Genomic DNA, 49022 nt, shown 5'->3' on the forward strand with positions numbered 1-49022 from the left:
GCTTTAACTGGCAGCAAGAAATGCGCGAACAAGCCCACGTTGAAATTTTCCCAATAGACGAATAATTATGACCTTAAGAATTGCGGTAACCCCCGGTGAGCCTGCAGGCATTGGCCCAGACTTGCTATTAAAACTGGCACAGCACAGCTGGGATGCGCAACTAGTAGCGATTGCAGATGCATCGCTACTAAAACAACGCGCTAAGCATTTGGGTTTAAACATTGAATTAATTGAATTTGATGAACAAGCCAAAGCAATGTCTACAGCGGCTGGCAGCTTATATATTAAGCAAATTAATTTAGCAGAGCCCGTTGAGCTTGGCGTGCTTAATGACGCCAATGGACAATACGTGTTAGATACATTACGTATTGCCAGCGAGAAGAATATGGATGGTACATTTGATGCCGTTGTTACGGGGCCTGTTCACAAGGGTATTATTAACCAAGCCGGCATTTCTTTTAGTGGCCATACTGAGTACTTTGCTCAGCAATCAGGTACAGCTGATGTGGTTATGTTATTAGCCACTGAAGGTTTGCGTGTTGCCCTAGTAACCACACATATTCCGCTTGCTTATGTTTCTCGTGCCATTACGCAAGAGCGACTAGTTAAAGTAGCTAATATTCTTAATCATGACTTAAAAACGAAATTTGGTATTGAGCAACCACGCATTTTAGTCTGTGGCTTAAACCCTCATGCTGGTGAAGATGGCCATTTAGGCCGCGAAGAAATCGACACGATTACGCCTACGCTCAACCTACTAAGAGCTGAAGGGATGAACTTAATCGGTCCTTTACCAGCCGATACCCTATTTCAAGATAAATACCTAAATGAAGCCGATGCAGTGCTGGCTATGTATCACGATCAGGGATTACCTGTGCTAAAATATAAAGGATTTGGTAAGTCAGTGAATATAACTCTCGGCCTTCCATTTATTCGCACCTCAGTCGACCACGGTACTGCGCTTGATTTAGCCGGTACAGGCGATGCTGATGTTGGCAGTTTTGAATTAGCGATCCGCGAAGCAATTAAGCTCGCCCATGAAAAAGCACAGAATCAATGACCGATAAAGTACACTTAGGACACCGCGCCCGTAAACGTTTTGGCCAAAACTTTTTATTCGATGAGTCAATCATCGACAAAATCGTCACCGCTATCGATCCTAAACCGCAAGATAATTTAGTAGAAATTGGCCCAGGTCTAGGCGCTATTACCGAACCTGTTGCCGATTTAAGTGGCCATTTAACGGTTGTTGAGCTAGATAAAGATTTAGCCCAGCGTTTAATTGAACACCCTTTTTTAGGGCCAAAATTAACCGTAAACCAAGGCGATGCAATGAAGTTTGATTTTGCAAGCCTGGTTAAAGATGACAAAAAGCTAAAAGTATTCGGCAACCTGCCGTACAACATTTCAACGCCTTTGTTGTTTCACTTGTTTGAATTTGCCGATCATATTGAGCACATGCACTTTATGCTGCAAAAAGAAGTGGTAAAGCGCATGGTAGCAGGCCCAGGTAGTAAAACCTTTGGTCGCTTGAGTGTGATGACTCAGTATTATTGTCATGCGATGCCTGTGGTAGAAGTACCGCCTGAGTGCTTTAAACCGGCACCTAAAGTCGATTCTGCGGTTATTCGCTTAATCCCTAAAAAGGCACAGCAGCGCACCGCTAAAAGCGTTAAAATATTAAACACCGTTTGTTTAGAAGCGTTTAATCAGCGCCGTAAAACGTTGCGTAACAGCCTTGGCAACCTTCTAACAGCTGACGAATTAACCAGCATTGGCATTGATATTACTTTGCGTGCTGAGAGCCTGTCGTTACAACAATTTATTGATATAGCTAACTGGATTTATGACAACAAGCAGTAATAGTAATATAGGATCACCTGTAAAGGTATCTGTTGAAACGTTTTATGTGGAAGAGCAATCGCAACCCGAACTAGATAAGTTTGTGTTCGCCTACTCCGTTACTATAAAAAACCACAGTTTATGCAGTGCAAAGCTACTTAGCCGTTATTGGCTGATTACTGATGCCAATGGCAAAGAAGTAGAAGTGCAAGGCAAAGGTGTGGTGGGTGAAACCCCAGATATAGCTCCAGGTGAAAGCTACAAATATACCAGTGGTGCAATAATAGATACACCGGTAGGCACCATGCAGGGACATTACACTTTACGTAACGAGTTTGGTGCTGAATTTAAAGCACCCATAAACGTATTCCGCTTAGCCTGTCCTAATATCTTACACTGACAAAAACAGGTAACAATGGCCGACTACGCAATAGGTGATTTACAAGGCTGCTTTGACGAATTTAGTTTATTGTTAAAGCAAGTCGACTTTAACCCTAGCAAAGATCACTTATATTTAGTGGGTGATATTGTCGCTCGCGGTCCAAACTCGAAAGCGTGCCTTGATTATATTTATCAACATCAAGACAGTGTTAGCGTCACATTAGGCAATCATGACTTACACATGATTGCCTGTTATTTAAATAATGTTACACCTAACCCCAAAGACAGACTCACTGCACTGTTTAACAGTAGTAAACTGCCCCACTACATTGCGTTTTTACAAACTCAGCCTTTAGCTCTTTATTTAGAGCAGTATGATTGTTTTATCTCTCATGCAGGACTTAACCCTGATTGGTCATGCGTACATGCTATTGAACACGCTCAATTTGCTCAACAGTGTTACAGTCAAAACAATGCCGAGTTCTATTTTAAAAACATGTATCAGCCTCACCCGCTAAAATGGACTGAGCAACTTGATGATGCTGCTAAATTTCGTTACATCGTTAATTATTTCACTCGCATGCGCTTTATTACGCCTGATAATTTACTCGATTTTAATGCAAAAGAAGCAACAACAAATTCATCATCACTAATTCCTTGGTTTTCTCATCCTGCCATTATGAACGCTCAACATGACCTAATCTTTGGACACTGGGCAGCACTTGAAGGCAAAACGCCCTACAACCACCTTTATGCTCTAGACACGGGTTGCGTATGGGGTGGCTCAATGACACTAATAGAACTACAAAGTAAGCAAAAATTTTCAGAAAAATCACAACTTTTGTCTAAATAAACTGAAAAAAGTTAATACATCTGTTAAGTTTAAAAGTGGATGTTAAATTGCATAATTACAAAACATTCACAATATTGTGTAAAAAAAATAGTAATACTCTTAATTGAGTTAAACATAGGCAATAAACAAGTGTTAACGCCTTACATTATTTTTTATCCCTAATCGAAGACTTGTATTATGCATGCTTGGTTTGTAATTAAGTTTCGCGGTAAATTTAGCAACTAACTATTAACAGTAAAAATTAATTATTTTTAATTACTTAACTTATTGTTGAAAGCGCCGATAAGTTTTAATAGACGTATTTTTGAATGGAAAACCATATGAATCTAACAGTGAGTCAACGTATTTGGGGTGGTTTTATATTTATCACTTTATTACTTTTAATTATTGGCGGTAACTCTTTAATAAAAATAGCAAATATAGATCGTTCAACTCAAAAAGTTAATCAGCTATCGCTCCCTGCATTGAACAAAAGTGCACAATTACAAGCTGAATTTATTTTGATGAGTAAAGCCGCCCAAGCTAGTTTCCATATTACATCGGCTCAAGAACTCGCCTCATTAAAAGCTCAAATAGAAGAACAAAAACAAATATTTGATAAATTACACCGCGAACTACAACAAGTTGTTAAAGACGATCCACAATTAAACAAAAGTAGCCTTGAAGTTGAAAAAACCTATCAGAGCTTTTCAAATATCATAAGCAGCCTGCTTAAAGATAAAAACACCCAGCTAGTGCTTAACAAAAAGCTCAAAGCGCAACTAGACACCATTGAGCTCGCGGCAGAAGATGCCAACTCTATAGTGCTTGATATTATTGATATTGATGGTTTAGAGGATAATCATCCACGCGCTTATCAAGCAGCTAATAATCTAGAAAATAACTTTATGTCCGTGGTTACCAGCAGCACCGACATGCTAACCGTTAAAACGCTTAACACGCTCGATATTATCAAAAACGAGCAAGTGTATTACTTTGAAGAAGTCGTTCGTACCGTTTCATTAATAAAGCCGGCGATAGAGCAAAGTCACAGCAGCTTGTTTAATGACTTAAAGGGTTATATAGATACCCTAGAGAGCAATATTTTAGGTAACGATAGCCTTTCAGCGAATAAAAAGCGCCTTATTGACGCAATAAGCACAACCGAGCGTGAATTAGCAGAGTCTGAAAAAGCGACTAAAACAGCGCTTAGCCAAATTGACGAATTAGTATTACAAGCCAGTGGCGTTGCATTTACATTACAAGAAGGCGTACGTAGTGACGTAAACTCAGCTAATTTATGGACATGGATAGGTATGATCATTGCGACTATTATCGCTGTGCTTGTAGCCATCATTACGGTTAACCGTATTATTAAGCCATTAGCGGAAGTAAATCGTATTCTAGATATTGTTGCCAGTGGTGATATGACTCAACGCTTAGATGACAGCGCAAAAGATGAATTTGGTGAATTATCGAAAAGTTGTAATACCTTAATTGATAGTTTACGTAGCTTAATCACCGGTATTATTTCACGTTCAACACAACTTGCAGCCGCTTCTGAGCAAACCTCAACAATTACCGGTGAATCAAGCAAAGCAATCAGTAATCAGCAAGCGCAAGTAGAGCAAGCAGCAACCGCAACCACTGAAATGAGCAGCACATCACAAACAGTGAGTAATAGTGCACAACAAGCACTGAGCGAAATTAAAAATGCCGATAAAGAAGCGGAGCGCGTTAAAGGTATTTCAAATCAAAATAAAGCAACCATTGAGCAACTCGCCTACGAGGTAGACGAAGCATCAAGTGTTATCAATAAACTACACAAAGATAGCGCATCAATTGGTAGTATTTTAGATGTTATTCGCGGTATTGCGGAGCAAACTAACTTACTTGCACTTAATGCGGCTATTGAGGCTGCGCGTGCCGGCGAGCAAGGCAGAGGCTTTGCTGTGGTAGCTGATGAAGTAAGATCACTTGCAAGTAAAACACAAGAGTCGACCCAAGAAATTCAATCTATGATTGAGTCACTACAGTCGGGCGCTGAAGAAGCGGTTAAAGCTATGGAAAAAGGTAAAGAACGCGCGGTTTCGTGTGTTGAGCAAAGTGACTTAGCCAATAGTGCACTGGATTCAATTACCCTTGCAGTATCACAAGCGCATAATGTCAGTGAAGAGATATCAACAGCAGCACAAGAGCAACAACAAGTATCACAAGAGATCAGTGAGCGCTTAGAGTCTATTGTTGCTATTGCCGAGCAAACAGCAGAAGGCGCTGTACAAACGAATATTTCAAGTTCAGAAGTGGCTAAATTAGCCGAAGAGCTAAGAATATTAGTAGAGAACTTTAAAGTATAAATATCGCGCTGTAAGTAGCCTTAGAGCTACTTACAGCTCATACCCTAGTCAGTTACCGTAAAACCTCTTTCTTCCTCTTCAGGCATACTTAAATAGCTCATAACCGCACTCTAAATACACAATACCCAACGACTTAGCCCGTAAAATTATTTAATGCTCATACTCTTTATGTTTTTTAGTTATAAACAACTGATGCCATTATCTACGGAATAATTCGTGGCGCTTAACAAAAGCCAATTAGCGATTTAATTCAATGGGTATCATTACGGTGATATGGTTTCGGTGGATGATAGAGCAGATTTTAAAAACAAAAAACCCAGCATAAGCTGGGTTTTTACATTTCTGAAAGAAAACTAAATTACTTGATTTTAGCTTCTTTGAAAATCACATGTTTACGAGCCTTAGGATCGAATTTTTTGATTTCCATTTTTTCAGGCATGTTACGCTTGTTCTTGTCGGTAGTGTAGAAAAAACCAGTACCAGCAGTTGAAACTAAACGGATCTTATCGCGCATAATTCAGTTCCTTAAACTTTTTCGCCACGAGCACGGATTTCTGTAAGAACCGTGTCAATGCCTTTTTTATCGATAATACGCATACCTTTAGTAGTAGTGCGTAATGTTACAAAACGTTTTTCACTTTCAACCCAAAAACGGTGTGTTTGTAGGTTAGGTAGGAAACGACGTTTAGTCGCGTTTCTCGCGTGTGAACGGTGGTTACCAACCGCTGGACGCTTACCTGTAACTTGACATACTTTAGACATGTCTATATATCTCCAATAACTTCGCTCGAGCTTAATTTTCCCTAAGGCCATGTATTTGTGCCCTAGAGATAAATCGAAGGGCGCTCTTTATACAGCTTTTACAGGCAAAGATCAAATACTGATCTTATCCAACCAGCTCATGTGTAAATTTGATAGCGGCTAATTATAAAGATCGAATGCCCTTAGGGAAAGTAAAAACTGCATTTAAATTAAACTAATTTGCCAAAACGCACTAAACCGCTCATTTTTAGCACATATCTGTAAACGATAAACTCAAATCAGTCCCCGTTCGGCAAACGAAACACTACTTTCACCACCAATAATAATATGATCCAACACATTTATGTCGACTAATTGCAGTGCTTGGCACAATTTATTAGTAATGAGCTTATCGGCCTGACTCGGTTCTGCAATACCACTGGGGTGATTATGTGAAAAAATCACCGCCGCCGCATTATTTTTCAGTGCCGCCTTTACCACTTCACGCGGATATACACTGGCTGCGTTAATTGTGCCGTAAAATAATATTTCATCTTTTAATAAACGATTTTGACTATCAAGGTACAACACCATAAATACCTCTTGCTGCAATCCACGCATTTGCAGTGTTAAATAGTCATAAACGGCTTGTGGAGAGTTAAAAACGGCGTCGCGCACAAAGCCCTCTTGCATGTAACGCTGGCTTAGCTCAAGTACTGCTTGTAGCTGAACATATTTAGCCATTCCCAAGCCTTTTTGCGCACAAAATTCATCCATACTGGCATTAAACAAATTATGCAGGGTTTTATTTTCGTTAATCAAATGCTGCGCCAACTCTATGGCATTCATGCCGGGTAGGCCCGTGCGCAAAAATATAGCTAATAGTTCAGCATCAGAGAGTGCCTTTGCGCCCTTTTCTAGCAGTTTTTCTCGCGGGCGGAGCGAATTAGGTAATGACGTTAATTGCATGATTCATCCTTGAAAGATTACTGTACTGTATAACTGTAATGCAAAATCAAAAATTAGCGCGATAAAACGCATTTTATTTTAGCTGTCACGCTCAAAATTTGTTATTTTGGCCACCATATTTTATAAAATTGATGAACAACCATGATTAATTTAACAAATAAAAAAATAGTGCTGGGTATTAGCGGTGGAATTGCAGCGTATAAATGTGCTGAACTCGTAAGACGCTTAAAAGACCATGGTTGTGACGTTAAAGTTGTAATGACTGAATCAGCAAAACATTTTATCACCCCGCTAACCATGCAAGCTGTGAGTGGTGAAATGGTGTCTGACTCGTTGCTAGACCCATCAGCCGAAGCCGCTATGGGGCACATTGAATTTGCAAAATGGGCTGATTTAATTTTAGTTGCCCCTGCCACCAGCAATATTATTGCGAAAATGGCCGCAGGGATTGCTGACGACTTGCTCACGACTTTATTACTGGCGACCCCCGCAAAAGTAGCCATAGCGCCGGCAATGAATCAGCAAATGTACGCTCACCCTGCAACGCAAGCTAATTTAGCCACTTTAAAAGCACGCAACGTTGCTATATGGGGGCCAGGCAAAGGCGAGCAAGCTTGTGGTGATGTCGGTGCTGGGCGAATGCTTGAACCGCATGAATTAGTGAGCTTATGCACTGAGCCTGCTAAACCTGCGCTATTGGCAGGTAAAACAATTACAATTACTGCAGGTCCAACTCGTGAACCTCTCGATCCTGTTCGTTTTATATCAAACCACAGCTCTGGAAAAATGGGCTATGCACTGGCGCAAGCTGCGTTATCATTCGGCGCACACGTAAACTTAATTTCAGGCCCGGTAACTATTACAGCACCGCAAGGCGTTAATTTAATTAATATAGAAAGTGCTGAACAGTTACTGCATGAGTCACTCAAATATGCGCCTCACTCAGATGCCTTTATTGGTTGTGCCGCTGTGGCCGATTATCGTGCAGCAAGTATCGCCACGCAAAAAATGAAAAAACAAGGCGATGAACTCACTCTTAGCTTAGTTAAAAACCCAGATGTAATAGCCGCGGTCGCAAACCTCACACAAAACCGCCCTTACACCGTCGGCTTCGCCGCAGAAACGCAGAACGTTGCTAATTACGCAAAGGGGAAACTAACCAATAAAAACCTCGATATGATTTGTGCTAACGATGTATCGCACAGTGATGTAGGCTTTAATTCAGAGCGCAACGCACTCACCCTTTATTGGCAAAATGAACAACTCGACTTACCTGAAACCAGTAAAATAGAAATAGCGGTTAAAGTGATCGAACAGCTTGCCAAGCGATTATAAAAAGGCTGGAAACAAACTGAATAAAACATTAACATGATGACGCCTTGTGGCCTTTTAGTGTAATTTTACTGCGCTAAAATAGCTTAACGCTTGCGCATTACTAATGTATCGCTGTAATACGTGCAAAAACACCCCATTGAGTATTGCGCGCTGTAACACTTGGCACAAAGCTGTGTTATCGCACATTTATGTTGAAAAAAATAACTATTAAAAAAGGAATGTTCATGCCTGCGACAAAAAAAAGTAATCGCAAAGAGCAAATACTGCAAGCACTCGCACAAATGTTAGAAACCAGCCTAGGCCAGCGTATTACAACAGCCAAACTTGCCGCAGAAGTTGGCGTTTCTGAAGCCGCTCTTTATCGTCATTTTCCTAGCAAGGCGCGCATGTTTGAAGGGTTAATTGAATTTATTGAAGACACGCTGCTATCACGTATTAATCTTATTTTAGATAACGAGAAAGAAAGCAAAGCGCGTGTTTACAACACCCTATTACTGCTGCTAACGTTTGCTGAAAAAAACCCAGGCATAACCCGTATATTAACAGGCGACGCTCTACAGGGTGAACAAGAGCGACTTCGTGAGCGTGTACAAGGCTTGTTTGAAAAGCTAGAAACCCAATTCAAACAGATTCTTAGAGAGCGTAAATTACGTGAAGGTAAAAACTTTCAAAGTGATGAACTGACGCTAGCTAACTTTTTGCTTGCCTACGTTGAGGGTAAAATGAACCAATTTGTGCGCAGTAATTTTAGTGCACGACCTAGCGAGCAATTTGAAAAACAATGGCTAGAGCTTCAAAAAATTTGGTTATAAGATTCGAAGTAATACCTTGTTAGTGATGCTAACAAGGTATTAAATTAACCACTTCCACTCTTATTTTTACCGATGCCAAACACCTCACATCCCGTGGCCCGAAATCTAACCTTTCACCTTTTATTTTTAACTTCTCATCTCTGCCCTGCTACCACTTATCGTATCTACTCGAATTGTTATTAAAACTCGTTACAATAAAATAATGTTAAAAAACGAGAATCTATAATGAAAACACAACTCACTCTTGTAGGCTGTGCACTTATTACCAGCTTAACGAGCGCCAGTGCTTTAGCTAATAAGCCATTAGAATTTAAAGATGTATTTGATTTTAAATCTGCAAAAGGCACGCAGCTTTCTGAAAATGGTCAAATCCTATCTTTAAGTGCAACCCCTTATCGCGGGGATGCTACAGGGAAAGTCTACTCACTCAATAGCAATAAGCTTATTGCTGAGGTGGAACGAGGAACCCGTCCTACCATTAGCAAAATGGCAAACTGGGTCGCATTTACGCAGGTGCCTACTCTGCTTGAAAAAGAAACCACTAAGAAAAAAAGTGACTTAAAAAATAACTTAGTATTAGTGAACACCCAAACCGGTGAGCAGCAAAGCTTTAATAATGTAAAAGATTACGTGCTAGCTAATAACGGCCAGTGGCTGGTCTATCGCAAAAATGAAAACGCTGAAGAAGACGATAAAAAACTCGACAACGATAGCGCTATCACTGCCGACAAAAAAGATAAAAGCTATCCGCTGGTTATCATCAACTTAAGTGATAAGCGCACTCATACTCTTGAAAGTGCCTTTACCTATGGCATTAGTGCCACCAGCGATCAGCTATTAGTGAGTCAAAGCTATGTTGATGGCGGCAATAATCAAATTACTTTATTCTCACTCGATGATTTTACCAGCACCGTGTTAATTGATGAGCCCGGTGTGGTTGCTAGCAAAATAGCCTGGCACCCAATCGAAAAAACCGTTGCGTTTACCTTAGGCAACTATGTAAACGATGATAAGCGTCGTCGTCAGTACGAATTAACGCTCTGGCAAAACGACACGCTAACCACTGTGCAATCACCTAACCCAGAATGGTTAATGGGCAAAACCGCGACATTAACTTGGGCCGAAGATGGTACACGTTTATACTTTGAAAACCGCCCAAAACTCGTTGCAAAAGTTAAACAAAAAGAATACACAAATGAGTCATCACTGTATGACTTTGAAGTAATTCGCGACCATAAAGGATTAAATGTATGGCACAACAATGACGCGCAAATAAAACCGCGCGAAGAGCAGCAATGGAATGAAAATAATAAAAACCGTCATTACACTGCGGTATACCATGTAAATTCACAGCAAGTCGTTCAGTTAAGCACGCCAAATATGCCTGAGCTGTCGCTTAATACTGAGCGTGCCACGTCATTGTTAGGCTACTCAAATTTAGCGCATCTTGAAAAAGTAATGTATGGCGGTTTTTTTGCTGACTACTTTGCTGTTGATATAAACACGGGTAAACAGACTTCTATCATTAACGACTATCCATTTAGGCCGAGCCTTGCGCCCAATGGGCAGTTTGCTGCTTACTTTAATAATAACCAAGTACAGCTTAAAAACTTAGGTAATAATAAAGTGAGCGTACTCAGCAAGGCGATTAACGCCACGTTTGCCGATGACAAACACGACTATCCATCCAAGCAGCCTGGTTATGGTTTTGCAGGCTGGCTGAACGATAGCAGCGAAATACTGGTTTATAGCAAATACGATATTTGGTCATTTAACGTCAATACCAAGCAAGCTAAACGCTTAACTAATGGTAAAAAAAGTAATACGCAATACAGAGTGATCAAACTTGATAAAAACCAAGTAGGCTTTAACAACAATGATACGCTCCTGCTTTCTGCAATTAATTTACAAAGCAAGCAAAGTGAAGTGGCAAAACTTAATTTAGCAACTCTTGAAGTCACTAAATTACTTACAGGTAATAAGCGCTTTGATGTAGTTAAAAAAGCCAAAAATGCCGATAAATACTTATTTACTGAGCAAACCTATCAGCAATTTCCAGACATTTATCAAACAGACTCTAACTTTAAACAACCACAACGCGTAACTAACCTTAACCCTCAGATAAGCAACTTTGCTTGGGGACAAGCACCTGAACTCATTAGCTATAAAGGCTTTGATGGTGAAGATTTACAAGGGGTATTAATCAAGCCTGCCGGTTATAAAAAAGGCGATAAAGTGCCTGTTGTGGTGTACTTTTACCGCTACATGAGCCAGCGCATGTATGACTTTCCAAAAATGGAATTAAATCATCGCCCTAATTTCCCGATGTTTACCTCAAATGGCTACGCCATCTTTTTACCTGATATTCGCTTTGAAATAGGTCACCCTGGTAAATCCTCAACTCAAACCATGATCAACGCCACACAAAAGCTGATTGATTTAGGTATTGCCGATGCTAATAAAATAGGCTTACAAGGCCACTCTTGGGCGGGTTATCAAAGTGCATTTATGATCACCCAAACTGATATGTTTAAAGCAGTGGTATCGGGCGCGCCAGTATCAAACATGACCAGTGCTTACAGTGGCATTCGCTTAAAATCTGGACTTGCACGCCAATTTCAATACGAAACAGGGCAAAGCCGTATTGGTAAAAATTTATTTGAAGCACCTGAGCTTTATATTGAAAACTCGCCAGTCTTTTTTGCCGATAAAGTAAACACGCCAATTTTGATTATGTTTGGCGACAAAGATGATGCGGTGCCATGGCATGAAGGCGTGCAATATTACTTAGCGCTTCGTCGCGCAGGTAAAGACGCAACCTTTTTACAATATGAAGGTGAACCGCATCACCTAAAACAATTTCCAAATCAGGTCGATTTTTCAGTGCGTATGATGCAGTACTTTGATCATTACCTTAAAGGCAAACCGGCCGCTAAGTGGATGAAAGAAGGTGAAGCGTTTATCGAAGAGTAACCACTAGAAGTTAAAAACCCCGACTGCACTGCGTGATATCGGGGTTTTTAACTATGTAACCTTAACTTTGGTTAAGAGATTTACTAACGTATTGAATCAAAATTGATATTTATATTTATTTTCTCTAGCCAGAGATTTCCAGTGAAAACAAGGCGAAATTACGCGTCAATAGCTCGCCTATTGCAAGTAAATTCAACGTAGTTAGCGCTGTAAATAGCTGCTTGAGATAGATTTATTATCCAGAGTTCAGGTTAAATATATTTATCCAAAGCGAAAAGCCACTAAACCGACAAGAGCTGCAAATTTACTTGGATTAAAAGACCGTAAACATTTTAGAGAGCGCTACTTAAAGCCAGCCATTGATGCTGGAATTATAGAAATGACTATTCCAGAAAAACCAAATAGCAAAATGCAAAATGCAGCAGTATAAACTTACCCAGACGAGTTAAAAGCTTAAGTTATAAACAGAGCAGGAATAAACGCCACCTCAAAGATGAAGTGGCGTGTTAATACGCTGTTTCCAGCGAAATTTTATAATTGATTAAAAACGACTACGCGTACTGCCCGGCGGCAAATCCACAGCTCCACGCGTATTGAAAATTATAGCCTCCTAGCCAACCCGTTACATCGGTCACTTCGCCAATAAAGTATAAGCCTTTAGCTTTTTTAGCCTCAAATGTCTTTGAGCTCAACTCGTCGGTATCTACGCCGCCTAAAGTAACCTCTGCGGTTCTGTAACCCTCGGTACCATTTGGTTTAATTTGCCACGCATGAATATAATCAGCAAGCGCATCTATTTGGCCATGCGTTAGTTGATTAATATTACAATCGGGAATGGCGTTACTGGCGTGGAGTATTTCTACAAAGCGCTTAGGTAGGATAGTCGCGAGGCTATTTTTCAACGATTTTTGCGCTTGTGTTTCTCGCCAATTAGCTAGCTGTTGCTTTAAATCTAGTTCAGGCAGTAAATTGATCGTTACCGCCTGACCTGCTCGCCAAAATGAGCTTATTTGCAATATAGCAGGCCCAGATAGCCCACGATGAGTAAATAAAATATTCTCTTTAAATACGGTGCCATCTTCGCTTGCAACTTCACAAGGAATACTAATACCCGAAAGCCCTTCAAAACGGTCTTTATCGTGCTGATGTAAGGTAAAGGGAACTAGAGCAGCCATAGTCGGCAATATCTTTAAGCCAAATTGCTCTGCAATTTTATAGCCGATTGGCGTAGCACCCAGTTTAGGCATGGTTAACCCACCCGATGCAACCACAAGCGACTCACAAGTAAGTGTTTCTTGTTCAGTTGTCACACTATAGCCGGTAGCTGTTTTAGCGACATTTAACACTTCGCTGCGCAGTTTAATGGTAACGCCCGCCCACTCACACTCGGTTAGTAAAATATCAACAATGTCTTGTGCGCTATTGTCACAAAATAATTGCCCGAGTGTCTTATGGTGATATGCCAAACCATGTCGGTCTACAAGCTCTACAAAGTCGTGCTGCGTGTAGCGACTTAAGCACGATTTTACAAAATGGGGGTTAGCGCATAAATAGTTGCTAGGGCTTGCATTTTCATTTGTAAAATTACAACGCCCACCGCCACTAATTAAAATTTTACGTCCTGGCTTTTTACCCATATCAAGTACTGTGACGCTTCGGCCGCGATATCCTGCTTGTGCCGCACACATTAAACCAGCGGCTCCGGCACCAATCACTATCACATCAACGTGAGTCATTTAGTTATCTCTTAAAAACTTTTGTGAATTATAACAAAGTTTCAATAATAACCAGATAGCCAGAGCGTGTTTATCTTGAGCGTAAACAGGGTGCGTAAGCTTTGCTCGATTTTTACTTAGTCCACAAGGTTACAAATCGCGCGCCGCGGTTAACCTCTTCCTAGATTGAACTTATTTTAATCCGCAAAGGTCAACACCCCTTTTGTATTATTTTTAATTTATCAATAAAAGTTAATTAATGATAAAAAACCCAAAAAAAATATAATACATTAGGATTATTAATAATATAAAAACAAATACAAAACAACTGAAAGCGCACTAAATACGCGGTTATAACTAAATGAAATAGGTACATACGTATTTAATATTTCAAAGTGGTTAACAGATCATTTACCTTTGTACCCGCTTTGTGGATTTTCACAAATAATAATAAAACTAAGGGTAATTATGACTTCTAATAATTCATTCAAAAAATGCGCTGTTGCGCTAACAATAAGTACACTCTTTGCTGCCAGCTCAAGCATGGCTAACCTAGCGCAAGCAATCGCACCTTCAATGGCAGAAACCTCAGCCAAGTTACAAAATCAAGGTGGCTTTGAGACTCAATTCATCATTAAATATAAAAATAACAACGATATGATGAACACCTCAACCGCTGATGTATCACCAGCAATGATGAATAAAAAAGCGCAAAGCTTTGTAAAAAACTTCACCTCAAAAAAAGGCAAAGTTAAAGCTAAGTATGTTCGCGCAATGGCACTCAATAACCATCACGTAATGCGTGCCGATAAAAAACTAAACGCTGAAGAAGCCCAGCAGTTCATGCAAGAAATGGTTAATTCGGGTAATGTTGAATATATTGAAGTCGATCAAATGCTAAAACCATTTGCGACACCAAATGACCCGCGTTTTGATGATCAATGGCATTACTATGAGCAAGCCGGTGGACTTAACTTACCAACAGCTTGGGATACGGCAACAGGCAGTGGTGTGGTTGTCGCTGTGCTTGATACGGGCTACCGCCCTCACGTTGATTTAAACGCTAATATTTTACCAGGCTACGATATGATCTCTAATCTATCAGTCGCCAATGATGGCAATGGCCGTGACAACGATGCTCGCGATCCAGGGGATGCAGTTGCAGCTGGTGAATGTGGTAATAACGGTGCACAAGGCTCTAGTTGGCATGGTACTCACGTTGCAGGCACTGTCGCTGCAGTAACAAATAACGGTGAAGGCGTTGCTGGTGTTGCTTATGACGCCAAAGTAGTACCAGTGCGTGTATTGGGTAAATGTGGCGGTTTAACCTCAGATATTGCTGACGGTATCATTTGGGCCTCAGGTGGTAATGTATCGGGAACATCAGCAAATGCTAATCCTGCTGATGTAATTAACATGAGTTTAGGTGGTGCGGGTGCATGTAGTTCAACCACGCAAAATGCCATAAATACTGCACGTAACAACGGCACAGTTGTTGTTATTGCTGCAGGTAACGATAACGATAATTCTGCAAACTACAACCCAGGTAACTGTAATGGTGTTGTTAATGTTGCATCAGTTGGCCGTAATGGTGGCCGCGCTTATTACTCAAATTACGGAAATAATATTGATGTGGCAGCACCGGGTGGCGCGCAAAGCTTTGCCAATGATTCTGAAGGTGTTTTATCAACTTACAATTCAGGTTCAACAACACCATCAAGCGACAGTTATGGCTTTTCGCAAGGCACCTCAATGGCGGCTCCTCATGTTGCGGGTGTTGCTGCACTGATCAAACAAGCAAAACCAAACGCGACTCCTGATGAAATAGAAAGTATTTTAAAAACAACCACTCGTCCATTTTCTTCTACGTGTACCAGCTGTGGTACAGGTATTGTTGATGCGGCCGCTGCGGTTGCTGCAGCATCAGATGGTACACCGCCAACAACGGGTGATAACGAACTTGTTGATGGAGAAGTCAAAACCGGTTTAAGCGGTGCGGCAAGTGCACAAGACTTTTACACTATGACAGTACCAAGTGGTGCAACCAATGTTACTTTCACTATGAGTGGTGGCACAGGGGATGCTGACTTGTATGTACGTGCAGGTAGTAAACCAACCACAACCACTTATGATTGTCGTCCATATAAAGGTGGAAACAGTGAAGAATGTTCTATTGATAATCCAACAGCCGGCACTTACCATGTAATGCTGCGTGGTTATTCAGCCTACAGTGACGTGAGTTTAGTCGGTAACATTACGGGTGGTTCAACAGGTGGTGGTTCAGGCACACCTCAAGCAGGTGGTGGCACAGTGTCTGATATCACAGCAAATGCAGGTCAGTGGAAACATTACACGCTAGATGTACCGGCGGGTATGGCAAGCTTTACTGTTACAACGTCAGGCGGCACCGGTGATGCAGATTTATTTGTAAAATTTGGTAGCCAGCCAACAAGCTCAAGCTATGATTGTCGTCCATATAAAAATGGTAACGCCGAAACTTGTACTTTTAGTAATCCTCAAGCGGGAACATGGCACTTAAGTGTTAATGCGTATCAAACATTCTCTGGTTTAACGCTAAGCGGTCAATACCAGCCATAAAACATCCTCTTTAGATAAAAAAAGCCAATACACTGTATTAACACCACTCGTTTAAGAGCGAGTGGTGTTTTTTCGTTTATATCTAACCGGATATTTTTGTGTCTTTGCCAGCACCGCTCGCGGATAAGCTTTTCGCTTTCTTTTCTCCGGTAATATTAGCCGTTTACCGTTTTCACGTAGTTCTTTTAGCTTTTTAGGGATTGTCCCTGGGCTTCGACCTGAACACCATAAAAACTCGTCTTGTATGAGGTATAATGCGTTAATAAAACTGATGCGTAATGGCTCAACTTTATGGGCTTTAGCCATCTCTGCCATTTCAAGTCTCACGATATTATATGATGTCAGAATACCCCAGAGCTCTTGATAAATACCTTCCTGTTTCAGGCTCCGTAATGCTGGTTTATTTGATAGTTGATATTGCTTGAGCTCACCATAGCCTCGCTCTATTTCCCATCGTTGCCAATACACATCGAGTAGCGCTTTCAGCGGGTACTTTTCTGGACAGACGCATGAGGTGATGAACCCTTTTATTTCCCCTTTAGGTGTCGGAATTTGAATAAGCCTTGCTTGCCATGTATCACCTAGGTAAGGGGCTGATTTCTTAGCTTGTGGTGAAATAGGCATTGTTATTAAGTGGTCGTAATCGCTAAATGACTCCGTTATTTCATAGCGCATTTTGCTTTTGATGGGCGTAAGCCAATGATGATTTTCGCTAACGCCTTGCCAGCTCGTAAATAGTTCAGCCGAAAAGAAACCTCTATCAAATAGCGTCAATGAATATTCAGGTGCTGAGCCAACAAGCTGTTGAGCATAATGAATTTCACTTTGAGTAATGGGGCCAAACGCTGCATCGGATATTAAATGCGTTCTTGTCGACATCAAGGTCACAGCAAGTACTGAGGGGAAGTTTGTTGTCGATTTAGCATAGCCAAAGTGACGGTTACTCGGTGTATCTTGAGTTTTAAATTGTGTACCGTCAATGCTGAGCAGCTTTAAACCACACACGTCATCAAAAGTTTGCGACTGCTCCCACTGCGTTGCTGTATGTTTAAAAAGGTGTTTCATAGGCGCTGCGCCTAGCTTTTCTTTCCCTTTTATAATACTGCTCGTCGCCAATGGTGGAAGCTCTCCTTTAGCGTCAGGAAAAGCGAGCTCTAGTTTGTCACAGACTTCAGATATTGAGCGGTTTCTTAATAAACCAATCCCTAATACAAGCCAAGCAGCTTGCTCGGCGGGGAAACGTCGTTTACGCACAGAGGCTCTCCCTGTTTGAGTAACGGCTGCTTCAATCCACTCAAGGGGAATATGCTTAGTAAACGAATCAATATCACGATCTTGGCTAAACTCAGTAGTAAGGTGTAATTCTTTAATAAATTCAGACATAAAAATAGGCCACAACTTTTGTTGTAGCCTATTATGAAGCCTCTGAAAGATCGTTCAATTAACTTAAACGATCCGCATTAATACACTGTATCGGCTTTTTATTCTCTGATTAAAGTCGTCAGTGTTAAAGCTTGGCTAAAACAGCTTCAGCACTGCTTATTACAAACTCTTTGCCTTGTTCTACAAATAGACCAGTAACAACACCATTATCAACAACCATCGCGTATCGTTTTGAGCGTATTCCACCAAAGCCTGCGGTATCTTTTTCAAGCCCTAAAGCACAAGTAAAACTAGCATCACCGTCTGCAAGCATATCTATATGTTCTGCATTTTGTGACTCACCCCACGCTTTCATCACAAATGCATCGTTTACCGATACACAATAAATAGCGTCAATTCCCTTGGCCTTAATTTTATCAGCCAAGCTAATATATCCAGGTAAATGAGCATTCGAACACGTTGGTGTAAAAGCGCCTGGCACTGCAAATAACACGACTTTTTTATCTGCAAATAATTCATTGCTTGTCAGTGTTTGCATACCGTCATCGGTTAGCTTAGATAGACTAACTGCGGGTATTGTTTGACCTTGTTCAATCATGTTAAATCCTTTGGGTAACTACGTAGACTTTTAGCATACAGGTTAATATTTACGGTTTCGAGTTTATACCGAGATTAAACTGCATCACTGTCTAAACCCAATCCCTTTTTAATTGTTGCCATTTGCAGCGCTAGCTGCGAGCGAATATCAGACACCAACTCACTCAACTCATTTACTTGGCTTTTCTTATTATGCATTGATTGAGTAAAGTCACTAAGGAAATTGCTTTGCTGTTTTGCAAGCTCCATTGCTTCAACTGCAACTGTGTTTGTCTGCTGAGCATTATTTGCGACCCCTTCCGAGTTTGCTTGAAGCTCTTGGGCATTTTCGGTTTGTAATTGGGCATCTTCAGTTAACGCATTAATTTGTGAGTAGACCATTTGAGAGTTCTCACTTAATAACGCCAGCTGATCGTTAATCTCTTTTAACGAACCTTGGGTTTGCATGGCTAATTGCCTTACTTCATCAGCAACCACCGCAAAACCTCGACCTTGCACGCCGCTCAGTAACTCTTGCACACTGTGCATACCTTGTTCAATACGTTGCTGTGTATCAGAACTCGCATTAAGCATATTTTTAGCAAAACCAACACTTTGCTGCATTGCCTCATAAGTATTTTGTGCATTTTCAGCAGCCTGCGCGTTAATATGATTAACCTGCTCACCTATGTGTTGAATATTTCCTAGTAAACTTTCATTTTTAACAACTGTTTTAGGATTATTCACTGTAATATTTTTTAACTCATTACTTTCGATTAAAAATGCAAACCCATCTCGTAGTTGCCTCAAAGGCTGTAAAACCTGTTTACGTTGCACCCAATAAATACCAAAAGCTAATATTACTAAACCACCTATTGCGATTCCGAACACCCAAAAAACTTGTTGTTTAACGGTATCTTGCTGCGCTTTTAATGTTTGCTCTGCTTCAATCACTGTTTTTGATAACACGCTAATTTGTTCACGTAACTCATTCGTTCCAGAATTACGCTGCTTTGCTTGCGATAAAGTACTGCTTAAATCGCGCAAATAACGTTTAGGCCAACTCACCAACTCCGCTTTTATATCAGCATCCAGATCTTCTGGCTCTTCATCTACAAATAAAGCAAATTCATCAACCTCATTCATCACTCCTAAATTATGCAACTGTGCAATTTTTGCAGCGAGTAAGTTTTAAATTTTTTACGCTCTGTTGCAGGCTTTTTTCAATTTCAGGCTGGTAATCATTTAGCAGTTGATAGGTCGATAAAGATAAATTAACCACTTCACTATAATAGTCACTCGCCAACTTATTGTAGCTTAGAGCATGGGTACTTAGAGTTGAGGCTTTTTGTACATAATTTATAAGCGATGACGCTGAGCCCGCCATTTGTCTCAGTGCATTGTCTAAAAGCGCAGTATCGTTACCTGAGAGCTTTCCTAGAGCTCTGTATTTACCGTTAATGTCTTTATTTAGTGAAAATAGCTGTGTTGAAAGGCGCACTTCTAACTCAGAGGGAAGGATAGATAAAAGCTCAATGGAAGGATGTTTTAGGTAACTAATAAAAAACCGCGTATTGAAGTGACCCCCAATAGTTGGACATTCCAATTACTGGGGGTCTTTTTATGTCCAAACATCATCGAGCTTTTAAGCTCAAAATAGCAGAGCTCGCTTTGTCTGAAAGCTCTTCGACAGTAAGCAACAGATTTAATGTTACAGATAGGCAGGTCCGATATTGGACCGCTATTTATCGAATTCATGGCGCTGAAAGCTTCAGGTCTGTTCACAAACCTTATTCTCAAGCATTTAAGGTAGAAGTGTTAAAAACGATGACAGCAAACAGTTGGTCACTCGGTTATACCAGTGCTTTTTTCGATTTATCGTCCCCTGGCATTCTTTTTCAATGGCAAAAGCTTTATGCTCGTGATGGTATATCACGTCTCAAACCACAAATAAAAGGTAGGCCAGTCATGACTAATAATTCTTCTTCATCAAAACCAGTAGAGCAAATGACTGAGGAGGAGTTACGAGAAGAATTAGCATACTTACGAGCAGAGAATGATGTGCTAAAAAAGTTAGAAGCCTTGGCTCAAGCCAGAAAGAAAAAAGCAAAGACAAGACGATAGTCGTCGAAGAGTTCAAGGCAAAACATAGCTTACGACACCTTTTAAAGGCTACAGGGCTGCCAAAGAGTGTTTACTATTATCATCGCACTACTTGTAAGCAACCCTGTGCAAGCAATGATTTACTGGTAAAAATACGTGATATCTATCACGCGCATAAAGGACGATATGGCTATCGCAGAATTACGAGTGCTCTGAGAACAATGGGGGTACTTGTTAATCATAAGCGCGTTCAACGGCTGATGAATGAGTTAGGCCTCAAGTCAAAAGTAAGGCCTAAGCGTTATAAATCCTATAAAGGTGAAGTGGGTAAAATCGCAGAAAATACGCTTAACCGTGAGTTTAGTGCGCAGAAGCCAAATCAAAAATGGGTGACGGATGTGACAGAGTTTAAAGTGAATAATGAGAAGGTATATCTATCGCCTATGATTGACCTATTCAACCAAGAGGTAATCAGTTACGAAGTCAGAAAATCCGTTGCACTCCCTTTGGTAACTGACATGCTTAAAACAGCAACTGCTAGGTTGAAGCCAAATGAAAAGCCAGTTGTACACTCAGATCAAGGGTGGCAATATCAAAACAAACAATATCAAAATCATCTCAAGGAAAAAGGGTTGCAACAAAGTATGTCTAGAAAAGGAAATTGTTTAGATAATGCGGTTGCTGAGAACTTCTTCGGCATATTGAAGAGTGAGATGTACCACAACGAAACGTTTAAAGACGTGAATGAGCTTATTGAAAACATCAAAGAATATATCGACTATTACAACAACGAGCGTATTAAGCTGAAACTAAAAGGCCTGAGTCCGATACAGTATCGAAATCAGGCCTTGGCAGCCGCTTAAAAATGAGTCCAACTTTATGGGGTCACTTCATATAAACGCGGTTTTTTTAAATTAAGCTTTTAATTAAAGGCCTGCGCGGTCTTTAATAATAGGGATTAAAGGTGATCCTGCATGATTTGCCTCAGCCCAGGCTATATCGGCACCATCTTCAAGTGAGCTCTTTGATAAGTTTTTAACAATGTACTCACCCGTATCAACCGCATTACTTGCAACAGCGTGACGCAATAAGTTATTACCATTACAGAAAACTGCATCATAGATATTACGAACTTTCACACGTGAACTTTTTAATTTGCTACGCAGACGGTTTTTATCATCACCAGCAATGTATTCACAGATTGAAACAGCTAACTGATCATTAGCGCTTACAGGCGCAGTATAAGCGAACGAACCCGCTGCAATAGCAGCAATTACAACTAGCTTCGGTAATTTAATCATTGACTGGATACCTTATATTAATGCTTTTTTCGTACTCTATTGTTTAATATTGTACCAACACGCTCAGATTTTGGCAATAATGTTAAGAAATTTTATTCAAAGTTACGAACTTATAACTATATTTATTTTTATCATCGGGCGTCATCAACATTTCATCTTCAATTTGCCAGTTTGCAACACTTTTATAATCAGGAAATTGTGTATCCCCTTCAACATCTAAGTCTATAAAGGTTAAATACAAGCGCTGCGCCTGCGCTAAAAACTGCTGGTAGATGTTTCCGCCACCAATTATCATCACCTCTGCAACATCATTAACAAGCTCAAGTGCAGCTTCTGGTGTGGTTACTGTTTCAATTCCTGATGCGTGATAGTCTTTATTACGAGTAATAATAATATTACGTCGCCCAGGTAACGGTCGGCCTATTGATTCAAATGTTTTGCGCCCCATAATAACGGGTTTACCAGAGGTTACTTTTTTAAAGTGCTGAAGGTCACCAGGTAAATGCCATGGCATTTTATTATCTAAGCCAATGACACGGTTGTTTGCCATTGCTGCAATCATTGAAATTATCACACTAAACACCTAATTCTTTATTATTAAAAAAATAAAAAAGGAGCGTTAGCTCCTTTTAAATATATACAATTATAATTAACGCTCGTAGACAACTTCTACGTCGTAATCATCTTCATCCCAATCATCCCAGTCATCATCATCGCCTTTAGTGGCTTTTTGATGGTAGGTATCCCACTTAAATTCAACCTCTTCGTCTGCCACTTCTACAAACTTCTCTCTAGGCATGTTATCAAGTAGCGTCATGATGTCGTGAATTAATGGCTGCGTATTTAATTTATTAATTGCAGCAATACTGTAAATATTTTCAGACTCACCCAACTCTTCTGCAATTTGCTCACATAAGGCTTTGGCTTCATCTTCAGGCAATAAATCAATTTTATTAAATACTAACCAGCGTGGCTTTTCAGCGAGCTTAGGGCTGTACTGGTGTAGCTCGTTGATGATTGCAAATGCATTATCAACAGGGTTAGAGCCATCAACTGGCATTACATCTATAATGTGTAAAAGCACACGACAACGCTCTAAATGCTTTAAGAAGCGAATACCTAATCCCGCTCCCTCTGACGCGCCTTCAATCAAACCTGGAATATCAGCAATTACAAATGATTTGTTTGCTTCAGGACGAACAACCCCTAAGTTAGGAATCAGCGTAGTAAATGGATAATCAGCTACTTTAGGTTTTGCAGCTGACACACTGCGGATAAAGGTTGATTTACCTGCATTTGGTAACCCAAGTAAGCCGACATCAGCCAGTAGCATTAGCTCTAACTTAAGGTTACGTACTTCACCCGGTGTGCCAAGTGTTTTTTGACGTGGAGCACGATTAGTACTTGATTTAAAACGCGCATTCCCCAAGCCATGGAAACCGCCTTTTGCAACCACAATTCGTTGACCATCTTGGGTTAAATCCCCTAATGATTCCTGTGTATCAACATCAATAATACGTGTACCAACAGGCACTTTAACGATCAGGTCTTCACCTTTCTTACCCGTACAATTACGGCTTTGACCGTTTGTACCGCGTTCTGCTCTGTGAAAACGCTCAAATTGATAGTCAATAAGGGTATTTAAGTTTTCATCAGCTTGTAGATAAACACTACCACCGTCTCCACCGTCACCGCCATCAGGTCCACCATCTGGAACATATTTCTCACGACGAAAAGACACGATGCCGCTGCCACCGTCACCAGCTTCTGCGCGAATTTCTACTTCATCTACAAACTTCATGATTACTCACTTTAGGGATTGGCTTGTTAATAACTCTATTATATACCTAAGTGGCCTATAGAGCACACTGAGCATAAAAACACTTGGGTATATATTTAAACATGCTTAAAACAAAAAACCCCGCAAAGGCGGGGTTTTTTAACTACCTTACTGATTACTCAGCTACGATAGTTACGTATTTACGGTTTAAAGGACCTTTTTGTTCAAACTGAACTTTACCATCTGCTTTTGCGAAGATAGTGTGGTCTTTACCGATACCTACGTTTGCGCCTGGGTGGAAACGAGTTCCACGCTGACGAACAATGATGCTACCCGCTAGAACTGATTCGCCACCAAAACGCTTAACACCTAAGCGTTTGCTTTCTGAATCGCGACCGTTACGAGTACTACCAGCTGCTTTTTTATGTGCCATTTCTAAGTACCTCTAATTAAGCGCTAATGCCAGTGATTTTAACTTCTGTGAACCATTGACGATGGCCCATTTGCTTACGAGAATGCTTACGGCGTCTAAATTTAACAACCTTAATCTTCTCACCGCGACCGTGTGAAACAACCTCAGCTGTTACTTTACCACCGTTTACGAACGGTACACCAATCTCGATCTTCTCACCATCAGCAACTAAAAGTACTGAATCAAATTCAACTGCTGCACCAGTTTCAACGTCTAATTTCTCAAGACGAATTGTTTGACCTTCAGTCACACGGTGCTGTTTACCACCACTTTGGAAAACCGCGTACATAATTAACTCCGTCTGTGCGCCCTCAAATCGACGCAACTAAAATATTCTTCAATAGGGCGCGAAGTTTACGCTAATGCGTAAAAACTAGCAAGCCTCTTTTTGTAATTAAATGAATAAAAAGTAGCTGCATTGAGAGCAATTCAATATTTCCTCCATTTTATATTAAAATCCCCCTTTGCCAAGCGCTTTTTAACGGTTACAGAAAATAAATTAGCAATAGCAAAGCGAGCCTATGTAGTTCAATTAACCACCAAGGGTGATTCAAAATTAAACCAGGGTGTTTAATCAATTATTCACAAGGTTAATAGGTCATTTAACCTAATTAAGGGTGTTTTTTTAAGGAATCATCACAAAATATCGAGCTAATGCATTTTTTGTTGTACAATCTGCGCCGTTCACACATTAAAATTGGCTCGGAGATCAATGGATATAAAAGCTATCCAGGCGTTAATCGAAAGCGATATGAATGACGTCAATCAACTAATACATGCGCAAATGCGCTCAGATGTGGCGTTAGTTAATCAACTTGGTTTGTATATTGTTAACAGCGGTGGCAAACGTGTTCGCCCTATGTTGGCTATTTTGGCGGCTAAAGCGCTAGGTTACCAAGGCAAAGATCACATTACGCTAGCAACTATCATTGAATTTATTCATACCGCAACGCTTTTACATGATGATGTTGTAGATGAATCTAATTTGCGCCGTGGCACACCTACAGCAAATGCTGAGTTTGGTAATGCTGCTAGCGTACTGGTGGGTGATTTTATTTACACCCGCTCGTTTCAGCTAATGGTGGGTCTTGGTAAAATGCAAATAATGCAAGTACTGGCTGATGCAACCAACATTATTGCTGAAGGTGAAGTGCTGCAATTAATGAACTGCAACGACCCTGATACCACTGAAGCCAGTTATATGCAGGTTATTTATTCTAAAACCGCCAAGCTATTTGAAGCAGCGACGGGCCTTGCGGCCATTATTACTGACCAAGACGATACTGTACTAGAGGCACTTAATTTGTATGGTATGCATTTAGGTACTGCTTTTCAGTTAGTGGATGATGTTTTAGATTACAACGCTGATGCCGACCAACTTGGTAAAAACATTGGCGATGATTTAGCTGAAGGTAAGCCGACGTTACCTCTTATATATGCAATGCAACACGGTAGTGAGCATCAAACACAGTTAATAAGAGACGCTATTGAGCACTGTAATGGTATGGAGCACCTTGACGAGATACTGGCTGCGCTCAAACATACCAATGCCCTTGAGTTCACCATGGAAAAAGCCGAGCAAGAAGCTAATAAAGCAATTGCCTGTTTAGATTGCTTAGCGGAGTCGAGTTACAAGCAAGCACTAATTAGCTTAGCTAGAATAGCGGTTGACCGCGACCACTAAGTAATACTGTGTAGATAATTCCGAGTAATAAAAAAGCCTGCAAACGCAGGCTTTTTTATTGGTTAATTTTGGCTATTACGCCATAAAATCAACACCTTCTTTGATATCTTTTTTCAACGTTTCAAGCATGTCATTTTTAGCTTGCTCTTCAAATGCGCTTAAAGTGCCGTAAGAAAGAATTTCTTCTACGCCATTTTTGCCTAAACGTACTGGGTGTGCAAAGTACTCTGCATCGCCATTTTCAACAGCAACGTATGCATAATCTACAACGTCTTCACCTTGTAGGCCTTTAACTAGAGACATACAAAAACGTGCTGCTGCAGCACCCATAGATAATGTTGCAGAACCACCGCCCGCTTTAGCATTAACTACTTCAGTACCTGCATTTTGGATACGAGGAGTTAGTGTAGCCACTTCTTCATCAGTGAAAGTAACACCTTCAACTTGAGAAAGTAACGGTAGAATGGTTGTGCCTGAGTGGCCACCAATCACTGGTACTTTAACACTTGCTACGTCTACGCCTTTAAGTTCAGCAATAAACGCTTCAGAACGGATCACATCGAGTGTTGTAATACCAAATACACGCTTAGCATCGTAAGTACCTGCTTTTTTGAATACTTCAGCAACAATCGGTACAGTGCCGTTAACTGGATTAGTGATAATACCTACAAGCGCTTTAGGACAGTTAGCAACAATGCCTTCTGCTAATGTTTTAATGATACCTGCGTTAACATTAAATAAATCTGCACGATCCATACCTGGCTTACGCGGCATACCCGCTGGGATTAAAACAATATCACAACCTGTTAATGCTTTATCTAGTGCATCTGCACCAAAACCTTCAACTTTTACATCTGTTGGGATATGAGAAAGGTCAACAGCAACACCAGGAACTACTGGCGCAACATCATATAGTGATAATTCTGAACCAGCTGGTAAGCCTGTTTTTAATAATAAAGACAACGCTTGACCGATACCACCTGCAGCACCTAATACAGCAACTTTCATTGGAATTCTCCGTGATTTGAGGAAGGAAATATTTGTGGTTCATAAGATAAAGAAATTAGCGACTAAAAACAAATTTATCCTGCCTATTTTAACTATATTTTCGACCATAGTTGTAAACTTTGCTGTTTAAACGCAGCAAAACCTAAACAACTGCTGCATAAATATGCATTTTTGTGTAGAATTTGCAGTATCGACAACATAACTAACTAGACACTATGCAACCACAAGACAAACAAGAAGCATTGGTAAAAGCCTTTAAAGCACTTTTAAAAGAAGAAAATTTTGGCTCACAAGGCGAAATAGTCGACGCATTAAAAGAACAAGGCTTTGATAATATTAGCCAAAGTAAAGTGTCGCGGATGTTAAGTAAGTTTGGCGCGGTACGTACCCGCAATGCAAAACAAGAAATGGTGTACTGTTTACCTGCCGAAATGGGTGTACCAACCGCTAAAAGCCCGTTACGCCAGTTAGTTATTGACATTATGCATAACGAAATGATGATTATTATTCGCACCAGCCCAGGCGCTGCGCAGCTAATTGCCCGTTTACTTGACTCATTAGGTAAAGCAGATGGCGTATTAGGAACAATTGCCGGCGATGACACTATTTTTATTGCGCCAGCGAAAGTATCAGAAATAGACCTCACATTAGAGCGTGTGCGTATTTTGTTTGATACGGTTTAAACACGTTTGGTTATCATTGTTACGGCTATGCTAATACGTAGCCGTTACTGGCTTGTTTTATAACTGCTTTAAAAATCGCACTGAGGGTGCAAAAAACGCAGAGCCCATATCTGCTTGAGTAAAATCAAGCCAATGATCGTAATGCTCCCCCTGCCCTAAACGGCTGTTGAGCACTTTCTCGAATGCATCCCCTTTAGCCGAGCACATAATCATTAACATTCCCTGCTCATACACGTCGCCATAAGGCATACTTTGATTTAGTAATAATGCTTGCCCCTGTTCATCTTTTAATTCACTTCGGGTCGCATGGCTGCTTTCAAGTGCGGGGCTTATTAGGGTATTGTCGAGACGAGTACGCCCCATTATTTGTTCTTGTTCTTGCAACGACAAGTGCTGCCATAACGTTAAGTCATGCTTATAGCGCTGAACATGAATATAGCTGCCTTGATCTTCAAAGCTATCGGGCTTATTAACGAGGGCCGTTACCCGTTTTTGACGACCATGCGGAGTATCGCCCGCATAAATAAAACCATTAAAATCACGGCCATCTAAAAAACGAAAATTTCGAATTTGCTCCACCAGCTCAACATCAGGGTTGAAAAGTTTTAATATTTGCAATGCAAACAGGTGGTTTACATCTTCTCTGTCTGAGCGGATTTGCACAAATAAATCGCATGGCCTTGCACTCATCACAAAATCGCTATGGGTAATATTAGGAAAGCCTCGCAGCTCACTTGGCATATAATCAGGCAGAATGTGTGGCCAATATTGCGCGCCAATGGCGACCATACAAGAAAGCATAGATTCAGAGAACTGATCACTAAACTCATCTTCAATATCGCTCACTTTTTTAAGCTTAGCGCGAAGTAGTTCGTCGTGACCATCAAGTACATTAAAAAATAAGTGCAAACCGTGTAAGTTTGCTTCAGCACAAATCCCTGATTGCGCTTGCGCCATTGTCATTCCTTACTTTTTAGAGCAAAACACAGCGATTAATTACGATTCAAAAAAATTCACCGTGTGCGGTTTTATTTTTATTATAACCTGTTCATTAATTTCAAATGACTGGCCATACTCGGCTGCAACTTCTATTTCTTGCTCATCAATAACCACAGTGTATACATAAGCAGAGCCAATAAAGCGACTACTTAATATACTAACCCGCTCACATTGCTGTTGCGTATCGTTATTACTAACAAGTTCAAGTTGATGCGGACGCACATAAATAACGCCCTTATCCGCCAAGCCATGCTGCTGTGGCTGTATTGATTCAACTACCCCAAACTGCGTTTGATATTCAGTGGCGGTTAATGCGGTGGCGCTTAAGTATATGCCCTGACCCAGAAACTCTGCAACCTCCTTTGAACGTGGTTTAGCAAAAAGCTGTTCTGGCGTACCTTGCTGCGCAATTTTACCTTGGTGCATAACCGCAAGCGTATCTGAAAAAGCAAACGCCTCTTCTTTTGAGTGAGTAACAAACACAGCCGATACTTGCTGCGCCTTAATAATGCGTCTAATGTCGGCAATTAACTCAAATCGTACTTGGGTATCAATATTAGAAAATGGCTCGTCAAGTAACAGTAAGCTAGGTTTATATGCTAATGCGCGTGCAATCGCTACTCGCTGCTGTTGCCCACCAGAGAGTTGATGAGGGAATCTATCGGCGCAGCCTACCAAGTGTACCAGCTTTAACATTTCATCCACGCGTGCGTGTTTATCTGCTTTGCTCATGCCGCTTAGGCCAAAGCCAATATTATTAGCCACCGTTAAATGCGGAAATAACGCATAGTCTTGAAACATCATGCCAATATTACGATGCTCAGGTGAAACAAACGTATTAGCATCACTGACTAGCTTACCATCAATAAATACTTGCCCTTGTTTGGCTTCAATTAATCCTGCAATGGCTTTAAGTGTGGTGGTTTTACCGCAGCCACTGGCTCCGAGTAAACACACTATTTCGTCTTTACCTAAGGTTAAATCTAAATTATCTATCACCTTAGTCCCGTTATATGCATAGCTCACGCCTTGTAAAATCAAACTACTCATTTAGCTACGCTGCTCCATTGAACGGTTAATAAAATATAACGGAATAAACCCCACCACCACAATAAACAAAGCCGATATAGAGGCCAGCTCTAATTGTTCATCGCTTACATACTGAAACACATGAGTTGCTAAGCTTTCAAAATCAAAAGGCCTTAACAACAACGCTGCGGGTAGCTCTTTCATACACTCGATAAAGACCAATAAACCGGCGGTTAATAAGCCTCTGCGTAATAAAGGTAAGTGCACTAAGCGTAATGTGCGCCCTTGGCTTTTTCCCATTGACTGGCTTGCCATATCAAGGGAGGGACTAATGCGTGAAAAGCTCGACTCAATAGCTCCGTGTGCAACGGCGTAAAACCGCACTATATAAGCAAAAATAATAGTGAGTAAGCTACCAGTAAGTAATAAGCCAATATCTAAATCATAAGGAGCTAAAGTGCGGTTAATAGTATTTTCTAATAGGGTGAGTGGCAACAATACCGCTATCGCTAATACTGTGCCGGGTAACGCATAGCCCGTACTGGCCAAACGCCCGGGTATTAATGGATTTTTTTGTTTAGCAATGCGCTGATAAAACACCACTAAAACACTCAGTATAATAGTCACCACACTGACTACAGCCGCCACTTTTAAACTTTGCCATGCATAGCTAAAAAACTCACTATTCCACGCTTGATCAAAATACATCACTGCATATTTGAGCAATACAACCATCGGAATAATAAACGAAATAATTAAAATAAAGCTACAAAACCCAGTTGCTAGCCACGCAGACTTACCTTTGAGGATATAAAGCGCTTCACTGTTCACGCTCGATTGACGCTCAAACACCGCTTGGTTACGACGGCTAAAACGCTCGGTGATCAATGCTAAGAACAGCAGTAGTAACATCACCCCTGAAATTTTTGCTGCTGCAGTTAATGAATAATAGCCAAACCAGGTATCGTATACAGCGGTGGTTAATGTACTGACAGCAAAATAGCTTACGGTGGCAAAATCAGCCATGGTTTCCATGCTGATCAAAGCAAGGGCCGCTACAATGGCACCACGGGATAATACAAGGCTGACTTTAAAAAAGCTTTTCCATGCATTTAGCCCCATTAACTGACTGGCTTGGACTAACTTAAAAGATTGTTCTCGCAGTGCAGTTTTAAAAATTAAATATAAATACGGGTAGAGTACCAGCGCAATCATAACAATAGCCCCTGGTAAGGTGCGTATATCAAAAAACCAGTAGTCACTTGGCGACTGCCAACCAAACCACTCTCTTAGAGTTATTTGTACCGGCCCCGCATAGTCGAGTAAATCAGTGTACACATAAGCAATAATATAAGTAGGCATGGCAAGAGGCAGCATCAATGCCCATTCAAACTGTTGTTTGCCAGGAAAACGACAATAAGCGGTGAGCCAACCCAGTGGTAACGCAATGGCGCAACTAAGCAGCCCTACACCTAAAACCAGTAATACGGTATTACTTATATAGTCCCACAGTACGGTATTCCACAGGTGGGTAAATACCTCTGAGTCGCCTTGTAAAGATTCTAATAGTAGGAAAAACAACGGGGTCGACAGCAATAACCCCGTCGACCACGCAATAAGCTGCCATTTCGACAGCTGAAATTTATAAGTCATTAAAGATCGAACTTCACCTCATCAATTAGCTTAAGGGCTAACGGACGATATTTGCTAATTTCATCAAGCGGTAAGCTGTCTTCCTTAAAGCTTCCCCATGATGCAACCAAACTAGAAAGTTTTACACCTGGCTTAACCGGATACTCCATATTGAGCGAGGCATACATATTTTGCGCCTTATTGTCGGTCATATACTCTATGAGTTTCAAGGCATTTTCAGGGTTTTTAGCATACTTAGTAATAACTGCACCCGATACATTTATATGTGAGCCTCGGTCAGTTTGATTTGGAAAGTTAATATGAACGGCTTCAGCCCATGGTTTTTGTGCTTCGTCTTGCAGCATTTTGCCTAAGTAATAACTATTACCTAAGGCTAAATTACATAAACCTTCTTTAACCGCTTTAACTTGCGCTCGATCGTTACCTTGAGGTTTACGCGCTAAATTAGCTTTTACACCCTCAAGCCATGTTTTCGTCTGTGCTTCACCATGATGAGCAATCATAGAAGCTACAAGGCCTAAGTTATATGGGTGTTTGCCAGAGCGAGTACAAATTTGTCCTTTGTATTGCGGCTCAGCAAGCGCTTCGTAGGTAAGGTTAGGCAATGCGCCTAAACGCTCTTTTGAAGAGTAAACATTACGCACGCGCTTAGTGAGCGCTACCCACTGGCCATCGCCATCACGAAATGCCGCCGGGACATTATTATTAACCTGCTTGCTTTCTATGGTTTGCGTAAGATTTAGCTCTTCTAATTGAATTAAAGCACTAAAGTTTGAGGTTAAAACTAAGTCGGCTTTGCTGTGTTTACCTTCACGCTTAACACGTTCTATTAAGCCTTTTTTAGCAAACACCACATTGGTTTTAATGCCCGTTTGCTGTGTAAAATCATCTAAAATAGGTTTAATTAAAAAAGGTTGTCGAAATGAGTAAATATTCACAACATCAGTTGCAACAGCCGGTGCTGAGGCAATTAATCCAACAACAAACACGAGTGTTTTTTTCATATTGTCTTACCTAACTAATAATTATTATCATTAATTTTACCGCGATGTACTAAAAAGTGCACACTTTATATAATCACTTCGTGATAAATACACCCAAAAAAGAAAACCCCTGTAAGACATCTCTTACGCTTATGACAGCTAATGAGTAAAAACACTCTGTATAACACCACAAAAACATAACAAGTCATTGTATTTTATATAATTTAAAAATATTTCATTTGTAAGAACCTAAACCATAAGCGGTTTTATCCTACATTTACTGCAAATCACTCTCTATAATTAACCCATAAATAAGCAACGACGCTTACCGAGTAAATGGAAACGGACTAACTACTCGAATTCCAAGGTTTGGTTTTTAGGATAACAGGGATTTAAGGACAGGCTCAGGATGAGTATCGCAATGGATTGTTGCATAAGGGATAGCATCCGGATGATGCGTAATGGATAACAACACGGAAAAGTTGTTGCTAAAGGATACGGAATAAGACGGACAGGCCATTAAGGCAACACAACGGAATGGTAGCAAAAGGAATGCACTCGGATGTGCTATAAGGATAGGTAATAGATTTTACCGTACAGGATGTTTCAAGGATTTAGGGAGACAGGCTCGGATAGCCTATATTACATAGAACTAGAAAGTAATATTGTAATAACAAGGAACGTAAAAATTGGAGTTGATTAGGTTCAATTGCAGGATGCAACAAAGTTAGAAGATTCCGCAAGCGCGACTAGAGATGGTTCGCGCTTTTCTTTTGCCTGAAAATCAACGGTCAGCCAAGATTATATACATTCAAACTATGAACAAGCATTAAACTCAGTTTTTTGAATGTACGTGCCCTGCTTTTTATTCGGGCCTGCCTTTATTGCGCTTACCTAGTAAATAGGCGTCGCGAAACTTAATAAAATGCTGCTCTAATTTAGTACTTGCATCAACCTCACCAGCCAATGCCAATACCATAATAGCCACTTCTGCCGTACCTAACTGGTGAGCATGGGGTGCTACACGTAATCGGTAATCTGAGAGCTTTTGTGCGGTAATAGAAAGCACTGGTAAGTTATCTAAATAAGGACTTTTGCGGATCATTTTTTTAGCTTCACGCCATGTACCATCTAAAAATATAAATAAAGGCGTTTTACCTGCAACAGGCTCTACTTGCGTTACTACTCTATCTGTTTCAACATCTTCTGCCGGAAAAATCACAAAAGGCTGATATTTATCATTATTCAATAATGCTAATAAAGCAGGATCTGGGGAGGTTCTATCCCAACGAAACGCATAATTGTCAGGGACTATTTCAGCAATTAAACGCCCTGTATTAGACGGTTTAAAACTTTCATTATGATACATCAGTAAACAAACCGCAGCGTCGCAACTTGCATACTCAGCGCCCTCACAAATACAGTAATGCTTGGCAATTAAGCATTGCTCACAGCGGTCCATCTTACCGCCCCGGGCATTAAACTCGCGTCGAGATTCACTTATTTGCTGGGCACGTAACGCTAAAACTGAATTTTTGAAACCTTGAGTCACTGTGGTTTATTACCTATAAATTGATGGCTGCGCATTGTAGCTAAAATAAAAGGAAATAGATATCTGCGGGCTGCGGGCTGCGGGCTGCGGGCTGCGGGCTGCGGGCTGCGGGCTGCGGGCTGCGGGCGCTAGTAAAATAAAACACCGAGCTTTTTGCAAGCATAACTTTTATGTTGCAGGCGTGAATTTATCTCGCGCAGGTTTAATTTTGAGGCTTTAAGCCCGTTGCCTGTTGCCCGGCACTCGCAGCTCGACATGCTTTAGTCTTTGTTTTTGCACCATAGAGACGCTGCGCTAGATAGAACAATCTTTTGCTAAACGCTGAGGCTATAAAAACAAAAAACCCAAGCCGAGGCTTGGGTTTTTTATCACGATTAACTAGAAGAAATTACTTCTTCTTTTTAACTGCTTTTTTGTTTGGTAAATCAGTGATTGAACCTTCAAAAATTTCAGCAGCAAGGCCGATTGATTCGTTCAATGTTGGGTGAGCATGAATTGTTAGCGCTAGGTCTTCACCATCTGCACCCATTTCAATACCTAGACCGATTTCGCCCAGCATTTCGCCTGCGTTAATACCAATCATAGCACCACCGATGATACGGCCGCTTTCTTTATCAAAAATAAGCTTAGTAGAACCTTCAGTACGTGAAGAGGCAATTGCACGACCCGATGCAGCCCAAGGGAATACTGCTGTTTCAATGCTTAAACCTTGCTCTTTCGCTTCTTTTTCAGTTACACCCGCCCATGCAATTTCAGGGTCAGTGTAAGCAATTGAAGGAATACACTTAGGATCAAAGTAATGTTTTTGACCAGAGATAACTTCAGCAGCAACATGACCTTCATGAACCGCTTTATGCGCAAGCATAGGCTGACCCACTAAGTCACCAATTGCAAAAATATGTTCTACGTTAGTACGTAATTGCTTATCAACGTTAATAAAACCACGCTCATCAACATTCACACCCGCTTTATCAGCGTCTAACATGTTACCGTTTGGTGTACGACCTACAGCAACAAGTACTTTGTCGTAACGAACTGGCTCTGCTGGTGCATTTTTGCCTTCAAAAGTAACATATAATCCGTCGTCTTTTGCTTCAACGCCAGTTACTTTAGTTGAAAGCATCACGTTAAACTTGTCTTTAACATGCTTTTGGTAAATTTTAATGATGTCTTTATCAGCAGCAGGAACAAGCTGGTCTGCAAATTCTACAACGTCAATTGCAGAACCTAGTGCACGGTAAACCGTACCCATTTCTAGACCAATAATACCACCACCTAAAACAAGTAGTTTTTCAGGAACATCTTTAAGCTCTAGCGCGCCCGTTGAATCAATAACACGATCATCTTCTGGGATGAAAGGTAAGTTTACAGGTTTAGAACCCGCAGCAATAATTGCGTTATCAAAGGTAATGGTTGTTTTACCGTCAGCGCCTTCAACATCTAAAGTGTTGCTACCAGTAAATTTACCGTAACCAGATACAACTTTTACTTTACGCATTTTAGCCATGCCGTCTAAGCCACCTGTAAGCTGGCTAACAACAGACTCTTTCCAAGAACGAACTTCATCTAAGTCAATTTTTGGTGCGCCAAAAGTAACGCCGTGAGATGACATTTCTGCAGCATCATCAATCACTTTAGCTACGTGTAAAAGTGCTTTAGAAGGAATACAACCAACATTAAGACATACACCGCCTAATGTCTCGCGAGATTCTACTAATGTAACTTCTAAGCCCAAGTCAGCAGCGCGAAAAGCCGCAGAGTAACCACCAGGACCACCGCCTAGTACAACAACTTGAGTTTTTAATTCGTTGCTCATGCTATTACCTTTATTGTTTGAACGGGACACAGCCCCAAAATTTAACTGCCATGTTTCTGCAAGGCAGAAAAGGGCATTTGTGCAAATATTGTATCATTGCAAATGATAAAAATCCCAGCTAAAAACAACTGGCTGGGATTTGATTTTACTCACTCTGTAGTGATCACATCACTAACTGGCGTATATCACTCATGTAACTTGCAAGAGTAACAGTAAAGCGTGCAGCAAGTGCACCGTCAATTACTCTATGGTCGTAAGACATTGAAAGTGGAACCATTAGCTTAGGCTCAAACTCTTTACCATTCCACTTAGGCTTCATTTCAGATTTAGACACACCTAAAATAGCCACCTCAGGTGCATTCACAATCGGCGTAAATGCCGTACCACCAATACCACCTAGGCTTGAAATAGTAAAACAACCACCTTGCATATCTGATGAACTTAACTTGCCATCACGCGCCTTTTTAGAAATATCCATAAGTTCGCGAGAGAGTTCAATAATGCCTTTTTTATCAACATCTTTGAACACTGGCACAACTAAGCCATTTGGCGTATCAACCGCTACACCAATATTGATGTACTTTTTAAGGATTAAGCTTTCGCCATCCTCTGAAAGCGATGAATTGAATGTCGGGAACTCAGCAAGCGCTTTAGCTGCTGCTTTCATTACAAATACGAGTGGCGTAATTTTAACACCTAGCTTTTTCTTCTCATTAAGCGCGTTTTGCTCTTTACGGAACTGCTCAAGGCTCGTGATATCCGCTTCATCAAACTGGGTAACATGTGGAATTTGTACCCAGTTACGGTGTAAGTTTTTACCTGACAGCTTTTGGATACGAGAGAGTTTTTTCTCTTCAATTTCACCAAACTTAGCAAAATCAACTTTTGGCCACGCAATTAATCCAAGCTCACCCCCACCGGCATTGCCTTTAGCTGCAGGCACTTGACCAGACTCAACTTGCTTAACCAGTTGTTTAACATAGTTTTGCACGTCTTCTTTAACAACACGGTTTTTACGGCCCGTGCCTTTAACGTTGGCAAGGTTAATACCAAACTCACGTGCTAAACGACGAACAACTGGCGATGCATGAGCATAAGCGCTGTTGTTTTCAAAGCTCTCAGCACTTGCTTTTTCAGGCGCAGCAGTTGGTTTTGACTCTGCTTGAGCTGCTGGCTTAGATTCAGCCTTTGCCTCGTCTTGTTTTGCAGGCGCGTCACTTGGCGTGCTACCTGCTACTTCAAATACAAAAATCAATGAGCCCGTTTTAACTTTATCGCCAGTCGCTACTTTAATTTCTTTTACAGTACCTGCAAACGGTGCTGGTACTTCCATTGCCGCTTTGTCGCCTTCAACGTTTAAGATAGATTGCTCTTCTTCTACGCTATCGCCAACCGCAACCATAACTTCGGTTACTTCAACTTCGTCGTCACCAATATCCGGTACGCTAACTTCTTTAGTGCTTGATGCCGATGCCTGTTCAGCAGACTTCTCTTGTGCTTTTGAATCAGCTGCTGGAGCACTTTGGTTATCACCACCCGCCACTTCAAAAACAAATACTAATGAGCCCGTTTTCACTTTGTCACCAGTATTTACTTTAATTTCTTTTACAGTGCCGGCAAAGGGTGCTGGTACTTCCATTGCCGCTTTGTCGCCTTCAACGTTTAAGATAGATTGCTCTTCTTCTACGCTATCGCCAACCGCAACCATAATTTCAGTTACTTCAACTTCGTCGTCACCAATATCTGGCACAGTCACTTCTTGAGTGTCAGAACCTGAAGCTTCTGCAGGTGCAGCAGCTTCAGCTTTAGCCGGCGCTTCGGGCTCACTTTGTGAACCAGTTTCTTCGCCTTCAAAAATCATAATTAACGAACCGGTTGTTACCGTGTCGCCTTCGCTTACTTTAATTTCTTTTACTGTACCTGCTTGCGCAGCAGGTACTTCCATCGCAGCTTTATCGCCTTCAACACTTAATAGTGATTGGTCAACTTCAACTTTATCGCCAACACTCACTAGTATTTCGGTTACTTCTACTTCATCGCCACCGATATCGGGTACTTTAATTTCAATACTCATTGCAAACCTCTTATGCGTACAGTGGATTAAGTTTGTTAGTGTCGATGTTGAATTTTTTAATTGCTTCAACAACCACTGACTTTTCAACTTCACCACGTTTAGCAAGTTCAGATAATGTCGCAACTACCACGTAGCTTGCGTTAACTTCAAAGTGACGACGTAGGTTTTCACGGCTGTCTGAACGACCGTAACCATCTGTACCCAATACTTTGTAGTTATTGCTTGGGATGAATGAACGCGCTTGTTCTGCGTAGTTTTTCATGTAATCCGTTGCAGCAACAGTGACTGAATCGTTTAATACGCTAGTGATGTATGGCGTTTTTTGCTCGCTTTCTGGGTTAAGCATGTTGAAACGTTCAACATCTTGTCCATCACGGGTAAGTTCATTGAATGATGTTACTGAGTAAACATCAGACGCAATACCAAACTCTTCGCTTAAAATGGCCGCCGCTTTACGCACTTCAGTCATGATAGTACCTGAGCTTAATAGCTGTACGTTGGCTTTTTTACCTTCGTAGCTTTCTAGCTTGTAAATACCTTTACGAATACCTTCTTCAGCGCCTTCTGGCATTGCTGGCTGATGGTAGTTTTCGTTCATTAGCGTTAGGTAGTAGTAAATATTTTCTTGATCTTCACCGTACATACGACGAATACCGTCTTGCACAATAACAGCTACTTCAAATGCATAAGTAGGATCGTAAGAAATACAGTTAGGTACTGTGTTTGCAAGAATGTGGCTGTGGCCATCTTCATGTTGTAAGCCTTCGCCATTTAGCGTTGTACGACCCGCTGTAGCACCTAATAAGAAACCACGTGCTTGTTGATCCCCAGCCATCCATGCCATGTCACCAACACGTTGGAAACCAAACATAGAGTAGTAAATGTAGAATGGGATCATCGGTAAGTCGTTGGTGCTGTATGATGTTGCAGCAGCAACCCATGACGACATTGCACCTAGCTCGTTAATACCTTCTTGTAGTACTTGTCCTGAGGTTGCTTCTTTGTAGTAAGAAACAATATCACGGTCTTGAGGGGTGTAATTTTGGCCATGTGGGTTGTAAATACCGATTTGACGGAATAAACCTTCCATACCAAAAGTACGTGCTTCATCGGCAATAATTGGCACAATATTTTTACCAATACCTTTATCTTTTAATAAAATATTAAGTGCACGTACAAAGCCCATAGTGGTTGAAATATCACGCTTTTGCTCTTCAAGTAACGGCTTGAACGCGTCTACTTCTGGCAACTGTAACTTTTCAGAGAACTTAGCAATACGTGTTGGCGTGTAACCTTGTAATGCCTCACGACGCGCATGTAGATACTTGTACTCTGGAGAATCTTTTTCAAGCTCTAAGTAGGGTAGCTCTTTTAATTGCTCTTCTGATACTAAATCATCTAAGCCTAAACGAGAGCGTAAGTGAGCCACATGCGACATATCCATTTTCTTAACTTGGTGCGCAATGTTTTTACCTTCAGCCGCTTCACCCATGCCGTAACCTTTTACAGTTTTAGCAAGGATCACGGTTGGACGACCTTTCGTTTCTTCTGCTTTTTTGAAGGCGGCAAACAGCTTTGAAGGCTCATGACCACCGCGCTTAAGGGCGAAAATTTCTTCATCGGTCATATCAGCAACAAGTGCTGCAGTTTCAGGGTAACGACCAAAGAAGTGCTCACGTACGTACGCGCCATCTTTTGCTTTATATGTTTGGTAATCACCATCAACAGTTTCGTTCATTAACTGTAGTAATTTACCTGTGGTGTCTTTAGCAAGCAGAATATCCCAACCGCTGCCCCAAACAAGTTTAATAACATTCCAGCCAGCGCCTTTAAATAGCCCCTCTAGCTCTTGAATGATTTTACCATTACCCATTACAGGGCCATCTAAGCGCTGTAGATTACAGTTAACTAAGTAACATAAGTTGTCTAGCTTTTCACGGGCAGCAAAAGAAATAGCACCACGTGATTCTGGCTCATCCATTTCACCGTCACCTAAAAACGCATATACACGTTGGTTTTTAGTGTCTTTTAAGCCACGGCCATCTAAGTATTTTAAGAATCGTGCTTGGTAAATTGAAGAAATTGGACCTAAGCCCATAGATACCGTTGGGAACTGCCAAAACTCAGGCATTAATTTAGGGTGAGGGTAAGAAGGTAAGCCTTTACCGTCTACTTCCTGACGGAAATTATCAAGCTGCTCAGCACTTAAACGCCCTTCAACAAATGCACGCGCATAAATACCCGGAGAAATATGACCTTGGTAATAGACTAAATCGCCGCCATCAACGTCATTTGGCGCTTTGAAGAAATGGTTAAAACACACTTCATAAAATGCAGCAGACGATTGGTAAGACGCCATATGGCCGCCTAAGTCGAGATCTTTTTTCGATGCACGCAATACAATCATAATCGCGTTCCAGCGAATAATTGAACGAATACGGCGCTCAAGATTTACATCACCAGGGTAGGCAGGTTCTTGATCAACCGGAATCGTATTAACGTAGTTTGTGTTAATGCCTGTTGGCATATCAACACCGTCTAAACGGGCTTGCTCTAACACTTGCTCAAGTAAAAACTGAGCTCGTTCAACACCTTCTTCGCGCACAACCGATTCAAGAGCTTGTAACCACTCTTGTGTTTCTAGCGCGTCTACGTCAATTTTATTGACTTCAGACATATGGAGGTTTCCTTATGTTTAAAATACTAATTTTATGTATTGAATACTTCACTGTTAAATCAAGTTAACAGTGAATGTACTTGCTTAATTTTGTTTGGTGCGTCTTAAACTACGTTCAATTCGCGAATGCTCTTTACCCGCTTCAAGCAATGCTTCTTCAATATAGGCTAAATGCGCATTACTCGCTAAACGAGCTTGTTCAGGATTACCGTCAATCACTGCATCCATTAATAAACGCCTGTGCTCGGCTAATTGGCTGCTTATATCTGACTTTTTAAGTAACACCGTTAAATTTTGTAAAACATTCTGCTCAAGTAAGCTTTGCATCCCTCTTACTAAATGCAGTAACACTACGTTATGAGACGCCTCAGCAATGCAAAAATGAAAGTCATTAATCGCTTTGGCTTTTTGCTTTAATTCATCTTTAGCTAATGCAATCTGATCAAAGCTCTGTTTTACTTTTGCAAAATCGTTGCTTGTTCCGCGAAGTGCTGCGTAATAAGCCGCAATTCCCTCTAGCGCATGACGAAATTCTAATAAATCAAATTGCGATTCGGGGTGTTTACTGATCAAATCAAACAACGGATCAGTCAGCCCCTCTTCCAATTGATTTTTTACATACGTTCCACCACCTTGACGACGGGTTACGAGCCCTTTTGCCTCAAGCTTTTGAATGGCTTCACGCAACGACGGACGCGACACTTCAAATTGCTTAGCGAGTTCACGCTCCGGTGGTAACTTTTCTCCTGGTGCTAACGACCCCTCAAGAATCATGTTCTCAAGTTGTTGTAAAATAACATCAGATAATTTTGCCGCTTTAATTTTTAAAGACATCAATCAACGTCCGCGTTGTATAAATGCTAACAGCCCATTAAATAAGGCTTTTAACTGAATGACCTGACCAAAAGGTAAATTGGTCATACCAAATTTTGCCATACGTTATCAAAAACCGTAATTACTGTCAATTTACAGCAGTTTTAAAGCCGTAAGGCCAGCGTAAGGTAATTTAAACAAAGTTCAAATAATACACAAAATACAGAGGATAAAGAAAGGTTAATAAGATGAAAAACAAATGGTCAGACCAGCTAGTTTTAATTTTCGGGGTTCGGGGTTCGGGGTTCGGGGTTCGGGGTTCGGGGTTCGGGGTTCGGGGTTCGGGGTTCGGCAGTAGGATAAAACATAGCACCTAATATAAACATACTTTTATAGTGTAAGTGAGAATTTACCTCCCGCATGTTTAGGGTCTAGGCTCTAGGCTCTAGGCTCTAGGCTCTAGGCTCTAGGCTCTAGGCTCTAGGCTCTAGGCTCTAGGCTAAAGGCTAAAGGTTAAAGGTTAAAGGTTAAAGGTTAAAGGTTAAAGGTTTTAAGCCCGTCCCCCATTCCCCGCTGCTCGTAGCCCGCCAGCTGCCAAGCTAAACACATTGCTTGACTTAATCTCTACCTAACACCTATTACCTAACCCCTGCTCTTTAACTTAAACCACCAAATAAAGTCATCAAGGCAATTAACACTAAGTAAAAAAGTACATTTCGCTTAACCAATTTGATCATGCAAGTGGCTTCAAAGGTGCAACCATAGTAGCGCTCTTCAACTTGTTCAGCCGCTAGCGCCGTATAAGTAACAACCTTGTGATTAGGGCTTGAAAAGTCAAACACGTAATGCAGCCAACAGCTAGTCCCTTTATTAAAGTTACCAATTACTAAATAGCCAAAACTGGTAATACGCGCTGGGAGCCAATCAAGCCAAAATAGTAAACGGTGGATAAGTTTAAAATGCTTAGCAATAACTTCATCGCGGTTGTCACTCACTAAGTCGGCAAAGGTACGTACTAATGCATAAAAAACAGCACCAGCAACGCCCAATACCACAAACCAAAATATAACCGCGCAATAAAACCTGAAATTAACCCAAGCCAGCGTTTGCCCTAAGGTTTCGCCGCCTTGTTGCTCCTCTGTGCGCTTTTGCCCCAATTGCAAAGCATACAAAGACGCAGCGGTTTGATCCCCTCGGGTCAATGCATTTAAATACGATTTATATAAAGCGCGTTGCTTAGCACAACCAAAACAAACGAGTAACACCGCCACATTAAAAACAAGTTGCCAAAGTGCAAAGTCAGATAAAAAATACACACACCCAACAGCAATCACAGGCAGTAATAACCAAATTAAAAACCCCGTAGCCGTGCCAAATAACCCTTTATTGGTCAATAAATTAACAGAGCGAGTTAAGTAGCCATTAGCGTAATAACTCATTTGCCAATGCGCAGAGCGAGCACCTAAACGCTCAAGTATCAGTGCTATTATTATTGAAACCAAAATCATGTTGTTACTCGCTTAATTTAGTTATTCAATTAGGTTAAAAAACTTACGCCAGTTAAAACTCGCTCCAGGGTCGGTTTTTCGCCCAGGGGCTATATCGCAATGCCCAACTATATTACTGGCTGTTATTTTTGGATAGCGCTGCATAATAGCCTGCGCCAATGCAGCTAAACTTTGATATTGCGCATCGGTATAGTTAGTTGTATCTGTGCCTTCAAGCTCTATACCTATACTAAAATCATTACAATTTTGTTGCCCAGCAAAGCACGAGCGCCCCGCATGCCATGCACGTTTTTCAAAAGGCACATACTGTATAACTTCGCCGCAGCGCTTAATAAAACAATGCGCTGACACCTTAAGCCCCTCTAGGTCACTAAAGCTAGGGTGCGCATTACAATCAATACACCCCATAAATAAATCATCAACGTACGGAGTGTTAAACTGCCCTGCAGGCAATGAAATATTATGAATAACCAACAGCGAAATATCGCACTGAGCAGGTCGCTCGTCAAAATGGCTACACGCCCGCTGGCTAATATTATTTATACCGCCTAAAGAATCTATTTTCATACTATTTATTTAAAACTTATGTAGCCCGCTGCCCATAGCCCGTTACCCGTAGCTCGCAGCGCTCAGGTTAATCAACCAAAATTGATGTATATCAAGATGCTAATAGATTTAAACCCATAAAGATAGCGTAATACTAAACGATACAATATAATTAATGTGTTAATTATTAGTTTAGTTGTTAGCCGCTTCTATTTAGTAATTAAACAGAGTAAAATTTAGTTAATTTATTTTCTATTATGAGCTTTTTCATGTCTATTTCGCATACCCTAATTAGCCAACTTGTTACCTTAGCGCTTAATGAAGACCTAAATTATCAAAGCGCTGAACAAGGCGATATTACCGCACAGCTTATTCCGCAAGCAGAGCAAGCCAATGCGAAAGTGATCACCCGTGAAGACTGCATCTTTTGTGGTAAAGACCTAATTATTGAAGTGTTCAAACAAGTCGACCCAAGTGTAGTTGTAAAAATATGCGTGAACGACGGCGACTTTGTCAGTGCCAATAGCACTTTATTTACCGCATCAGGTTCTGCTCGCGCTATTTTAACAGCCGAGCGCACCGCACTTAACTTTGTACAAACGCTTTCAGGCACAGCCACAACTACAGCGCACTATGTAAAAGAGTTAAGCGGTACTAGCACGCAACTGCTCGATACCCGTAAAACTATTCCAGGGCTTAGAGCGCTGCAAAAATATGCTGTTAAGTGTGGCGGCGGTGCAAACCACCGAATTGGTTTATTTGATGCGTTTTTAATTAAAGAAAACCACATAGCGGCCTGTGGAGGAATTAATAACGCAGTTACTCAAGCTAAGCTAAATCATGCCGATAAACCTATAGAGGTTGAAGTTGAATCGTTTGATGAGCTAGAACAAGCCATTAACGCAGGCGCCGACATTATTATGTTAGATAATTTTAGCCCCGAGCAAATACGCCAAGCAGTTAGCATTACAAATAAGCGCGCAAAACTTGAAGTGTCGGGCAATATGACCCTAGAAACACTCAAAGCCTACTCGCAAGCTGGGGTCGACTTTATTTCAAGCGGTGCGCTTACAAAAAATTTACAATCAATCGATTTATCGATGCGATTTGAGTAAATAATGCAAAAAATATTTACTCTTTATTTGCGCTAATTGATTGACAGGTTTTAAAAAAGGGCATTAAATAATTCAAAAGGATTATTTGTAACAAGTTATTAAATTAATGCGTTTTTTATAAAGTTTTTACATACAAAAGCGCAATAAACAGTGTTAAACTCATTCATATTGACTAGTTTTAAATACTTAATTAGTTAAAAAAATGGAGAAGCATTTATAGGGACAGAGTAAAAATAAGCGACAGGGTTTATTTTTATAATTAGCTTGTAACTTACGCGGGTTATAACTAACTTTTAATAGATAAGTTTATGCTCAAGTAAGGGAAAAATTAACGAATAACCGCCATGCAGTGTGTGTTTTAACGACCAATAATTTACCGCTTAAACACAGCATTGAATTGGCAAAAATAATTTTATTTTTTGTAGTAACAGGTTAAGTAAACACATAAGTTACAGTTTAAAAACTTATACCCGTTTGGCTTACCACAACATTATCCTTTAGGAGAGGAAACATGCAAACAATGACACAACAAAACCAAAAGGGTTTCACCCTAATTGAACTAATGATTGTAGTAGCAATCATCGGTATTTTAGCAGCAGTTGCACTGCCTGCTTATCAAAACTATACAGCAAAGTCTCAAGTAACTGCTTGTTTAGCTGAGATTTCGCCTGGTAAAACTGCATTCGAAATTTTAGTAAACGAAGGCGCAGCAGCAAGTTCAGCACAAACAGCAGCAGCTCTTGGGATTAATACCAATTCATGTTCTAAAGTAGAAGTGAGCATATCTGCAACCGGGAACATTACTGGTACTGTTGCAGGTGGTGCCAACGTTAATAACAATACTGTTGTCTTAACTAGGAACGCATCTGGCGCCTGGTCTTGTAAAGCCAACACTAAAGATGAATATAAACCAACTGGATGTAAATCTTAAGTTATGTAAAAGGGCTCTTTAGCCCTTTTCTTTTCTAAATTAAAAGAACAAACAGTGCAAATTTCAAAAAAAACCTTCCTGTTAATATTAACCACTATGTTCACCTTAGCCATGCATTTTTATGCTAGCAATACAGGTGGAGAAGCTTTGCAGCTTCCTTTTAATGCTATCACCTTGGCTTTCACATCTTTATTAGTATTAATAGCCTTTTCAAATATAAACCAATCAGGCATAAAGTATGACGAATTTAGTAAAGCGTTATTCTTTTTTATACCACTAATTATGCTTCCTTATTTTTGGAGTGATTTTTACCAAGGGCTATCTGAGTCATTAAGGTTTATAGCTATATTATTGGGAAGTCTGCTTTATCTTTCCTTGCTACAAATAGATAAAAGTAAGTCCTTCTATTTAAAGTTATTACTGCTTATTACTGTAGCTTCACTTATTGAAGGGCTACTATCGCTTTATCAATATTATCTTTTTACCTCTTACTTTTATAATTTTGATTTAAGTTACGGCAGGCCTTATGGCGTATTTCAACAACCTAATGTACTAGCATCTTTTTTAGTTACAGGACTGTCGGTTTCACTTTTTATTTTAAGTCAGTACATTAACTTAACAAATAAAATTAAAGCCTTTTTATACTTTAATTCTCTTATCTCAATTTGGGTTACACTTTTATGTGAGTCTCGGATTGGTTACATCACTCTAGGAGTTGTAATTTTATTTTATTTACTCACCCAAGTAAGAAATAAAAATCTAAAAAAAATACTTCTATTATTAATATTACTTTCGAGCAGTTTAACTTACACTTTACCTTATAAAGGTGAAGCTGATGATCAAGGTAGAAAATACAGCGCTACGGACGCAGGCTCTCGCATTTATATATATGAGGACACACTAAACTTAATCCTCAAAAAACCGATACTAGGCTACGGTTATGGCAGCTTCCACAATGCACTTTTAGGCCAAAGCGCAATAGAAGCAGAGCAACGAAATAATACGAATATAGCCAAAAGTGTAGCCCACCCCCATAATGAGCTCCTCTACTGGTATATTGAAGGTGGTGTTGTAACTTTAATAGCTTTTCTACTGCTTATTACTGCACTCGCAAAAAGTATATTCCATACGAAAAAAAGAGTTCGGGGTAAATTATTACTGCTATTAGTCCCTATACTATTTCACTTACAAGTAGAGTTACCTTTTTATCACTCTATACCACACTTTATTGTGTTTATTATTTTATTAGCTTTCATAAACTCGAAGTCTGGTAACATTAGTCACTATGTAACGTCGAAAAAGGTTATTAGTGCTATAAAAATCTTGACCTTAATTTTATTTATATTAGTTACAGTATTTTCAATCTCAGCTATTCATACCTCTAAACAAGTTTTTAACTATGTTAAAACGCAAAACTATCAATATCTGAATGCAATAATTAACCCGGTTTCTGATTTTAAATCTATAAACATATTATCCAAGTCAACTGTAATTGAAGAAGCTATTTTAACCAATAACAGGGCTAAGCTAATTGAGTTAGTCAATTGGTCAAACGAATTTTTATCAGTGTACCCTAGTGCTTACTTAAGATACGAAAAAATAAGAATGCTAAAGCAGTTAGGTTCACTTAAACTTGCTGAAAATGAGATTAAAATTGCAAAGTTTTTATATCCTCAATATATTGAGGTATGGAATACGGGCGTTTGGTTAAACAATAGTTAATTAAAAGCAAGTAACTTGCTTACTAAAGTAGGGTTCAATGGCAAAAAAACAAGATGAAAAAGGGCTCGATACATTTCAATGGGTTGGTGTAAGTGCTCGAGGAAAGAAACTTGAAGGCGAACTTACCGGCTCAAGCATTGCTTTAGTTAAAGCGCAACTACGCAAACAAGGCATTACTCCCTCTAAAGTAAAGCGTAAAGCCAAGCCACTCTTTGGCATAAAAAGTGTACAAAAAATCACCCCGAAAGACATTGCCTTAGTGACCAGGCAGATAGCCACTATGCTGATGGCCGGTGTGCCGCTAATACAATCCATAGAAATGATAGGCTCTGGCTCCACTAATAAAAGTGTTAGTAAGCTCATGGGTGCTATTGGCGATGAAGTAAGAGCTGGCCAGCCGCTATCAACAGCGCTGAGAAAGCACCCTCGTTACTTTGATGATTTATATTGCGATTTAGTGGCTTCAGGTGAGCAATCTGGCGCGTTGGATAAAATATTTGATCGCGTTGCCCTTTATAAAGAAAAATCAGAAGCGCTTAAATCAAAAATTAAAAAAGCCATGTTTTACCCGATTGCGGTATTGGTGGTGGCGCTGATTGTTACCTCTATATTACTGATATTTGTAGTGCCGCAATTTCAAGATATTTTTGCCGGCTTTGGTGCAGAGCTCCCTGCCTTTACTTTATTTGTCATCGCCATTTCTGAATTTATGCAAGCCAACTGGTGGATAGCCCTAATTGTCGTTGTGGCGTTTGGTTATGTATTTAAAGAAGCCCATTTAAGAAGTTTAAAACTGCGTGACGCCACTGACCGCGCCATACTTAAACTCCCAGTTATCGGCATGATTTTAAATAAAGCGGCTGTTGCCCGCTATGCCCGTACCCTATCGACCACGTTTGCCGCCGGTGTACCGCTGGTAGATGCGCTTGATTCTGCAGCTGGTGCCTCAGGTAATGCAGTTTACCGTTATGCTATTTTAGAAATAAAAGCCGAGGTAAGTTCAGGTAATCAAATGAATTGGGCGATGCGTAACTCTAAAATATTCCCCGATATGGTAATACAAATGGTTGCCATTGGTGAAGAGTCAGGTTCGCTTGATGGCATGCTGGCTAAAGTAGCCACTATTTACGAGCAAGAAGTAGATGACGCGGTAGATGGCTTATCTAGCCTATTAGAACCCTTAATAATGGCGGTACTCGGCGTATTAGTTGGCGGATTAATTGTCGCCATGTACTTACCTATATTCCAACTAGGTTCAGTTATTTAGCTTCGAGCTTCGAGTTTCTAGGCCCGTTACCCGAAGCCCGTTGCCCGCAACTAAAGTGCGCGGTATAAAGCCCCGCCTTGTATCTCTCTGTAATAGATGATTAGCTATCATTTATTACATCGGAAGTTAGTGAGCTTGTAGCCCCGCCCAGTACTTGATACTGAGCCGTAGATTAAGCCCTAGCTTCCAATTCTCAACAAACTGAATGGTATCCAAGCACTCTTAGATTAAGTTGATGCTGTATGTACAAGGGGAGTAAGTAGAGATGATGTTTATTGGTTTTGATATCAGTAAAGATAAAGTTGATTTATGTTGGCTGAGAGATCCAATCACTAATAAAAAGAAAACAAAAGTATTTAAAAATAACCACCTAGCTTTCAAGGAAATTAAGCAGTGGCTTTTAAGTACAACCAAAACTATAGCTGAGGAAATCGTTATCACGGTAGAGCCAACCGGTGTTTACCATGAGCCGTTAATGTACTTTTTATACCAGCAAGGATTCAAAGGTGCAACCATAGTAGCGCTCTTCAACTTGTTCAGCCGCTAGCGCCGTATAAGTAACAACCTTGTGATTAGGGCTTGAAAAGTCAAACACGTAATGCAGCCAACAGCTAGTCCCTTTATTAAAGTTACCAATTACTAAATAGCCAAAACTGGTAATACGCGCTGGGAGCCAATCAAGCCAAAATAGTAAACGGTGGATAAGTTTAAAATGCTTAGCAATAACTTCATCGCGGTTGTCACTCACTAAGTCGGCAAAGGTACGTACTAATGCATAAAAAACAGCACCAG

The 49022-nt window shown here is 40.5% G+C and carries 42 protein-coding genes and 3 pseudogenes (1 of these 45 cut by a window edge); 20 read left to right on the forward strand and 25 right to left on the reverse strand.

The window, feature by feature from the left end; all coding sequences use genetic code 11:
* From surA to BG00_RS01870, 6 genes are all read left to right on the forward strand, one after another.
* Positions 1–65, forward strand: partial view of a peptidylprolyl isomerase SurA gene (gene surA, locus BG00_RS01845; protein WP_036980216.1) — the 3' end only. It extends 1231 nt beyond the left edge of the window; only the last 65 of its 1296 coding nucleotides appear in the window; the start codon falls outside the window, past its left edge; it ends in the stop codon at positions 63–65.
* A 2-nt stretch (positions 66–67) separates the two neighbouring features.
* Entirely contained in the window at positions 68–1060 is a 993-nt protein-coding gene (gene pdxA, locus BG00_RS01850; protein WP_036980217.1) for a 4-hydroxythreonine-4-phosphate dehydrogenase PdxA, read from the forward strand.
* The gene (gene rsmA / locus BG00_RS01855) at positions 1057–1863 is read left to right on the forward strand and encodes a 16S rRNA (adenine(1518)-N(6)/adenine(1519)-N(6))-dimethyltransferase RsmA (protein WP_008113221.1); all 807 of its coding nucleotides are present in this window, start codon (positions 1057–1059) and stop codon (positions 1861–1863) included. The genes pdxA and rsmA overlap by 4 nt, the downstream gene beginning before the upstream one ends.
* Positions 1847–2242: a Co2+/Mg2+ efflux protein ApaG gene (gene apaG, locus BG00_RS01860; RefSeq protein ID WP_036980218.1), complete on the forward strand. Its 396-nt coding sequence runs from the start codon at positions 1847–1849 to the stop codon at positions 2240–2242. Before rsmA ends, apaG begins: the two co-directional genes overlap by 17 nt.
* Positions 2243–2257: 15 nt before the next feature.
* Positions 2258–3076, forward strand: a complete 819-nt coding sequence (locus BG00_RS01865) for a symmetrical bis(5'-nucleosyl)-tetraphosphatase (protein WP_036980219.1) — start codon at positions 2258–2260, stop codon at positions 3074–3076.
* A 320-nt stretch (positions 3077–3396) separates the two neighbouring features.
* A complete protein-coding gene (locus BG00_RS01870; protein ID WP_036980220.1) occupies positions 3397–5412 on the forward strand; it encodes a methyl-accepting chemotaxis protein in 2016 nt (671 codons plus the stop codon).
* A gap of 358 nt (positions 5413–5770) precedes the next feature.
* Here BG00_RS01870 and rpmG read toward each other — a convergent pair whose 3' ends face one another.
* From rpmG to radC, 3 genes are all read right to left on the reverse strand, one after another.
* Positions 5771–5926, reverse strand: a complete 156-nt coding sequence (gene rpmG, locus BG00_RS01875; protein ID WP_004587947.1) for a 50S ribosomal protein L33 — start codon at positions 5924–5926, stop codon at positions 5771–5773.
* An 11-nt stretch (positions 5927–5937) separates the two neighbouring features.
* The gene (rpmB, locus tag BG00_RS01880) at positions 5938–6174 is read right to left on the reverse strand and encodes a 50S ribosomal protein L28 (protein WP_008464111.1); all 237 of its coding nucleotides are present in this window, start codon (positions 6172–6174) and stop codon (positions 5938–5940) included.
* 273 nt (positions 6175–6447) lie between these two features.
* Complete coding sequence (gene radC, locus BG00_RS01885) at positions 6448–7122, reverse strand: RadC family protein (protein WP_013465906.1); 675 nt, start codon at positions 7120–7122, stop codon at positions 6448–6450.
* A gap of 141 nt (positions 7123–7263) precedes the next feature.
* Here radC and coaBC point away from each other — a divergent pair, with 141 nt between their 5' ends.
* From coaBC to BG00_RS18455, 4 genes are all read left to right on the forward strand, one after another.
* Positions 7264–8457, forward strand: coding sequence for a bifunctional phosphopantothenoylcysteine decarboxylase/phosphopantothenate--cysteine ligase CoaBC (coaBC, locus tag BG00_RS01890; RefSeq protein ID WP_036980221.1), 1194 nt, complete (start codon positions 7264–7266; stop codon positions 8455–8457).
* Positions 8458–8681: 224 nt separating this feature from the next.
* Complete coding sequence (slmA, locus tag BG00_RS01895) at positions 8682–9269, forward strand: nucleoid occlusion factor SlmA (RefSeq protein WP_036980222.1); 588 nt, start codon at positions 8682–8684, stop codon at positions 9267–9269.
* Between the two features lie 225 nt (positions 9270–9494).
* Positions 9495–12242: an alpha/beta hydrolase family protein gene (locus BG00_RS01900; protein ID WP_036980223.1), complete on the forward strand. Its 2748-nt coding sequence runs from the start codon at positions 9495–9497 to the stop codon at positions 12240–12242.
* A gap of 259 nt (positions 12243–12501) precedes the next feature.
* Positions 12502–12672, forward strand: a complete 171-nt coding sequence (locus BG00_RS18455) for a Fic family protein (protein ID WP_340139792.1) — start codon at positions 12502–12504, stop codon at positions 12670–12672.
* Positions 12673–12793: 121 nt separating this feature from the next.
* Here the strand turns inward: BG00_RS18455 and BG00_RS01905 are convergent, their stop codons facing one another.
* Entirely contained in the window at positions 12794–13978 is a 1185-nt protein-coding gene (locus BG00_RS01905; protein ID WP_036980224.1) for a BaiN/RdsA family NAD(P)/FAD-dependent oxidoreductase, read from the reverse strand.
* Between the two features lie 447 nt (positions 13979–14425).
* On the opposite strand from BG00_RS01905, the gene BG00_RS01910 reads away from it, so the two are divergent.
* The gene (locus tag BG00_RS01910) at positions 14426–16555 is read left to right on the forward strand and encodes a S8 family peptidase (RefSeq protein ID WP_036980225.1); all 2130 of its coding nucleotides are present in this window, start codon (positions 14426–14428) and stop codon (positions 16553–16555) included.
* A gap of 51 nt (positions 16556–16606) precedes the next feature.
* On the opposite strand, the gene BG00_RS01915 is transcribed toward BG00_RS01910, so the two are convergent.
* The 3 genes and pseudogenes from BG00_RS01915 to BG00_RS01925 all read right to left on the reverse strand — a co-directional run.
* On the reverse strand, positions 16607–17938 hold the full coding sequence (locus BG00_RS01915) for an IS4 family transposase (RefSeq protein WP_036979639.1): 1332 nt from the start codon (positions 17936–17938) through the stop codon (positions 16607–16609).
* A gap of 124 nt (positions 17939–18062) precedes the next feature.
* On the reverse strand, positions 18063–18536 hold the full coding sequence (locus tag BG00_RS01920) for a peroxiredoxin (RefSeq protein ID WP_036980226.1): 474 nt from the start codon (positions 18534–18536) through the stop codon (positions 18063–18065).
* Between the two features lie 74 nt (positions 18537–18610).
* Positions 18611–20042 (reverse strand): annotated as a pseudogene (locus BG00_RS01925) (methyl-accepting chemotaxis protein); the annotation flags it as partial.
* A 95-nt stretch (positions 20043–20137) separates the two neighbouring features.
* Here BG00_RS01925 and BG00_RS01930 point away from each other — a divergent pair.
* Positions 20138–20638 carry a transposase gene (locus BG00_RS01930; protein ID WP_036979831.1) on the forward strand — a complete coding sequence of 167 codons (501 nt, stop codon included), beginning with the start codon at positions 20138–20140 and terminating at the stop codon, positions 20636–20638.
* Entirely contained in the window at positions 20635–21480 is an 846-nt protein-coding gene (locus tag BG00_RS01935) for an IS3 family transposase (protein WP_250653896.1), read from the forward strand. Before BG00_RS01930 ends, BG00_RS01935 begins: the two co-directional genes overlap by 4 nt.
* Positions 21481–21543: 63 nt before the next feature.
* On the opposite strand, the gene BG00_RS01940 is transcribed toward BG00_RS01935, so the two are convergent.
* The 5 genes from BG00_RS01940 to rplU all read right to left on the reverse strand — a co-directional run bounded on the left by BG00_RS01940 (position 21544) and on the right by rplU (position 24459).
* A complete protein-coding gene (locus tag BG00_RS01940) occupies positions 21544–21918 on the reverse strand; it encodes a DUF3718 domain-containing protein (protein WP_036980227.1) in 375 nt (124 codons plus the stop codon).
* 82 nt (positions 21919–22000) lie between these two features.
* Positions 22001–22492: a type 3 dihydrofolate reductase gene (gene folA / locus BG00_RS01945; RefSeq protein ID WP_171034710.1), complete on the reverse strand. Its 492-nt coding sequence runs from the start codon at positions 22490–22492 to the stop codon at positions 22001–22003.
* A gap of 75 nt (positions 22493–22567) precedes the next feature.
* Positions 22568–23719, reverse strand: coding sequence for an Obg family GTPase CgtA (gene cgtA / locus BG00_RS01950; protein ID WP_036980229.1), 1152 nt, complete (start codon positions 23717–23719; stop codon positions 22568–22570).
* A 154-nt stretch (positions 23720–23873) separates the two neighbouring features.
* Positions 23874–24131 carry a 50S ribosomal protein L27 gene (gene rpmA / locus BG00_RS01955; RefSeq protein WP_008114963.1) on the reverse strand — a complete coding sequence of 86 codons (258 nt, stop codon included), beginning with the start codon at positions 24129–24131 and terminating at the stop codon, positions 23874–23876.
* Positions 24132–24147: 16 nt separating this feature from the next.
* On the reverse strand, positions 24148–24459 hold the full coding sequence (rplU, locus tag BG00_RS01960; protein WP_004587921.1) for a 50S ribosomal protein L21: 312 nt from the start codon (positions 24457–24459) through the stop codon (positions 24148–24150).
* Between the two features lie 423 nt (positions 24460–24882).
* Between rplU and ispB the strand changes: the two genes are divergently transcribed.
* Positions 24883–25854, forward strand: coding sequence for an octaprenyl diphosphate synthase (gene ispB, locus BG00_RS01965; RefSeq protein ID WP_036980230.1), 972 nt, complete (start codon positions 24883–24885; stop codon positions 25852–25854).
* A 75-nt stretch (positions 25855–25929) separates the two neighbouring features.
* On the opposite strand, the gene mdh is transcribed toward ispB, so the two are convergent.
* Positions 25930–26862, reverse strand: coding sequence for a malate dehydrogenase (mdh, locus tag BG00_RS01970; RefSeq protein ID WP_013465922.1), 933 nt, complete (start codon positions 26860–26862; stop codon positions 25930–25932).
* 215 nt (positions 26863–27077) lie between these two features.
* Between mdh and argR the strand changes: the two genes are divergently transcribed.
* The gene (argR, locus tag BG00_RS01975) at positions 27078–27545 is read left to right on the forward strand and encodes a transcriptional regulator ArgR (protein WP_008114955.1); all 468 of its coding nucleotides are present in this window, start codon (positions 27078–27080) and stop codon (positions 27543–27545) included.
* Positions 27546–27602: 57 nt separating this feature from the next.
* Here argR and BG00_RS01980 read toward each other — a convergent pair whose 3' ends face one another.
* The 11 genes from BG00_RS01980 to ampD all read right to left on the reverse strand — a co-directional run bounded on the left by BG00_RS01980 (position 27603) and on the right by ampD (position 43216).
* Positions 27603–28502: a Dyp-type peroxidase gene (locus tag BG00_RS01980; protein WP_036980231.1), complete on the reverse strand. Its 900-nt coding sequence runs from the start codon at positions 28500–28502 to the stop codon at positions 27603–27605.
* A gap of 39 nt (positions 28503–28541) precedes the next feature.
* On the reverse strand, positions 28542–29594 hold the full coding sequence (locus BG00_RS01985) for an ABC transporter ATP-binding protein (RefSeq protein ID WP_036980232.1): 1053 nt from the start codon (positions 29592–29594) through the stop codon (positions 28542–28544).
* Entirely contained in the window at positions 29595–31226 is a 1632-nt protein-coding gene (locus tag BG00_RS01990) for an ABC transporter permease (protein ID WP_036980233.1), read from the reverse strand.
* Positions 31226–32230: a Fe(3+) ABC transporter substrate-binding protein gene (locus BG00_RS01995; protein WP_036980234.1), complete on the reverse strand. Its 1005-nt coding sequence runs from the start codon at positions 32228–32230 to the stop codon at positions 31226–31228. The genes BG00_RS01990 and BG00_RS01995 overlap by 1 nt, the downstream gene beginning before the upstream one ends.
* A gap of 844 nt (positions 32231–33074) precedes the next feature.
* Entirely contained in the window at positions 33075–33761 is a 687-nt protein-coding gene (locus BG00_RS02000) for a tRNA-uridine aminocarboxypropyltransferase (protein WP_033103968.1), read from the reverse strand.
* Between the two features lie 388 nt (positions 33762–34149).
* Entirely contained in the window at positions 34150–35577 is a 1428-nt protein-coding gene (gene lpdA, locus BG00_RS02005; RefSeq protein WP_033103967.1) for a dihydrolipoyl dehydrogenase, read from the reverse strand.
* Positions 35578–35740: 163 nt separating this feature from the next.
* A complete protein-coding gene (gene aceF / locus BG00_RS02010) occupies positions 35741–37651 on the reverse strand; it encodes a pyruvate dehydrogenase complex dihydrolipoyllysine-residue acetyltransferase (protein WP_036980235.1) in 1911 nt (636 codons plus the stop codon).
* Positions 37652–37661: 10 nt separating this feature from the next.
* A complete protein-coding gene (gene aceE / locus BG00_RS02015; protein WP_036980236.1) occupies positions 37662–40328 on the reverse strand; it encodes a pyruvate dehydrogenase (acetyl-transferring), homodimeric type in 2667 nt (888 codons plus the stop codon).
* A gap of 84 nt (positions 40329–40412) precedes the next feature.
* The gene (gene pdhR / locus BG00_RS02020) at positions 40413–41162 is read right to left on the reverse strand and encodes a pyruvate dehydrogenase complex transcriptional repressor PdhR (RefSeq protein WP_008114937.1); all 750 of its coding nucleotides are present in this window, start codon (positions 41160–41162) and stop codon (positions 40413–40415) included.
* 635 nt (positions 41163–41797) lie between these two features.
* Positions 41798–42649: a beta-lactamase regulator AmpE gene (gene ampE / locus BG00_RS02025; RefSeq protein ID WP_036980237.1), complete on the reverse strand. Its 852-nt coding sequence runs from the start codon at positions 42647–42649 to the stop codon at positions 41798–41800.
* 21 nt (positions 42650–42670) lie between these two features.
* Positions 42671–43216 carry a 1,6-anhydro-N-acetylmuramyl-L-alanine amidase AmpD gene (gene ampD / locus BG00_RS02030; RefSeq protein ID WP_036980238.1) on the reverse strand — a complete coding sequence of 182 codons (546 nt, stop codon included), beginning with the start codon at positions 43214–43216 and terminating at the stop codon, positions 42671–42673.
* Positions 43217–43464: 248 nt separating this feature from the next.
* On the opposite strand from ampD, the gene nadC reads away from it, so the two are divergent.
* The 5 genes and pseudogenes from nadC to BG00_RS17240 form a co-directional block, all read left to right on the forward strand.
* Complete coding sequence (gene nadC / locus BG00_RS02035; RefSeq protein ID WP_036980239.1) at positions 43465–44310, forward strand: carboxylating nicotinate-nucleotide diphosphorylase; 846 nt, start codon at positions 43465–43467, stop codon at positions 44308–44310.
* A gap of 511 nt (positions 44311–44821) precedes the next feature.
* Positions 44822–45241, forward strand: a complete 420-nt coding sequence (locus BG00_RS02040) for a pilin (RefSeq protein WP_036980240.1) — start codon at positions 44822–44824, stop codon at positions 45239–45241.
* Between the two features lie 54 nt (positions 45242–45295).
* On the forward strand, positions 45296–46963 hold the full coding sequence (locus tag BG00_RS02045) for a PglL family O-oligosaccharyltransferase (RefSeq protein WP_036980241.1): 1668 nt from the start codon (positions 45296–45298) through the stop codon (positions 46961–46963).
* 37 nt (positions 46964–47000) lie between these two features.
* Entirely contained in the window at positions 47001–48230 is a 1230-nt protein-coding gene (locus BG00_RS02050) for a type II secretion system F family protein (RefSeq protein ID WP_036980242.1), read from the forward strand.
* A gap of 265 nt (positions 48231–48495) precedes the next feature.
* Positions 48496–48732 (forward strand): annotated as a pseudogene (locus tag BG00_RS17240) (IS110 family transposase); the annotation flags it as partial.
* Here the strand turns inward: BG00_RS17240 and ampE (BG00_RS02055) are convergent.
* A pseudogene (gene ampE / locus BG00_RS02055) lies at positions 48727–49022 on the reverse strand (regulatory signaling modulator protein AmpE); the annotation flags it as partial. The pseudogenes BG00_RS17240 and ampE (BG00_RS02055) overlap by 6 nt on opposite strands.

It is taken from the genome of Pseudoalteromonas sp. SCSIO_11900, assembly GCF_000576475.1.
GTDB classification, from domain to species: Bacteria; Pseudomonadota; Gammaproteobacteria; order Enterobacterales; family Alteromonadaceae; genus Pseudoalteromonas; species Pseudoalteromonas tetraodonis.

What these genes read in the sequence shown, in the direction of transcription:
- pdxA (WP_036980217.1), top strand. Translation starts at nt 68, where the DNA reads ATGACCTTAAGAATTGCGGTAACCCCCGGTGAGCCTGCAGGCATTGGC.
- rsmA (WP_008113221.1), top strand. Translation starts at nt 1,057, where the DNA reads ATGACCGATAAAGTACACTTAGGACACCGCGCCCGTAAACGTTTTGGC.
- apaG (WP_036980218.1), top strand. Translation starts at nt 1,847, where the DNA reads ATGACAACAAGCAGTAATAGTAATATAGGATCACCTGTAAAGGTATCT.
- BG00_RS01865 (WP_036980219.1), top strand. Translation starts at nt 2,258, where the DNA reads ATGGCCGACTACGCAATAGGTGATTTACAAGGCTGCTTTGACGAATTT.
- BG00_RS01870 (WP_036980220.1), top strand. Translation starts at nt 3,397, where the DNA reads ATGAATCTAACAGTGAGTCAACGTATTTGGGGTGGTTTTATATTTATC.
- rpmG (WP_004587947.1), bottom strand. Translation starts at nt 5,926, where the DNA reads ATGCGCGATAAGATCCGTTTAGTTTCAACTGCTGGTACTGGTTTTTTC.
- rpmB (WP_008464111.1), bottom strand. Translation starts at nt 6,174, where the DNA reads ATGTCTAAAGTATGTCAAGTTACAGGTAAGCGTCCAGCGGTTGGTAAC.
- radC (WP_013465906.1), bottom strand. Translation starts at nt 7,122, where the DNA reads ATGCAATTAACGTCATTACCTAATTCGCTCCGCCCGCGAGAAAAACTG.
- coaBC (WP_036980221.1), top strand. Translation starts at nt 7,264, where the DNA reads ATGATTAATTTAACAAATAAAAAAATAGTGCTGGGTATTAGCGGTGGA.
- slmA (WP_036980222.1), top strand. Translation starts at nt 8,682, where the DNA reads ATGCCTGCGACAAAAAAAAGTAATCGCAAAGAGCAAATACTGCAAGCA.
- BG00_RS01900 (WP_036980223.1), top strand. Translation starts at nt 9,495, where the DNA reads ATGAAAACACAACTCACTCTTGTAGGCTGTGCACTTATTACCAGCTTA.
- BG00_RS01905 (WP_036980224.1), bottom strand. Translation starts at nt 13,978, where the DNA reads ATGACTCACGTTGATGTGATAGTGATTGGTGCCGGAGCCGCTGGTTTA.
- BG00_RS01910 (WP_036980225.1), top strand. Translation starts at nt 14,426, where the DNA reads ATGACTTCTAATAATTCATTCAAAAAATGCGCTGTTGCGCTAACAATA.
- BG00_RS01915 (WP_036979639.1), bottom strand. Translation starts at nt 17,938, where the DNA reads ATGTCTGAATTTATTAAAGAATTACACCTTACTACTGAGTTTAGCCAA.
- BG00_RS01920 (WP_036980226.1), bottom strand. Translation starts at nt 18,536, where the DNA reads ATGATTGAACAAGGTCAAACAATACCCGCAGTTAGTCTATCTAAGCTA.
- BG00_RS01930 (WP_036979831.1), top strand. Translation starts at nt 20,138, where the DNA reads ATGTCCAAACATCATCGAGCTTTTAAGCTCAAAATAGCAGAGCTCGCT.
- BG00_RS01940 (WP_036980227.1), bottom strand. Translation starts at nt 21,918, where the DNA reads ATGATTAAATTACCGAAGCTAGTTGTAATTGCTGCTATTGCAGCGGGT.
- cgtA (WP_036980229.1), bottom strand. Translation starts at nt 23,719, where the DNA reads ATGAAGTTTGTAGATGAAGTAGAAATTCGCGCAGAAGCTGGTGACGGT.
- rpmA (WP_008114963.1), bottom strand. Translation starts at nt 24,131, where the DNA reads ATGGCACATAAAAAAGCAGCTGGTAGTACTCGTAACGGTCGCGATTCA.
- rplU (WP_004587921.1), bottom strand. Translation starts at nt 24,459, where the DNA reads ATGTACGCGGTTTTCCAAAGTGGTGGTAAACAGCACCGTGTGACTGAA.
- ispB (WP_036980230.1), top strand. Translation starts at nt 24,883, where the DNA reads ATGGATATAAAAGCTATCCAGGCGTTAATCGAAAGCGATATGAATGAC.
- mdh (WP_013465922.1), bottom strand. Translation starts at nt 26,862, where the DNA reads ATGAAAGTTGCTGTATTAGGTGCTGCAGGTGGTATCGGTCAAGCGTTG.
- argR (WP_008114955.1), top strand. Translation starts at nt 27,078, where the DNA reads ATGCAACCACAAGACAAACAAGAAGCATTGGTAAAAGCCTTTAAAGCA.
- BG00_RS01980 (WP_036980231.1), bottom strand. Translation starts at nt 28,502, where the DNA reads ATGGCGCAAGCGCAATCAGGGATTTGTGCTGAAGCAAACTTACACGGT.
- BG00_RS01985 (WP_036980232.1), bottom strand. Translation starts at nt 29,594, where the DNA reads ATGAGTAGTTTGATTTTACAAGGCGTGAGCTATGCATATAACGGGACT.
- BG00_RS01990 (WP_036980233.1), bottom strand. Translation starts at nt 31,226, where the DNA reads ATGACTTATAAATTTCAGCTGTCGAAATGGCAGCTTATTGCGTGGTCG.
- BG00_RS01995 (WP_036980234.1), bottom strand. Translation starts at nt 32,230, where the DNA reads ATGAAAAAAACACTCGTGTTTGTTGTTGGATTAATTGCCTCAGCACCG.
- lpdA (WP_033103967.1), bottom strand. Translation starts at nt 35,577, where the DNA reads ATGAGCAACGAATTAAAAACTCAAGTTGTTGTACTAGGCGGTGGTCCT.
- aceF (WP_036980235.1), bottom strand. Translation starts at nt 37,651, where the DNA reads ATGAGTATTGAAATTAAAGTACCCGATATCGGTGGCGATGAAGTAGAA.
- aceE (WP_036980236.1), bottom strand. Translation starts at nt 40,328, where the DNA reads ATGTCTGAAGTCAATAAAATTGACGTAGACGCGCTAGAAACACAAGAG.
- pdhR (WP_008114937.1), bottom strand. Translation starts at nt 41,162, where the DNA reads ATGTCTTTAAAAATTAAAGCGGCAAAATTATCTGATGTTATTTTACAA.
- ampE (WP_036980237.1), bottom strand. Translation starts at nt 42,649, where the DNA reads ATGATTTTGGTTTCAATAATAATAGCACTGATACTTGAGCGTTTAGGT.
- ampD (WP_036980238.1), bottom strand. Translation starts at nt 43,216, where the DNA reads ATGAAAATAGATTCTTTAGGCGGTATAAATAATATTAGCCAGCGGGCG.
- nadC (WP_036980239.1), top strand. Translation starts at nt 43,465, where the DNA reads ATGTCTATTTCGCATACCCTAATTAGCCAACTTGTTACCTTAGCGCTT.
- BG00_RS02040 (WP_036980240.1), top strand. Translation starts at nt 44,822, where the DNA reads ATGCAAACAATGACACAACAAAACCAAAAGGGTTTCACCCTAATTGAA.
- BG00_RS02050 (WP_036980242.1), top strand. Translation starts at nt 47,001, where the DNA reads ATGGCAAAAAAACAAGATGAAAAAGGGCTCGATACATTTCAATGGGTT.